The 55,423-nt window shown below is 64.8% G+C and carries 56 protein-coding genes (1 of these 56 only partly in view); 22 read left to right on the forward strand and 34 right to left on the reverse strand.

The annotated features are described in order from the left end of the window. The 5 genes from FJ930_RS16250 to FJ930_RS16270 all read right to left on the reverse strand — a co-directional run. Positions 1 to 270: the 5' portion of a hypothetical protein gene (locus FJ930_RS16250; RefSeq protein WP_140741478.1), read on the reverse strand. The gene continues 3 nt to the left of window position 1, outside the view; only the first 270 of its 273 coding nucleotides appear in the window; the start codon lies at positions 268 to 270; its stop codon lies off the left edge, out of view. A 109-nt stretch (positions 271 to 379) separates the two neighbouring features. After that, positions 380 to 775, reverse strand: coding sequence for an alcohol dehydrogenase catalytic domain-containing protein (locus tag FJ930_RS16255; RefSeq protein WP_246676935.1), 396 nt, complete (start codon positions 773 to 775; stop codon positions 380 to 382). A gap of 44 nt (positions 776 to 819) precedes the next feature. Next, positions 820 to 1,092: a hypothetical protein gene (locus tag FJ930_RS16260; protein WP_140741480.1), complete on the reverse strand. Its 273-nt coding sequence runs from the start codon at positions 1,090 to 1,092 to the stop codon at positions 820 to 822. A gap of 180 nt (positions 1,093 to 1,272) precedes the next feature. Next, positions 1,273 to 2,022 carry a thioredoxin family protein gene (locus FJ930_RS16265; RefSeq protein ID WP_141839011.1) on the reverse strand — a complete coding sequence of 250 codons (750 nt, stop codon included), beginning with the start codon at positions 2,020 to 2,022 and terminating at the stop codon, positions 1,273 to 1,275. Next, positions 2,019 to 2,204, reverse strand: coding sequence for a hypothetical protein (locus FJ930_RS16270; protein ID WP_140741484.1), 186 nt, complete (start codon positions 2,202 to 2,204; stop codon positions 2,019 to 2,021). Before FJ930_RS16270 ends, FJ930_RS16265 begins: the two co-directional genes overlap by 4 nt. A gap of 116 nt (positions 2,205 to 2,320) precedes the next feature. Between FJ930_RS16270 and FJ930_RS16275 the strand changes: the two genes are divergently transcribed. From FJ930_RS16275 to FJ930_RS16285, 3 genes are all read left to right on the forward strand, one after another. Beyond that, positions 2,321 to 3,541 (forward strand): helix-turn-helix domain-containing protein, encoded by a 1,221-nt coding sequence (locus FJ930_RS16275; RefSeq protein WP_141839013.1) that lies wholly within the window; start codon positions 2,321 to 2,323, stop codon positions 3,539 to 3,541. Positions 3,542 to 3,630: 89 nt separating this feature from the next. Then, on the forward strand, positions 3,631 to 4,263 hold the full coding sequence (locus FJ930_RS16280; protein ID WP_140612006.1) for a PQQ-binding-like beta-propeller repeat protein: 633 nt from the start codon (positions 3,631 to 3,633) through the stop codon (positions 4,261 to 4,263). 225 nt (positions 4,264 to 4,488) lie between these two features. After that, on the forward strand, positions 4,489 to 5,319 hold the full coding sequence (locus FJ930_RS16285) for an aldo/keto reductase (protein WP_141839015.1): 831 nt from the start codon (positions 4,489 to 4,491) through the stop codon (positions 5,317 to 5,319). A gap of 221 nt (positions 5,320 to 5,540) precedes the next feature. On the opposite strand, the gene FJ930_RS16290 is transcribed toward FJ930_RS16285, so the two are convergent. Continuing rightward, positions 5,541 to 5,846 carry a hypothetical protein gene (locus FJ930_RS16290; protein WP_141839017.1) on the reverse strand — a complete coding sequence of 102 codons (306 nt, stop codon included), beginning with the start codon at positions 5,844 to 5,846 and terminating at the stop codon, positions 5,541 to 5,543. 497 nt (positions 5,847 to 6,343) lie between these two features. On the opposite strand from FJ930_RS16290, the gene FJ930_RS16295 reads away from it, so the two are divergent. From FJ930_RS16295 to FJ930_RS16305, 3 genes are all read left to right on the forward strand, one after another. Next, entirely contained in the window at positions 6,344 to 7,846 is a 1,503-nt protein-coding gene (locus FJ930_RS16295; RefSeq protein ID WP_141839019.1) for an ATP-binding protein, read from the forward strand. A gap of 233 nt (positions 7,847 to 8,079) precedes the next feature. Further along, positions 8,080 to 8,460 (forward strand): cupin domain-containing protein, encoded by a 381-nt coding sequence (locus FJ930_RS16300; RefSeq protein WP_141839021.1) that lies wholly within the window; start codon positions 8,080 to 8,082, stop codon positions 8,458 to 8,460. Between the two features lie 288 nt (positions 8,461 to 8,748). Beyond that, the gene (locus tag FJ930_RS16305; protein WP_141839023.1) at positions 8,749 to 10,059 is read left to right on the forward strand and encodes a divalent metal cation transporter; all 1,311 of its coding nucleotides are present in this window, start codon (positions 8,749 to 8,751) and stop codon (positions 10,057 to 10,059) included. A 27-nt stretch (positions 10,060 to 10,086) separates the two neighbouring features. Here FJ930_RS16305 and copD read toward each other — a convergent pair whose 3' ends face one another. The 10 genes from copD to FJ930_RS16355 all read right to left on the reverse strand — a co-directional run bounded on the left by copD (position 10,087) and on the right by FJ930_RS16355 (position 21,187). Continuing rightward, complete coding sequence (gene copD / locus FJ930_RS16310; RefSeq protein WP_141839024.1) at positions 10,087 to 10,977, reverse strand: copper homeostasis membrane protein CopD; 891 nt, start codon at positions 10,975 to 10,977, stop codon at positions 10,087 to 10,089. An 85-nt stretch (positions 10,978 to 11,062) separates the two neighbouring features. Then, the gene (copC, locus tag FJ930_RS16315) at positions 11,063 to 11,428 is read right to left on the reverse strand and encodes a copper homeostasis periplasmic binding protein CopC (RefSeq protein WP_141839026.1); all 366 of its coding nucleotides are present in this window, start codon (positions 11,426 to 11,428) and stop codon (positions 11,063 to 11,065) included. Positions 11,429 to 11,610: 182 nt separating this feature from the next. Then, positions 11,611 to 12,597: an ABC transporter permease gene (locus FJ930_RS16320; RefSeq protein WP_141839028.1), complete on the reverse strand. Its 987-nt coding sequence runs from the start codon at positions 12,595 to 12,597 to the stop codon at positions 11,611 to 11,613. A gap of 220 nt (positions 12,598 to 12,817) precedes the next feature. Beyond that, a complete protein-coding gene (locus tag FJ930_RS16325; RefSeq protein WP_141839030.1) occupies positions 12,818 to 13,789 on the reverse strand; it encodes an ABC transporter permease in 972 nt (323 codons plus the stop codon). Continuing rightward, positions 13,786 to 15,360 carry a sugar ABC transporter ATP-binding protein gene (locus FJ930_RS16330; protein WP_141839032.1) on the reverse strand — a complete coding sequence of 525 codons (1,575 nt, stop codon included), beginning with the start codon at positions 15,358 to 15,360 and terminating at the stop codon, positions 13,786 to 13,788. Before FJ930_RS16330 ends, FJ930_RS16325 begins: the two co-directional genes overlap by 4 nt. A gap of 217 nt (positions 15,361 to 15,577) precedes the next feature. Next, entirely contained in the window at positions 15,578 to 16,612 is a 1,035-nt protein-coding gene (locus tag FJ930_RS16335; RefSeq protein ID WP_141839034.1) for an ABC transporter substrate-binding protein, read from the reverse strand. Between the two features lie 88 nt (positions 16,613 to 16,700). After that, positions 16,701 to 17,618, reverse strand: a complete 918-nt coding sequence (locus FJ930_RS16340) for a sugar phosphate isomerase/epimerase (RefSeq protein ID WP_246676936.1) — start codon at positions 17,616 to 17,618, stop codon at positions 16,701 to 16,703. A 32-nt stretch (positions 17,619 to 17,650) separates the two neighbouring features. Beyond that, entirely contained in the window at positions 17,651 to 19,186 is a 1,536-nt protein-coding gene (locus FJ930_RS16345) for a mannitol dehydrogenase family protein (protein ID WP_141839036.1), read from the reverse strand. Further along, entirely contained in the window at positions 19,183 to 19,965 is a 783-nt protein-coding gene (locus FJ930_RS16350; RefSeq protein ID WP_141839038.1) for an SDR family oxidoreductase, read from the reverse strand. The genes FJ930_RS16345 and FJ930_RS16350 overlap by 4 nt, the downstream gene beginning before the upstream one ends. Positions 19,966 to 20,293: 328 nt before the next feature. Continuing rightward, complete coding sequence (locus FJ930_RS16355) at positions 20,294 to 21,187, reverse strand: MurR/RpiR family transcriptional regulator (protein WP_141839040.1); 894 nt, start codon at positions 21,185 to 21,187, stop codon at positions 20,294 to 20,296. Between the two features lie 125 nt (positions 21,188 to 21,312). Here FJ930_RS16355 and FJ930_RS16360 point away from each other — a divergent pair, with 125 nt between their 5' ends. Next, positions 21,313 to 22,497 carry a Gfo/Idh/MocA family oxidoreductase gene (locus FJ930_RS16360; protein WP_141839042.1) on the forward strand — a complete coding sequence of 395 codons (1,185 nt, stop codon included), beginning with the start codon at positions 21,313 to 21,315 and terminating at the stop codon, positions 22,495 to 22,497. 150 nt (positions 22,498 to 22,647) lie between these two features. Here the strand turns inward: FJ930_RS16360 and FJ930_RS16365 are convergent, their stop codons facing one another. Both FJ930_RS16365 and FJ930_RS16370 read right to left on the reverse strand, forming a co-directional pair. Beyond that, the gene (locus FJ930_RS16365; RefSeq protein WP_141839137.1) at positions 22,648 to 25,230 is read right to left on the reverse strand and encodes an EAL domain-containing protein; all 2,583 of its coding nucleotides are present in this window, start codon (positions 25,228 to 25,230) and stop codon (positions 22,648 to 22,650) included. A 232-nt stretch (positions 25,231 to 25,462) separates the two neighbouring features. Further along, positions 25,463 to 26,311 carry a class I SAM-dependent methyltransferase gene (locus FJ930_RS16370; RefSeq protein ID WP_246676937.1) on the reverse strand — a complete coding sequence of 283 codons (849 nt, stop codon included), beginning with the start codon at positions 26,309 to 26,311 and terminating at the stop codon, positions 25,463 to 25,465. Positions 26,312 to 26,377: 66 nt separating this feature from the next. On the opposite strand from FJ930_RS16370, the gene FJ930_RS16375 reads away from it, so the two are divergent. Next, positions 26,378 to 26,746: a substrate-binding domain-containing protein gene (locus FJ930_RS16375; RefSeq protein ID WP_141839044.1), complete on the forward strand. Its 369-nt coding sequence runs from the start codon at positions 26,378 to 26,380 to the stop codon at positions 26,744 to 26,746. A gap of 23 nt (positions 26,747 to 26,769) precedes the next feature. Here FJ930_RS16375 and FJ930_RS16380 read toward each other — a convergent pair whose 3' ends face one another. After that, positions 26,770 to 27,240 (reverse strand): NUDIX domain-containing protein, encoded by a 471-nt coding sequence (locus FJ930_RS16380; protein WP_141839046.1) that lies wholly within the window; start codon positions 27,238 to 27,240, stop codon positions 26,770 to 26,772. Between the two features lie 191 nt (positions 27,241 to 27,431). On the opposite strand from FJ930_RS16380, the gene FJ930_RS16385 reads away from it, so the two are divergent. The 7 genes from FJ930_RS16385 to FJ930_RS16415 all read left to right on the forward strand — a co-directional run bounded on the left by FJ930_RS16385 (position 27,432) and on the right by FJ930_RS16415 (position 35,128). Further along, a complete protein-coding gene (locus FJ930_RS16385; protein WP_141839048.1) occupies positions 27,432 to 27,965 on the forward strand; it encodes a sterol desaturase family protein in 534 nt (177 codons plus the stop codon). A 385-nt stretch (positions 27,966 to 28,350) separates the two neighbouring features. Beyond that, positions 28,351 to 29,235 carry an AraC family transcriptional regulator gene (locus tag FJ930_RS16390; protein ID WP_140741523.1) on the forward strand — a complete coding sequence of 295 codons (885 nt, stop codon included), beginning with the start codon at positions 28,351 to 28,353 and terminating at the stop codon, positions 29,233 to 29,235. Between the two features lie 242 nt (positions 29,236 to 29,477). Then, on the forward strand, positions 29,478 to 30,545 hold the full coding sequence (locus tag FJ930_RS16395) for a sugar ABC transporter substrate-binding protein (RefSeq protein WP_141839050.1): 1,068 nt from the start codon (positions 29,478 to 29,480) through the stop codon (positions 30,543 to 30,545). Positions 30,546 to 30,625: 80 nt separating this feature from the next. Further along, positions 30,626 to 31,441, forward strand: coding sequence for an ATP-binding cassette domain-containing protein (locus FJ930_RS16400; protein WP_141839052.1), 816 nt, complete (start codon positions 30,626 to 30,628; stop codon positions 31,439 to 31,441). After that, on the forward strand, positions 31,438 to 32,691 hold the full coding sequence (locus FJ930_RS16405) for a sugar ABC transporter permease (RefSeq protein ID WP_141839054.1): 1,254 nt from the start codon (positions 31,438 to 31,440) through the stop codon (positions 32,689 to 32,691). The genes FJ930_RS16400 and FJ930_RS16405 overlap by 4 nt, the downstream gene beginning before the upstream one ends. Before the next feature lie 23 nt (positions 32,692 to 32,714). Continuing rightward, positions 32,715 to 33,443 (forward strand): SDR family oxidoreductase, encoded by a 729-nt coding sequence (locus tag FJ930_RS16410; RefSeq protein ID WP_141839056.1) that lies wholly within the window; start codon positions 32,715 to 32,717, stop codon positions 33,441 to 33,443. Positions 33,444 to 33,526: 83 nt separating this feature from the next. Then, positions 33,527 to 35,128: an FGGY-family carbohydrate kinase gene (locus FJ930_RS16415; protein ID WP_141839059.1), complete on the forward strand. Its 1,602-nt coding sequence runs from the start codon at positions 33,527 to 33,529 to the stop codon at positions 35,126 to 35,128. Between the two features lie 18 nt (positions 35,129 to 35,146). Here the strand turns inward: FJ930_RS16415 and dinB are convergent, their stop codons facing one another. The 3 genes from dinB to FJ930_RS16430 form a co-directional block, all read right to left on the reverse strand. Then, positions 35,147 to 36,394, reverse strand: coding sequence for a DNA polymerase IV (gene dinB / locus FJ930_RS16420; protein WP_141839061.1), 1,248 nt, complete (start codon positions 36,392 to 36,394; stop codon positions 35,147 to 35,149). Positions 36,395 to 36,705: 311 nt separating this feature from the next. Beyond that, complete coding sequence (locus tag FJ930_RS16425; RefSeq protein ID WP_348642728.1) at positions 36,706 to 37,923, reverse strand: pilus assembly protein TadG-related protein; 1,218 nt, start codon at positions 37,921 to 37,923, stop codon at positions 36,706 to 36,708. A gap of 114 nt (positions 37,924 to 38,037) precedes the next feature. After that, a complete protein-coding gene (locus FJ930_RS16430) occupies positions 38,038 to 38,454 on the reverse strand; it encodes a helix-turn-helix domain-containing protein (RefSeq protein ID WP_140766998.1) in 417 nt (138 codons plus the stop codon). 110 nt (positions 38,455 to 38,564) lie between these two features. Between FJ930_RS16430 and FJ930_RS16435 the strand changes: the two genes are divergently transcribed. Then, positions 38,565 to 39,152 (forward strand): dihydrofolate reductase family protein, encoded by a 588-nt coding sequence (locus FJ930_RS16435; protein WP_141839063.1) that lies wholly within the window; start codon positions 38,565 to 38,567, stop codon positions 39,150 to 39,152. 87 nt (positions 39,153 to 39,239) lie between these two features. Here the strand turns inward: FJ930_RS16435 and FJ930_RS16440 are convergent, their stop codons facing one another. Beyond that, a complete protein-coding gene (locus FJ930_RS16440; RefSeq protein ID WP_141839066.1) occupies positions 39,240 to 40,154 on the reverse strand; it encodes an alpha/beta hydrolase in 915 nt (304 codons plus the stop codon). A 121-nt stretch (positions 40,155 to 40,275) separates the two neighbouring features. On the opposite strand from FJ930_RS16440, the gene FJ930_RS16445 reads away from it, so the two are divergent. Then, positions 40,276 to 41,178 (forward strand): LysR family transcriptional regulator, encoded by a 903-nt coding sequence (locus FJ930_RS16445; protein WP_141839067.1) that lies wholly within the window; start codon positions 40,276 to 40,278, stop codon positions 41,176 to 41,178. Positions 41,179 to 41,186: 8 nt separating this feature from the next. On the opposite strand, the gene FJ930_RS16450 is transcribed toward FJ930_RS16445, so the two are convergent. From FJ930_RS16450 to FJ930_RS16475, 5 genes are all read right to left on the reverse strand, one after another. After that, positions 41,187 to 41,930, reverse strand: a complete 744-nt coding sequence (locus FJ930_RS16450; RefSeq protein WP_141839070.1) for a 2OG-Fe(II) oxygenase — start codon at positions 41,928 to 41,930, stop codon at positions 41,187 to 41,189. Further along, on the reverse strand, positions 41,927 to 42,481 hold the full coding sequence (locus FJ930_RS16455) for a methylated-DNA--[protein]-cysteine S-methyltransferase (RefSeq protein ID WP_141839072.1): 555 nt from the start codon (positions 42,479 to 42,481) through the stop codon (positions 41,927 to 41,929). Before FJ930_RS16455 ends, FJ930_RS16450 begins: the two co-directional genes overlap by 4 nt. 111 nt (positions 42,482 to 42,592) lie before the next feature. After that, positions 42,593 to 42,811, reverse strand: coding sequence for a hypothetical protein (locus tag FJ930_RS16460; RefSeq protein WP_246676938.1), 219 nt, complete (start codon positions 42,809 to 42,811; stop codon positions 42,593 to 42,595). Between the two features lie 18 nt (positions 42,812 to 42,829). Further along, on the reverse strand, positions 42,830 to 43,957 hold the full coding sequence (gene ada / locus FJ930_RS16465) for a bifunctional DNA-binding transcriptional regulator/O6-methylguanine-DNA methyltransferase Ada (protein WP_181763400.1): 1,128 nt from the start codon (positions 43,955 to 43,957) through the stop codon (positions 42,830 to 42,832). 370 nt (positions 43,958 to 44,327) lie between these two features. Continuing rightward, positions 44,328 to 45,020, reverse strand: a complete 693-nt coding sequence (locus FJ930_RS16475; RefSeq protein WP_141839080.1) for a helix-turn-helix domain-containing protein — start codon at positions 45,018 to 45,020, stop codon at positions 44,328 to 44,330. Positions 45,021 to 45,195: 175 nt separating this feature from the next. Between FJ930_RS16475 and FJ930_RS16480 the strand changes: the two genes are divergently transcribed. Together FJ930_RS16480 and FJ930_RS16485 are read left to right on the forward strand one after the other, a co-directional pair. After that, positions 45,196 to 45,522: a DUF1330 domain-containing protein gene (locus FJ930_RS16480; RefSeq protein ID WP_140612929.1), complete on the forward strand. Its 327-nt coding sequence runs from the start codon at positions 45,196 to 45,198 to the stop codon at positions 45,520 to 45,522. Positions 45,523 to 45,643: 121 nt separating this feature from the next. Beyond that, positions 45,644 to 46,180, forward strand: coding sequence for a hypothetical protein (locus FJ930_RS16485; protein WP_181763394.1), 537 nt, complete (start codon positions 45,644 to 45,646; stop codon positions 46,178 to 46,180). A 126-nt stretch (positions 46,181 to 46,306) separates the two neighbouring features. On the opposite strand, the gene FJ930_RS16490 is transcribed toward FJ930_RS16485, so the two are convergent. Next, entirely contained in the window at positions 46,307 to 47,380 is a 1,074-nt protein-coding gene (locus FJ930_RS16490) for a phosphatase PAP2 family protein (protein ID WP_141839083.1), read from the reverse strand. Between the two features lie 209 nt (positions 47,381 to 47,589). Next, positions 47,590 to 48,039 (reverse strand): ester cyclase, encoded by a 450-nt coding sequence (locus FJ930_RS16495; protein ID WP_140612927.1) that lies wholly within the window; start codon positions 48,037 to 48,039, stop codon positions 47,590 to 47,592. Positions 48,040 to 48,275: 236 nt separating this feature from the next. On the opposite strand from FJ930_RS16495, the gene FJ930_RS16500 reads away from it, so the two are divergent. Next, positions 48,276 to 50,375, forward strand: a complete 2,100-nt coding sequence (locus FJ930_RS16500) for an EAL domain-containing protein (protein WP_141839085.1) — start codon at positions 48,276 to 48,278, stop codon at positions 50,373 to 50,375. Here the strand turns inward: FJ930_RS16500 and FJ930_RS16505 are convergent. Continuing rightward, complete coding sequence (locus FJ930_RS16505) at positions 50,370 to 50,570, reverse strand: hypothetical protein (RefSeq protein ID WP_181176332.1); 201 nt, start codon at positions 50,568 to 50,570, stop codon at positions 50,370 to 50,372. The genes FJ930_RS16500 and FJ930_RS16505 overlap by 6 nt on opposite strands. A 210-nt stretch (positions 50,571 to 50,780) precedes the next feature. On the opposite strand from FJ930_RS16505, the gene FJ930_RS16510 reads away from it, so the two are divergent. Next, a complete protein-coding gene (locus FJ930_RS16510; protein WP_141839087.1) occupies positions 50,781 to 51,506 on the forward strand; it encodes a 3-keto-5-aminohexanoate cleavage protein in 726 nt (241 codons plus the stop codon). A gap of 13 nt (positions 51,507 to 51,519) precedes the next feature. Here the strand turns inward: FJ930_RS16510 and FJ930_RS16515 are convergent, their stop codons facing one another. After that, entirely contained in the window at positions 51,520 to 53,034 is a 1,515-nt protein-coding gene (locus tag FJ930_RS16515; RefSeq protein WP_246676939.1) for an AMP-binding protein, read from the reverse strand. Positions 53,035 to 53,072: 38 nt separating this feature from the next. After that, positions 53,073 to 53,888: a p-hydroxycinnamoyl CoA hydratase/lyase gene (locus FJ930_RS16520; protein WP_141839091.1), complete on the reverse strand. Its 816-nt coding sequence runs from the start codon at positions 53,886 to 53,888 to the stop codon at positions 53,073 to 53,075. Positions 53,889 to 54,012: 124 nt separating this feature from the next. Between FJ930_RS16520 and FJ930_RS16525 the strand changes: the two genes are divergently transcribed. Then, positions 54,013 to 54,486 (forward strand): MarR family transcriptional regulator, encoded by a 474-nt coding sequence (locus tag FJ930_RS16525; RefSeq protein ID WP_181763395.1) that lies wholly within the window; start codon positions 54,013 to 54,015, stop codon positions 54,484 to 54,486. 117 nt (positions 54,487 to 54,603) lie between these two features. On the opposite strand, the gene FJ930_RS16530 is transcribed toward FJ930_RS16525, so the two are convergent. Further along, positions 54,604 to 55,287 (reverse strand): YoaK family protein, encoded by a 684-nt coding sequence (locus FJ930_RS16530; RefSeq protein WP_141839145.1) that lies wholly within the window; start codon positions 55,285 to 55,287, stop codon positions 54,604 to 54,606. Between the last annotated feature and the right edge of the window lie 136 nt (positions 55,288 to 55,423).

A 55,423-nucleotide genomic window follows, 5' to 3' on the forward strand; every position in this document is an offset into this window, starting at 1 on the left:
TGCCTTCGCTTCGACCAGGATCACCAGCGATTCCGGCACCACGCCGTCGAAGGCCATCGCATCGGCGGCCTGCTTGCTCTTCATCATCGCCGCCAGGGCGTCCATGTCGGGAACGTCCATCATCACGGCCACGCGTTTCGGGTTCTGCGGATCGACGAACGTACGGATGTTAGTGATCCCGATCGAGCCGAAAAGTTCCCTGCGCTTGGGTGAACCGAGCCAGTGCTTGGTGTCCTTCGTGATGTCGTGATGGCCAATGATTGTCGGCATGGCATCCTCCCCAAGGTGACGCCGGCGGCCGAAATCGCCCGCCTGATGCTGCGATCCACCTGTGCAAGCACTGAGCGCCGTTTCCCCGGACCTGTCAATTAGCTATTGCTCATACATAACGCGAGGCCACAAGGCCCCGCCAGGCGGTGACGCCCGTGCAGGTGAGCGTTGCCGCTTCGGCATGTGTGTAGCCGGCCGGCGCTTTGGTGGCGGGCGTCATGACGCCGTCCAACCACCAGGGGTAGAAGGTGCTGACGACGCTGTCGCCGGGCCTGAAGGCATCGACATCGTCGCCGACCGCGACGACTTCGCCGGCGCCGTCGGAGAGCGGCACCCGGCTGTCGGCGAGCGGCGTCTTGCCCCGAACCGCGAAATCGTCGCGCATGTTCAACGAACAGGCGCGGATCCTCACCAGAACGTCGCCTGGCCCTGGCTGCGGCGGATCTTCCTCGACCAGTTCAAGCCTGTCCAAGCCATCGGGCGCTCTCAGCCTGCCCAGTTTCATCGTCTTCTCCGTTATGCGGGGATGTCTGGTGCTGGGCGCTCGTTCTATCGGACCTGCCGGCCGGAGATCACCCGCAGCCAGGGCGCCAGATGGAAAGCGCTCATCAGCAGATACATCGCCGGCATTCCGGTCAGGATCGGGCCGGTCAGCGGCGAAGCGCCCATGCACAGCATGGCCGCGTCGCTGCCCTGAATGCAGGAAAGCAGAGCCATCAGGGCGAAGGTGGGTGCCGCGGCGAGGCACAGCCAGTCGGCGATGCCGAGGCTGGCGGTATTTTCGGGGGTCGCACTGCCGATGCCGGAATGGATATCGCTCATGGTCTTTTCCCTAATGGTCGCGAGCCGTCGGATCTGGTTTCCTCGCTCCTGCCAAAGACGTGGGAGGTGGCCGCGCAGCGGCCCGAGAGGGGCCCTCGCGGGCCCCCGCTCCGTCCCGGCTTCGCCGAGCCATCTTTCCCCCATTCCGTGGGGGCGAGGAACCAAGCTGGACAGTCCTTGCTACTCGCCCTTGTCGCGGAAAGCGGCTTCGCCGGCGGCGGCCACTTCGGCCCATTTCTTGTCGGCTCCGGCTTCGTAATTGTCGTGCCAGTTCCACCAGCTGTAGAGCGGGGTCTGGGGGTAGCCTTCGGGCGAGTCCTCCCAGACCTCCTGGCGGCCGAGCGGCGTGGCGTCGAGATAGCTCCAGACCGTGCCCATCGCCTCGTCGCCGCGGTTGTTGATGAAATAGGTGCGGAAGATGCGCTCGCCGTCATGGATGAACACGTTGTGGCCGTGCCATTCGTCGACGCCGAAATCCTTGTCGAAGCTGTCGGTGATTGTGTACCAGGGCATGTCCCAGCCCATCCGCGTCTTCAGCCGTGCGATGTCGGGCTGCGGCGCGCGCGAAGCGTAGGCAAGCGTGGTATCGCGGGCATTGAGATGGGCGAGGTGGCCGACCTGGTCGGCGCCCAGCGAGCAACCGCGGCAGGCGTGATCGGGCCAGCCATAGACGCCCGGCTCGAAGAAGGCGCGGTAGACGATCAGCTGGCGGCGGCCTTCAAAGAGGTCGAGCAGGCTCGCGTTGCCATTGGGGCCTTCGAAGACATAGGCCTTGTCCACTTCCATCCATGGCATGCGGCGGCGTTCGGCGGCGAGCGCGTCCTTGGCGCGCAGCGTCGCCTTCTCCTTCACCAGCATCTTTTCGCGCGCGGCGTCCCATTCCTGCCGTGAGACGATCGGCGGGGTCTTCATCGTCATGTGCTTGGTCATTGGTCTTCTCCTTTGTCAGTCATGGTGTCGTTGCGGGCTGTCGTTGCCTGGGCATCCTGAGCCATGGTGGAGCCGGGCGGGGCGGGCGGTGCAAATGCGATGGCATCCGCATCCTCGGGGCCGGCACAGCAGGGGTGGCGCTGGGCACGCCCGGTGCTGCCGTTGGTTGCGTCGGTGGACATTCGGTGTTCTCCGTTGTTGCGCCGCTCGCTGCCGATGCGGCTTGCTGCTTGGCTGCGGTGACTTAAGTTAGGGCGGAGCTTTTCGGGGTGGGAGTTACAAGTGTGACAGGATTTGAATGGACTCGCTGATCACGGCGGCGGCGCTGGCACTGGCCGGAGGCGATCCGCTCGGCGCGCTTGACCGGGTCGCCTTGCGCGAGGACGCACCGGCACTGGCGTTGCGCGGCATCGCCATGGCGCAGCTCGGCGACTTCGAGCGCGCCAAGCTATTGTTGCGGCGGGCCACGCGCGCCTTCGGCCCGAAAGAGGCCGTCGCGCGCGCCAGATGCGTCGTCGCCGAAGCCGAGATCGCGCTGGTCTCGCGCGACCTCGGCTGGCCGGCGAAGGCGCTCGACGCGGCACGCGCGACGCTGGAAAAGCATGGCGACCGGCTGAACGCGGCGCATGCCGGCCACCTCAAGGTGCGGCGCCTGCTGCTGATCGGCCGTCTCGACGAGGCCGAGCATGTGCTGGCAGGGCTCGACCCGACGCCGCTTCCGCCGGCGCCGCGGGCCGCCCATGAGCTCGCGGTCGCCGGCATCGCCATGCGGCGCTTGAGGACCCGGCCGGCGCGCGCGGCGCTGGAATGGGCCCGTAACGCCGCGCGCCAGGCCGGCATTGCCGGCCTCATGGCGGAGGTCGACAGCGCATTCCAGGCGCTGGAGGCACCCGCGGCACGGCTGATCATGCAGGGCGCGGAGCGGCCGGTGCTCCTCGAAGAGGTCGAGGCATTGCAGGGATCGCCAGCGCTGATCGTCGATGCCTTCCGCTATGCGGTGCGCAGCGGCGAGACCACGGTTTCGCTGGCGAGCCGGCCGGTGCTGTTCGCGCTGGCGCGTGCGCTCGCTGAAGTATGGCCTGGGGATGTGTCGCGCGAGGAGCTCGTGGCGCGGGCCTTCGGCGGCAAGCATGCCGATGAATCGCACCGCGCCCGCCTACGCGTCGAGATCGGCCGGCTGCGCGCCGAGCTCGGCGTGCTGGCGGATATCAGCGCCACCAGGCGCGGCTTCACGCTGGCGCCGCTTCAGGCGCGCGCCGTGATGGTGCTGGCGCGGCCGATCGAGGAACGGCACGCGGCCGTGCTTGCCCTGCTTGCCGATGGCGAGGCCTGGTCGAGCTCGGCCCTGGCGCTGGCGCTCGGAACCGGCCAGCGCAGCGTGCAGCGGGCGCTCGAGCCGCTCGCCGAGGCCGGCAAGGTGCAGTCCTTCGGCCATGGCCGGGCGCGCCGCTGGATGACGCCGCCGGTGGCGGGATTCACGACCACCTTGTTACTCCCGGCGCCGCTGCCGAACGGCTAGGACATGATCCCGAAGTGGAGCCTCTTTCGGAACGGATCATGCTCCAAGCAAACGAACAGGCAGGATGACATCATTGTGAGGATCAAGACATGAAACATTCAGCGGCCGAAATCCTGCGCGAATACGGGCCTTTTTCAGGGGTGGACCAGGTCGCGGGCGTGAGCTTCGACGGCAAGAATGTCTGGTTCGCCTCAGGCGACAGGCTGAACGCGTTCGATCCGGAAAGCGGGCAGACGCTGCGTTCGATCGATGTCGCCGCCCATGCCGGCACCGCCTATGACGGCCGGCATTTCTTCCAGCTCGCCGGCGACCGCATCCAGAAGATCGATCCCGATACTGGCGGGGTGCTCTCCACCATCCCGGCGCCCGGCGGCGGCCGCGACTCCGGGCTGACCTGGGCCGAGGGCACGCTCTGGGTCGGGCAGTACCGGGAGCGCAAGATCCACCAGATCGATCCCGAGAGCGGAAAAATCCTGCGCACGATCGAGTCCAACCGCTTCGTCACCGGGGTGACCTGGGTGGACGGCGAACTGTGGCACGCCACCTGGGAAGGCGACCAGAGCGATATCAGGCGCATCGATCCGGAGACCGGAAAGGTGCTCGAAAGGCTCGACATGCCGGCCGGCAAGAACGTGTCGGGGCTGGAATCCGATGGCGGCGACTGCTTCTTCTGCGGCAGCGGCCCCGCCGGCGTGGTGCGCGCGGTGCGCCGGCCGAGGTGAGGGTGCAGAGGCGGGAAAGGCGGACTACGAACCAGCGCCGCGTTCCTTCACGCCCCCCTTCTGTCCTGCCGGACAGAGGGGGTGCTTCGCGCCCGCTGTCCACAATTTGGCATAGTTACATCTCTCGCGAATTTGTCCGCCGGCGACTGGCCGTCGTCCCAGGTCGTGCCTAGATAGGCTGCGTCGGGCGATCGCCCGGACGTTCCTACGCAAAGGATTCCCATCATGCCTGAACAGATCACGTTGAACGACGGCGCCGCCATTCCCCAGCTTGGGCTTGGCGTGTGGCAGGTCGATCATGACATCACCGCGCAGGTGGTGGGCTGGGCAATCAAGGCCGGCTACCGGCTGATCGATACCGCGCAGGGTTATCAGAACGAGGAGGGCGTCGGCGAGGCGATCCGTGGTGCCGCCGTGCCGAGAAGCGAGCTGTTCATCACCTCGAAGCTGCGCAACGGTGCCCACCAGCGCGATGCGGCGTTACGCGCTTTCGACGATACGATGAAGAAGCTCGGCATCCAGCAGATCGACCTGTTCCTGATCCACTGGCCTGTGCCCAGCCAGGACAAATATGTCGAGGCCTGGAAGACCCTCATCGAGCTGAAGCAGGCCGGTCGCGTCAAGTCGATCGGTGTTTCGAATTTCAACAGGGACCATCTGGAGCGCATCATCGGCGAAACCGGCGTGACGCCCGTCGTCAACCAGATCGAACTGCATCCGCGCTTTCAGCAGCGCGAACTCAGGGATTTCCATGCTGGGCATGACATCCATACCGAAAGCTGGAGCCCGCTGGGCAGCGGCCGGCTGCTCAGCGACCCGACCATTGCGGGCATTGCCAGGAAGCACGGCAAGTCCGCCGCCCAGACGATCATCCGCTGGCATCTCCAGCAAGGGTTGATCGTCATCCCGAAATCGATCCACCAGGACCGCATATCGGCCAATTTCGACGTCTTCGATTTCGAACTGGACGCCCAGGATTTGAAGGCGATCGCGGGGATGGATGCCGCTGACGGCCGGACGGGGCCGAACCCGGCGACGGCTGCATTTTTGTTCTGAGAGGTTGCTCCTCTTCAGTGGAGAGGAGCCGGCGGCGAAGCTGCTGATCTCCCCCCTTGAGGGGGAGATGTCGCCGAAGGCGACAGAGGGGGTCGGTCCGACCTGACGCGACACCTTCTTTGCTGCAAAAAAGAGGCTGGCGCCTCACGCGCGGCAACCCCCTCTGGCCTGCCGGCCATCTCCCCCTCAAGGGGGGAGATCAGCAGCTTCACCGATGGCCCCTAAATCCCCGAGCCGTCCAACTGCCCGGTGTCGTCGCCCTCCCAAGGGGCAGGCATTGAGGCGCGGGCGAGGTTGGCCGAGGGTAGGGGCATCCAGCATTTCAGCTCTGGCTCGGCATATTCGATGACGCGGCCTGGAGAAGAATCAGAGGCGCGCCAGCCCTCTTCGGCGAACTGGTCGGCGCGCGACCAGTAGGCGAGGTCGACTTCAGCCGGTCCCTGTTCGGAGGGGCGGACCGTGACCAGGATCCGGCTGCCGTCCTTCGGCGCCGTCGACATGTGGCGCCACCGTTCGGGCTCGTCCATCGCGTTTCCTCCTCGCACTTGCCTTGCGCAGTCCGGGCTGGCGGCGGGCGTTCCCGGAACTGCTCTTCGCATGAAGTGTCGCCTCGCGCTCCGGGCCGGTCAACCCCGGCTTTGCGCCAGACAACCGGTTTCGTGCGGCGGCAATGATGGGCGATGAAGGTGGCGACCGGCGTATACTTGTGGAGAGAACTTGAAAACGCCGGCCGCCATTTGGGGCGTTGGGGTGCATCACATTGGGGTCGCGATGCAGGGTCAGGCTACGCGGATGCCCGACGGCTTCAATCGGAACGCCGGCCCATGGTGAACAGGTGGTTACTATCCACAGGCTCGATGGCGATCGGTCGGCTGCACCAGTCGCGCCTTGCCTGCTGGTCCCTACCGAGGCAATTCACCGCTCCTCACGGCTGTGCGCAACGCGAAGCCTCGGCCCGGTGCGGCTCGACGCGCCGCGATGGGGTTGATAAGCCCGTCTGCGAAGGGAGAGCCTGAGTCGAGACATGACCGTTGCGATCGAGATGGGCCACACCACGGCGGGCGCACCGGCGAACCTTGATCTCGAGGAGCTGCTGGCGACCCGTCTTCTGGTGCAGGGCAATTCGGGATCGGGCAAGTCGCATCTCTTGCGCCGGCTGCTGGAGCAGAGCGCGCCCTGGGTGCAGCAGACCATCGTCGATCCCGAAGGCGACTTCGTGTCGCTGGGCGAGCGTTATGGCCATCTGGTGATCGATGCCGAGGAGCATACCGAGCGTGGCCTGCAGGCGGCCGGCGAGCGGGCGCGCATCCATCGTGTCTCCACGGTACTCAATCTCGAAGGGCTCGATGCCGAGAACCAGATGCGGCGCGCCGCCGCCTTCCTCGGCGGGCTGTTCGAGGTCGCGCGCGATCACTGGTATCCGATGCTGGTGGTGGTCGACGAGGCGCAGCTGTTCGCGCCGGCGGTGGCCGGCGAGGTTTCCGACGAGGCGCGCAAGTTGTCGCTCGGCGCCATGACCAATCTGATGTGCCGTGGCCGCAAGCGCGGGCTTGCCGGCATCATCGCCACACAGCGGCTGGCCAAGCTCGCCAAGAACGTCGCGGCCGAGGCGTCCAACTTCCTCATGGGCCGCACCTTCCTCGACATCGACATGGCGCGCGCGGCCGATCTCCTGGGCATGGAGCGGCGCCAGGCGGAAGCGTTTCGCGACCTGGAGCGCGGGCAGTTCATGGCGCTGGGGCCGGCGCTGTCGCGGCGGCCGCTCGGCCTGCGCATCGGCCCGACCGACACAAGCCCGCGCAACGGCACGCCGCGGCTGATGCCGCTGCCGGGGGCAGCGCTCGAGGACGCGCGCGCGATCATCCTGGCGGCGCCGCCGCCCGAGACGGTGCGCGCGCCGCGCCGGACGGCGTCGCCTGATCTGCTCGACCAACTGATGGCGGCGAAATCGGCGGCGCTGGAAATCCGGCCCGAGCCGGTGGAACCGCCGATCAGCGCCGAGGATCTGGCCGAACGGCGCGAGCGGGTCGACCGTGTGCTGCGCGCCGTGCTGGCGGAGCCCGATGCGGGTTTTCGCGTCATCGGCGTGCTCTACCAGGAATTCGTCGTGCGCTGCCGCATCGAGGGGCTCGCCTCGGTGGTGCCTGATCTGCCCGCGTTCCGCCGCATGCTGACGCGCGCCCGCGCCGGGCTGGGGTCCGAGACCACCGAGGACGATGCGTGGCGCGACGTTTCGGTCCGCGCCTCCCTGCTGCCCGACGACATGCAGGGCGTGTTCATGATGATCGCGCGTGCGGCGAAAGAGGGCTGGCCGTGCCCGAGCGACGCCGCGATCGCCCGCGCCTATGGTTCGCACTCGCTGCGCCGAGCCCGGCGTCTCCTGACCTATATCGAGGAGCAGGGGCTGATCGTCTGCCAGGTCGACGGCACGGGCAAGCGCACCGTGACGTTGGTCGAACTCGCCTGGGCGACGGCGCCCGGCGATCCCAATGCCGAGGAGGCGGAGCAGGGGAGCTTGGCGCTGTGAGGGGACTATGACGCGTTCAGCATCCGGCGGAGCTGGCGGAACGGCGCTGGCACGGCGGCGGTCCTGAGGTCGCTCATCGGCTTCTGGTGAGGGTGGCGCGGCCGCCAGTTGCATCCGACGAGGCCGGACTAGGCCTGTTACATTAGCGAATTCTGATGAAATGGTGTATGGATGCGACAGCGGTCCCCGGCGATCGCGGTCTCGGGCTCCGCTTCAAAAGATGGGAGGATGCCATGGCCGAAGCTGCAATGAACGTCACGAAACTGGAAGCCAAATCGCATGACAAACCGGACGAGGTGCGCTCGCCCGCCAAGACGCGCGTCGAAGTGGTGCGGCTGCCAGGCTACACGCTCGCGCGGATGAACATGGAGCCCGGCTGGCGATGGTCCGAATGCGTGAAGCCGGTGGTCAAGACCGACAGCTGCCAGGTCTCACATGTCGGCTATGTCGTGTCCGGGACAATCACCATCAAAATGAAGGACGGGACGCAAAAGACCTTCAGTGAAGGCATGTCCTACACGATCCCGCCCGGCCACGACGCCTGGGTGGAAGGCAAGGCACCGTTCCAGTGCATCGAAGTGCTGAGCGCCGAACAGTACGCCAGACCGGCCTAGGCCCGATCCGCGGATCAGCCTGCCTTGATATGTCGGCGCGTTCACAGAGTCGCACTGGAAGCGCTGTAGCGGCCGAAGCGACGAAGCGCCGGTCAGACCAATTCGGCCGGCACGGGAACTTGGTCGGCCAACGCCTGGGCTTGGGAAGGGGTCCCAAGGCCTGGATACACCGGCACGGGCGCAGTTTCAGTGCCGAGGGCAATGGCTCGCGCCTTGGTAAGCCACGCTTTTTATTAGCACTTATGAAACCAATGCGGTCGGCCTTCGTTGAGAGGCGCGAGGGCAGTCGTGACCGATCTCAGCGCCAAAGTCGCCGAAGACCAGAACAACGTCTCGGCAAAAGGACCATTTCAGCGTCTCCTCCGGACCATCGGCCCGGGCTTCATCACCGGCGCCTCCGACGACGATCCCTCAGGCATCGGCACCTACAGCCAAGCTGGAGCGCAACTCGGGTTCTCTATCAGCTGGACGCTTCTCTTCACTTTTCCTCTCATGGCGGCGATCCAGGAGATAGCGGCGCGGTTAGGCCGAACCACGGGGCGGGGTATATCCGGCAATCTCTGCCGGCACTACCCGGTTTCGCTATCGTGGTTTGTCGTTACGCTGGTGTTTGTCGCCAACGTCGTCAACATCGGGGCTGATCTCAGCGCCATGGGCGACGCTCTAAAGCTCCTGGTTGGTGGCCCGAGCTCGCTTTATGTCGTCCTTTTCGGTGCGATTTGCATCTCGGCGATCGTGTTCCTGAACTATTCGAGATACGTCACCGTCCTCAAATGGACGACACTCAGCCTGTTTGCTTATGTCGGTGCCCTTTTCCTCGCGCATGTATCATGGGGTGACGCGGTAAGCGGCATTCTGATTCCCCGCATAAGCTGGAACGAGACCTTTTTCACGACGCTGCTTGCAATCCTGGGCACGACCATTTCGCCTTACCTGTTCTTCTGGCAAGCCTCGGAAGAGGTCGAGGAACAGCAACTCGATCCCAAGGCCAAGCCACTCCGTTGGGCACCCTGGCAGGCCTCGCCGGCGTTTTCACGCATCCGCGCCGACACGCTGATGGGAATGGCCTTCTCGAATCTGATCGCGATCGCCATCGTCATCACCAGTGCCGCAACGCTGCATAAGGCCGGGGTGACGGATATCGGTTCTTCGACAGACGCCGCAAAGGCCTTGGAGCCGGTGGCCGGCCGTTTCGCATTCGTAATCTTTGCCGCTGGAATCATTGGCACCGGGCTACTCGCCGTGCCTGTCCTCGCAGGCTCGGCCGCCTACGCGGTGGGCGAAGCTTTTCGCTGGCCAGTCGGTCTTGAGCGCCGGCCCAAGGAAGCTGTCGCCTTCTACGCCACCCTGGCGAGCGCCGGGGCCTTGGGGATGGGGATCATGTTTACACCGATCGACCCCATCAAGGCGCTTTACTGGAGTGCGGTGATCAATGGCGTCTGTGCGGTGCCGGTGATGGCGGTCATGATGCAGATGACCCATCGCCGGGATATTATGGGAGAATTCCCCGTGCAAGGCTGGCTACGCGCGCTTGGATGGTTATCCACGCTGGTCATGTCGCTCTGTGTCCTGGGCTTGGTCTTGCAATGGGTGCTCTGAGCTTCTCGCCATGGTGAGGCGACTCGATCAGTTCCCGCCAATCGGATCGAGCAAGCCGAAGATCGAGACGAGCAAGATCGCGGCAAGGCCGAGGCCTATCTCGGCCAGTGTGCCTGTCCGGATTGCGGCGAGGGCGGAGGCGCGGTATCGGCCGAGGCGCGGCACGAACCAATAGCGGTTGAGGATAGCTGCCGCCGTCATAAGGAAGACGACGACGATCTTTGCCGTCAGCAGCGCCCGGTAGGTAGGGGAGATGCCGAGTGGCCAGCCGACGATGAACAGGCTATTGCCGATACCGGACAGGATCGCCAGCGCGACAGCCCAGTGGCCGGCGGTCGAGAAGCGGCGCAGTGCCACCGTCGCCTCGGCCTTGAAGGGCGGCTGGCCGAATTGCGCGAGCACAATGAGCAGCGGCGGCAGCGCGCCTATCCATGCGCCGGCGGCAAGTACGTGCAGGACGTCGTTGAGCGGATGAACAACGCCTTGCCAGCCGCCCTGCATGACCGCATGTCCGCTGAAGGCGAGAGCGGCCAGACCGAGCGCTGCCGCGCCGGCGGTCGCTGCCGTCTTGAAGCGGGCAGGAGACAATTGCGAAAAGACAAGGATGACGACAGCCGCGAGTTGCGCCAGCCATGCCGTCCCGACGCTGGTCGTCATCAGCACATCGGTCAGTACCCGCCCGTTCACCGCATCGGTCCAGCCGTCGCCGATCATGGCGGTCTGGATCGGCAGGGCGAGAAGCGTGGTGGCCAGCGCAAGCCCGACCGCAACGAGGCGGGAACCAGCCAGCCGGTCCGCGATCGGCCCGGCCAGGCGCCGAGGCACAAGCGCCGCCAGATAGCCGAAGCCGCCCCAGAGCATCATCAGCGCCGCATCGTGAACGAAGCGGCAGGCCATGAGGAAAGTGTCCGGCATCATCGGGCGGCCGGGGGAGGCAACATTGGGCGGTCCGTCATCACGAAAGCGAAAAGAGGGGCATGATCGTGGGCCCCCTTCTGATCGATCACGGCTTCACGGTGAACTTATAGTCGCCATGCGTCTTGTGGCCGTCCTGCGACAGCGCATGCCACTCGACCTTGTAGGTGCCGGCGGCGAGCCCGGCGGGAAGATTGACCATGAACGTCTTGTCGCCGTCCATCAGCATGTCGCCATCGGTCTTGACTTGCTTCTTGTCCGGTCCGATGACGTTTACGCCGGTGAACTTCAGGTTGAGCTCCTCGCTGAATTTGAGGTCGAGTTCCGTGGGGGCGTCTTTCACCGTGCCGTTGATCGGCGGCTGGGCAGCTTCCAGATGGGCATGGGCATAGGCGGAGCTCGAAAGCGTGGCGGAGGCGGCGATGAAAGCAACTGCGAGCAAGATGTTGCGCATGGATCTGTTCCTTGGTGTCCTAAGAACGGGATAACGCGACATTTCCAAGCGCGCTGCCCAAGAGCAAGGCATTTAAGGCCAAGGCGTCAAACAAACGCGTGATCCGGCCTGCACCACCCCTCGCGAATTGCAGCCATCGGGCGGGCAAGTGTCCGCTTCCGCCCAAATCAGCCGTTTATTCTCTATCGCTCCTCCACAATCCGCAGATACGCCGCCGTCACGAACAGCACGATCAGCCCGAACAGGATCCGTCTCGCACCTTCCGGCATCTGCAAGATCGTCAGCAGCGTCGTCAGCACGGTCAGGATGAGTGCGCCTATGATGGTGCCGGTGTAGCCGCCGCGGCCGCCGAAGATGGAGGTGCCGCCGATCACGGCCGCCGCCACCGAAGGCAGCACCAGTGGTTCGGCGAGCGACAGGGACGGGGCCTTGATCAGGCCGATATAGAGCAGGCCGGTGATGCCGGCGAGCACGCTCGAGGTGATGTAGAGCGCGGTGATCACCTGCCAGTATTGCACGCCGGAGAGGCGCGTGGCGCGCTCATTGTCGCCCACGGCGTAGAGCAGGCGGCCGAAGCCGGTGCGGGCCAGCGTGAAGACGATGAGCGCCGCCAGCGGCACGAACAGCAGCAGGGCGTTGGGGAAACCCCAGGTGACGCCGGTGCCCAGCCAGTTGAGGAAATCGGGTATCTTGGCGCCCGACGCAATCACCGTGCGCTGGTAGACCTGCAGGCAGCCGGTGCCGATCAGGCTGGTGCCCAGCGTCATGATCAGCGGGTGGACGCGGAAGACGCCGACGCCGACGCCGTTGACGAGCCCGATCAGCACCGCCGGCATCATCGCCAGCAGCAAGGCGATAGCCGGGTCCTGATTGACGATCTGCGTCGCCATGATGAAGGCGCTCATCGTCGCCACCGTGCCCACCGACAGGTCGATGCCGCCGGTCAGCATGGTCATGGTCTGGCAGCCGGCCAGGATCGCCAGCGGAATGGCGAATTTGATGGTGTTGGCGATCCAGCGCTCGTTGACGATGCCGGGGCGCAGGATCTGCAGGATCACCACCAGGATGACGAGCAGGATGATGAGCGGGACCAGCGGCCGGTCGGCCATGAAGCGCTTTATCCGGCGGCCGTAGGGGACGGGCTGGGGCTTGATCGCGGTGGTGCTCATGAAGTGGCTCCTGTTCGCGATGGGGTGGCGCAAGCGACGCGTCTACCCCTTCTCCCCTTGTGGGAGAAGGTGGATCGGCGCGTAGCGCCGAGACGGATGAGGGGTGCTGGAAGGAATGAGGCGTCGGTGCGTTCTGGAGCACCCCTCATCCGACCTCGCTTCGCGAGGCCACCTTCCCCCACAAGGGGGGAAGGAAGAAAGGCGCGCCGATGCCTTCCCATCATTGCCGCCCCCGCATCGTGATGAACGCGCCGAACATCACCACGGCGACCATGATCAGGCCTTCGATGATGGCGGTGACGTTGGGGTCGATGGCGAGCAGCGTCAGGTCGGTGCGCACCAGGCGCAGCACGAAGACGGCGACGATGGGGCCGAGCAGGCCGCCCTTGCCGCCGCCGAGCGCCACGCCGCCCAGCACCACGGCGGCGACGCTGGCCAGGAGATAGGGGCCGGGGATGGGCGCGCCGATGCCGGTGCTCATGGTCAGCGCCAGTCCGCCGAAGGCGGCGAACAGGCCCGACAGCGCATAGGCGATGATGCGGGTGCGCTTGACCGGAACGCCGCTGCGGAACGCCGCCAGTTCGCTGGAGCCGATGGCGTAGATGGAGAGGCCAAGGCGTGAGCGCCTGAGCGGTATCCAGATGATCGCGAGGCAGACGATCAGCACCAGCAGTGCCTTCGGGACCCAGGCGTCGATGGCGTCGGGCAGGCCGGGTATCGGCACCGTGCCCGAGATCAGCGCCTTCAGCCACTCGGCGGCCGCGCCGCCAGGCGCTTCGAGCACCAGAAGGGCGGCACCCTGCAGCACGAAAAGCATCGCGAGGGTGACGACGATGTCGGGCACGCGGGTGACGACGATGAGCAGGCCGTTGAGCGCGCCGAGCACGAAGCCCATGGCGAGCACGAAGGGCACGACGAACAGCGCGTATTCTTCCGACGCGCCCGCCATCATCGAGGCGGCGGTGACGCTGGTCAGTGCCATCATGGCGGCGACCGACAGATCGATACCGCCGGCGATGACGACCACGGTCTGCGCGGCGACGGCGAAAGCATAGGGCAAGACGGCGCGGGCGAGCGAGCCGAAATCGCCGCTGCCGTAGCCGGGCTGGATCAGCTTGGTGACGATGAACAGAACGATGAGCAGGGCGAACAGGCCCGATACCCAGCCCTGACGCCGCAGGAAATGGTTCATGGCGCGGCCTCCGGCGCATCGGAGGCATTGGCCGACGTCGAATCCGACGGATTCGCCGAGGGATCGGCGAGAATGCCGATATCGGCCTTGGCGCCGCGCGGCAGGCCGTAGGCGGCGCGCATCAGCGCCGGTTCGTCGGCTTCCTCGACCGGGAAGATATCGACGAGGCGGCCACCGAAGATGACGATGACGCGGTCGCAGACGCGCTGCACCTCTTCCAGTTCGGACGTATAGAACAGCACCGACTTGCCGTGGCCGGCGAGCTCGCGCAGCAATTTGTAAATCTCCTGCTTGGTGCCGACATCGATGCCGCGCGTCGGGTCGAAGCACAGGATGGTGCGGGCGTCCGCGGCGATCCAGCGGGCGATCGTCACCTTCTGCTGGTTGCCGCCGGACAGGCGCTGCACCTCGCCTTGCGCGCGGGTGTCGATCTGCAGCCGCTGGATGGCGCTGAGTACCGTGGCGCGCTCCCTGCGCATACGAATAGGCCCCCAGTTGCGAAGAGCCGCACTGAAGGGAAGGGCGATGTTCTCGCGCACCGAACGCTGCATGGCGAGCGCCTCGGAGCGGTCGCCCGGCACATAGGCGATGCCGGCACGGATGGCGTCGATGGGGTGAGAAAACTTCGCCGGCTGACCGTCGACCTCGATCGTGCCGCCCGACGGCTTGATCGAGCCGGCAAGGGCCGCGAACAATTCGTCCTGGCCCTGGCCTTCCAGCGCCACGACGCCAGCGACCTCGCCATCGGCGAGATCGAAGGAGACGTCGCTGAGCTTGGTGCCGACGCGCAGATTGCGTACGGCGAGCCGGGGGCGGGCAGGGGCGGGCGCTGCCTTCTGGGCGGCGGTGCGGGCGGCGACATGGGTTTTGACGATGCGGGTGCCGAGCATCAGCTCGACGATCTTTTCTTCCACGCCCGGCTCGATGTCGACGACGCCGACGGTTGCCCCGTCGCGCAGCACGGTGGCGCGGTCGCACAGCGCCGCGATCTCGACGAAGCGGTGCGAAATGAAGATCACGGCGCGGCCGCTGTCGCCCTGGCGCCGCACCACCTCAAGCACTTTTTCGGCGAGGTTGGCGGGGAGCGCCGCCGTCATCTCGTCGAGCAGCAGCACATCGGGCTCGACGGCCAGCGCGCGGGCGAGGTCGAGCACGCGCAGAATGGCCAGCGGAATGTCGCGCGCGGTGTCGCGGAGATCGAGGTCAGGAATGCCGAGTTCGCGCACCCAGGCGCGGAACGGCTCGACCGGCGTGCCGGTGAGCCGCAGATTGGACAGCACGTCAAGGTCGGGGATCAGCGACGGCTCCTGGTAGACGGGCAGCAGACCGGCGCGGCGCGCGGCAGCGGGCGAGCGTATGTCGCGGGCCTCGCCACGGATCAGGATGCGCCCGGCATTGGCCGAGATCGCTCCGGTCAGGATCTTCACCAGCGTCGACTTGCCGGCGCCGTTGGCGCCCATCAGCGCGTGCACCTCGCCCGGCAGGACGGAGAGCGACGCGTTGCGCAGCGCGGCGACCGCGCCGTAATTCTTGGCGACGCCCGAGGCGTCGAGGAGAGGATTTGCGGTCAAATCGTTCGGGTCTCGTTCCAGAAGCTAAAGTCGGTGCTCCACGGCGCCCCTGCCTTCTCCCCTTGTGGGAGAAGGTGGCCGAGCGAAGCTCGGTCGGATGAGGGGTGTTCCAGGGAACACCAACGTCTCACTCCGTCCAGCACCCCTCATCCGTCTCGGCGCTGCGCGCCGATCCACCTTCTCCCACAAGGGGAGAAGGCAGAAACGCGGCTCTTGCTTACTCGCCCGGGCCCTTGCAGGCGACGATCTGGTCCTTGGTGTAGGTGGTCCAGTCCGGGATCATGATCGAGACCGGCCATTCCGGGCTGAGCGACGGGTCGGCGGCGGCCTTCAGCTTGGCCTTGCCTTCTTCCGTGGCGTTTTCCCACAGCTGCGGCTGCACCAGCACGGTGTGCTCCGCCGGCTTCTTGCCGTCGAGGATCTGCAGCGCCAGCGTGACGCCCGCACCGCCGATCGAGCCGGGGTTGGTCACCGCCGCGCCGACGAGGCCCTTGACCGAGCTCAACTGGCCGACGAAGCCGGCATTGTCGGCACCGACGATCGGCACCAGCGGCGCCTGCGATTCGACAAGGGCGTCGACGATGACGTTGTCGATGCCCGAGGTCCACACGCCGTTGAACGGCGTGCCGGTGGCCAGGAACGACAGCATCTGCTGCTTGGCCTGGTCCTGCTGCCAGCCGGTGAAGACTTCCTGCGCGACCTTCACATTGGGGAACTCGGCCAGCGCCTTCTTGAAGCCCTTGTCGCGGTCGCTATCGGCCGAAGCGCCGGCGGCGCCGCGCATGTAGAACACCTCGCCCTTGCCGCCCATCTGCTGGAACAGCCACTTGGCGCCGAGATAGGCGTATTCCTCCTGGTTGTTGGAGATGATGTAGGCCGACGGTTCGGTGACCGCCTGGTCGACGGCGACGACGACGATGCCGGCCTTGGTGGCTTCCTCAAGCCCCGCCTTGATGCCGGCCGGATCGGCGGGGTTGACGACGATGGCGTCGACCTTGGCGCTGATCAGGTTGCGGATGTCTTCCAGCTGCCCGGCGGCATCGGTGTTGCGGTGGGCGATGTTGAGTTTTGCCACTTCGCCGGAGGCCAGCGCCTGCGCCTTCATGGCGCAGACCATCTCCTCGCGCCAGCCATTGCCCTGCACGGTGTTGGAGATGCCGATCGTGTACTTGCCGGCGGCCGACGACACGCTTACCGAGGCCAGCAAGGCAGCACCCGCAAGCAGCGGGACCATGGTCAGGATTTTCTTCATTTCAGTACTCCTCCACATTGTTTTTCGGTTTCAATTCAATCCGTTAAAGCGCGCCGCTGACAAACTGAGTCACGCAGCGCGCTTCAATTCATTTGACGAAGGGGCGCAGCACGTCGCGGGCAAGCAGGAAGCCACGCTTCACTTGATCGTCGCTGCCTTCAAATCGCCTGTCCTCGTGTTCGATGATGATGGATCCGTCATAACCGGCACGATAGAGACCGGAGAAGAAGCCGCTCCAGTCGACATCGCCCAGCCCCGGCATGCGCGGCACCTGCCAGCCTATGCCAGCCGAAAGGATTCCGCGCTCGTACAAACCATCATGATCAATCATCAGGTCCTTGGCGTGGACATGCAGCATGTAGGGACCGAACTCCCTGATGAAGCGGGCCTGGTCGATCATCTGCCAGACCAGATGGGAGGGGTCGAAATTCATGCCGATATCGCCGCCCCAGGTCTCCAGGATGCGGCGCCAGACCTGCGGCGAATAGGCGATGTTGTGCCCGCCCGGCCATTCGTCATAGCTGAAGATCATCGGGCAGTTCTCGAAGGCGAGCTTCACGCCATGCCCGCGCGCAAAGGCGACGATCTCGGGCCAGACCTTAAGAGCGTCCTGCCAGTTGACGTCGATGGGCTTGGCGGCATCGCCGCCGCAGAAAGTATTGACCACCGGCACGCCCATATTGGCGGCCAGCACGATCACCTTCTTCAGATGGGCAATAACCGCCTCGCGGTGCGCGGCATCGGGATGCAGCGGGTTGGGATAATAGCCGAGGCCGGAGACGGAAATGTTCTTCTCCGCCAGCGAGGCGACGATCTCCCTGGCCTGTGCGGGCGAGGTGGAGGAGGCGTCGATATGGCTGGTGCCGGCATAGCGTCGGCTGGCGCCGGAGGATTTCGGCCAGCAGGCGATTTCCAGCGCCTCGAAGCCGACCGAGCTGGCCCAGCCGGCGACATCGCCAAGCGGCGTCTCCGCGAACGGTGCGGTGAGCAGTCCAAGTTTCATCATGCCTCCCCTGGCCGTGACTTCACGACCGATGCCTATAATGCCGATTGTTTGGATCGCTTCAACCTCGCGACCTCATCTTGTTCAAGACTGTGCCGGACAGCCGCCATCGGATTGTCCGAAAGCAGCTCGCCAAGCGCCACGGTGATGGCCTCGCGGAATGTCTCGTTCGCGGCAAGGCCGGGGTCGAAAATCGTGTCGATGGCAAGGATGGCCGAAGCCAGCGCCGGCGCATCGCGGCCGGTGGCGTCGGCAATCGCGGCGACCTTGCCGGCGTAGGGATCCGACACCGGCCAGAGCTTGCCGAAGCGTTCCGAGGCCTGGATCAGATAGGCCATCCAGCCGGCGACCGGCACCGCGAGCAGTCCGATGCTGGCCCCTTGGCTTAGCCGGTCGCGGATCGGGTTGAGCAGGCGCTGGACGATCTTTTGCGAACCATCGGTGGCGATCTGGTGGTTGCGGTGCCGGATCGCGGTGTTCTTCAACCGGCCGAGGCTCTGCTCGATATAGGCCAACGGCTCCATGCCGGGGACCGGCATCAGCGTCGGCACTGTCTCCTCGACCAGCATGCGGCGTACGAAGACCGACAGCAGCGGGTCGGCGATGGCGTCTGACGTGTGTTCGAGCCCGGCCAGCACGCCGAGCGTGGCGAGCGTCGTCTGCGCACCGTTCAGCACCCGCATCTTGAGATGCTCGAACGGCGTGACATCGTCGACGAAGGTCGCGCCGACCAGATCCCAGCGCGGCATGCGACCAGCGAACTTTTTCTCGATCACCCACTGCCGGAACGGCTCGCCGACGGCGACGGCGCCGTCGTGATAGCCGAACCATTGCTCGACGCTGTCGAGATCGTCCTGCGTTACCGCCGGCGCGATGCGGTCGACCATGGCGGAGGGGAAGGCGGCTTTGGCTGCGATCCAGTCGGCCAGGCGGTTGCCGCGCCGTTCGGCAAAGGTCCGCACCACGGTCTCCAGGATGACGCCGTTGGTCGGGATGTTGTCGCAGGATAGCAGCGTCAGCTTCCGCCCATGCGTTGCCCGGCGCAACTCCAGCGCCTGCGTGAGGATGCCGGGCACGCTGCGCGGTGTCTCCGGGTTGGCAAGGTCATGGACGATGTCGGGATGACCGAGGTCGAGTTCCCCAGTCGAGGGGACGTGACAATAGCCTTTCTCGGTCACCGTCATCGTCACCAGTTCGATGTCGGGTGAGGCGAGCACGTCGAGCGCTGGTCCGGCGCTGTCCTGGCTGTCCACCACCTTTACGATGCTGCCGATGACGCGCGCCTCGACGTGATCGTTCTCTCGGATCAGCCTGGTGTAGAGCCCGCTTTGGCGGCCCAGCGTCTCGGCGAGGTGAGGCGGGCGGATGTTGATGCCGACAATGCCCCAGCGGTCGAACTGGCGCGACAAAAGATCATCCGTGTATTCGGCCTGATGGCAGCGGTGGAAGGCGCCGACGCCCAGATGCGCCATGCCGGGCGCCAGCGTCTCGCGGTCGTAGGCCGGCTTCTGGACGGTGGCGGGAAGCCTCTCCAGCAACTCGGGCCGGAGCGTTTCAAGCGAAGTGTTCACCGGTTCGCCCCGATCACCGACTGCTCCTGATCGATCACGGCGCCGGTCATCGGGCCGGCGGCGTCGGAGAGCAGGAACACGGCAAGATTCGCGATATCGTGTGGCGCCAGCAGCCGGCCGAAAGGTTGCGCGGCGTTGGCGGCGTCGAGCCAGCCCGGACCGTGGCCGAGCGTTTCAGATTGCATGACGCGCTCGGCCGGCGTGTCGGTCCAGCCGACATTGATGCCGTTGACGCGGATGCGGTCGAAGCGGTGGGCGTTGGCGGCGTTCTTGGTCAGCGTGGAGAGCGCGCCCTTGGTGGCGGAATAGACGGCGAGCTCCGGCGCGCCGCAATGCGCGTTGATCGACAGGATGTTGAGAATAGCGCCGCCCTGGCCGCGCTTCTTCATGTCGGCGATGACAGCCTGCATCAGGAAGAAGGGCGCGCGGGCGTTGACGGCGAACAGCGAGGCCCAGTCGTCGAGGCCGGCATCGAGGAAGGAGGCTCGGTCGGTGAGGCCGGCGGCGTTGACGAGACCGTCGATGCGGCCGAAGCGCTCGACGCAGGATTGAGCCAGGAGTGCAGGGGCTTGCGGATCCGCGAGGTCGGCGGCGACGAAGATCGCCGGCGTGCCCAATTGCGACAGCTCCGCCGCCACGGCGTCGCCGCGCGTCTTCTCGCGGCCGGTGACCAGAAGGCCCGCCGCGCCGGAGCGCGCCAGCGTCTCGGCAATGGCACGGCCGATACCTTGCGTCGACCCGGTGACCAAAATCACCTTGCCGTCGAGCCGGATCTCCATTCCTCCTCCCGGAACAAAGTTTCTATTTTTTGAAATATGGAACGATGGTTCCCGATAGTCAATCGGGCCAGCGTGGGTTCATAGGACAATCGCTGTTGGCTGGCGCCGCCCCACATCGCCCTGCCGGCACCCCCTCCCCGCAGAGCGGGGAGAGGGGCGCTCTCACCGCCGGTTCGCCAATCCCAGCGTCGCAAGAAGGGGCCGGCGCTGCGGCCAGCCCCTTCTCCCCGTCACTATACGGGGAGAAATGCCCGGCAGGGCGATGAGGGGCGGCGCCGACTTCGGCAATTGGCGACCTCCGCCACAAGGGCTACAATCCAGAACCAGCTTACTTGCCGCGCCGCGCCACCACGCCATGGACCAGCGCCATGCCGACCGCCAGCGAGGCGGCCAGCGAGCGGAAGCCGGCGAAGTCGGATTCCACCACCTCCAGCCAGCTGTCCGACAGCCGGGTCAGCGGGCTGAACGTGCTGTCGGTGATGGTGACGATGCGGGCCTTGCGCTCATGCGCCACGGCGACGAGGTCGGGCGTGATCGAATTGTAGGGGCTGAAGGAAACCGCCAGCACGGCGTCGCGGCTGCCGATGCAGCCGACCTGGTCGAGCGCGGTCGAGCCGACATTGTCGACCAGCACGTTGCGCACGCCTTGCTGCGAGAGCGTCAGCGACAGATAAGCGGTGACCGGGAAGGCGCGCTTGGAACCGATGACATAGATCAGGTCGGCGGCGGCCAAAAGCGCCACCATCTTCTCGAAACTCTCGACGTCGAAGCCGCTTTCGATGCGGCCAAGCGAAGCCTGCGAGGCGCCGACCATGCCGTGCAGGAAACGCAGCTGCGCATTGGGCTCGGCCTCGCTGCGCTGTTCGCCTCGCCCTTCCGGCCACGAGCCCTTGACGTGCTCCTTGAACAGGCCCTGGAAATCGGAAAATCCGGCATAGCCGAAGATCTGCGCGAAGCGCACCAGCGTCGAGGGCTGCACGCCGGCCTGCGCCGCCACCTGCGCGATGGTGCCGAGCGCGACGTCGCTCGGATGCTGCCACAGGAAGATCGCCACCTGGCGCAGCCGCTTTGGGAAATGCACGGTGCCCGATGACAGCACCGCGCGCAGTTCCTCATAGGTTTGCGGCTGGATATAGCCCAATGCCGCCAGCGAGCGCCCGCGCTTGCGCGTCGCGGCCTCGTCGGCACTGGATCGACCGGATGATTTGCGCGCCCCGCTCATGATTTCAGGCTAGCGCGATACGATCGTTTTACAATATGGAAATTGGAAATCCTGTTCGAAAGTGGTAGCCGCGTTTTAGGGTCTCCCGCGTCGGCGGGATGGTCGGCCGGGAGGAGTTTTCAAAGATGGTCTACGCAACATCGGACGGATCAACGCGCAAGCGCCTGAGGGTGGGCATGGTCGGCGGCGGCCGCAATGCTTTCATCGGCGCCGTGCATCGCCTCGCCATGCGGCTCGACGACCAGATCACACTGGTCGCCGGCGCGCTGTCGTCCGATCCGGAGAATGCCGCCGCCTCGGCCGCCGAGATCGGCATCGCGCCGGAGCGCAGCTATGCCGATTACCACGCCATGGCGAAGGCCGAGGCCGTGCGGCCGGACGGCATCGAGGCGGTCGTCATCGTCACGCCCAATCATCTGCACGCGCCGATCGCGACAGCCTTCCTCGAAGCCGGCATAGACATCATCTGCGACAAGCCGCTGTCGACCACGCTTGGCGACGCCGAGGCGCTGGTGGCGCTGACGCGGGCGCGAAAGCGCCGCTTCGTCGTCACCCTCAACAACACCGGCTACGCCATGGTGCGCCAGGCGCGCGAAATGGTGATGGCGGGCGAGCTCGGCCGCATCGTGTCCGTGCATGGCGCCTATATTCAGGACTGGCTGACCAGGCCGATCGACGCCGAGGGCCAGAAGCAGGCGGAATGGCGCACCGATCCGGCAAGGGCAGGGCAGTCGGCGGTGCTGGCCGATATCGGCGTCCATGCCTTCAACCTCGCGAGCTACATTTCGGGCTGCGAGGCCGAGACTGTGTCGGCTGACCTGTTCACCGCCGTGCCTGGACGGCGACTCGACGACAACGCGCATGTGCTGGTGCGCTGGACGGACGGGGCGCGCGGCACGATCCTGGCCAGCCAGACCTCGCCCGGCCACTACAACGACCTCTGCGTACGCATCTATGGCGACAAGGCCGGTCTCGAATGGTCGGGTGGCCGGCCGGAGGAATTGCGCTTCTCCCGATATGGCGAGGAAACCCGCACGCTGGTGCGCGGCGGCCATGGCTCGACCGAGGAAAGCCGGCGCGTCTCGCGCATGCCGGCGGCGCACCCCGAGGGCTATATCGAGGCCTTCGCCAATTTCTACCGCGACGCCGCCGACATCATCCGCGCGCATCGGTCGGGCGGCGTGGTCGATCCGGCGCGCGCGGCGCAGGTTCCCGATGTCGTCGATGGCGCGCGCGGCGTGAAGTTCGTCGCCGCGGCGGTGGAGTCGAACGCGGCGGGCGGGGCGTGGACGGCTGCGCGGTTTGGCTGAGGCGCACGAAGCTTTCCGCGATAGAACGCATGCCGGATTTCGAACAAGGTTGGAGCGGTTCAGCGTTTGGCGGAATCGTTGCCCCGCTCTAAGTCTTTGTTATTACGCAATTCCGGACGGAAAACCGCTACGCACTTTTCCTGGATTGCTCTAGCTTGCCACGGGCAACCGTCGAGATCGAGCGAAGCTTCTCAGCCGGTCGGAATCCATTGCGTGCCCGAATGCGTAGCCTTGCAATATGTCGCAGCCAAGCCCTTTGAGCACACGTGCGTGCTTCATCGTCTCGACGCCTTCGGCTATGATCTCGATACCCAGGGATTTGCCGATTTCGATGATCGACGAGACGACCTGCCGTTGCTGGGGTGAGTTCACGATAGGATCCACCAACTGACGATCTATCTTGAGGCGGCGAGGCTGCAATTTGAGCAGGCTGACAATAGAGGCATAACCGGTGCCGAAATCGTCGATTTCGATGTCGATGCCGAGTTGCTTGATCTGCTCGACGTTCCATGTGACCAGATCGTCGTTGTTGTCGAGGAAGATCGACTCGACGAGTTCAAAGGAAAAAGTCCCCTTTCTGATGTTGAGGTCACGCAAGCTCTTCAGGAGTTCCTCGTCTTGAAGGCGCCGTGCCGAAACGTTGACCGACACGCGCGGAATACCGATCTTGTCGGCGGACCACGCTTCGAAATCCAAAAGCGATTGCTGGAGGACTTTCCGGTCTATCACCGACACGACGTTCAGTTCTTCGGCGGTCTTCAGGAAAGCGTCAGGCGTCAGAATCCCCTTCTCTGGATGCCTCCACCGCGCCAGCGCTTCAACGCCGACGATCTCCAGCGTCTTTGCATCAAATTGAGGCTGGTAGAATACGATGAATTCGTCTCGCTCGAGACCGGCTAGAATCTCGTCGGCAACTCTCTTCGTGTTGATGATTTCGCTTTGCAGTTCTCCACTGAAGAATTCATAGCGGTTGCGGCCCCGCCTCTTTGCCCGGTAGAGGGCAATATCGGCATTCACCAGCGACTGCCTGGCATCGGTGTCTCTATCATTGTCGATCGCAATTCCGACGCTGACGCCAAACCGACATTGATGGCCATGGTAATAAACAGGTCTGCGCATCTGCTCAATGATGTTGTCAGCGAGCGCCGCGGCCTGGCTGACATTGCCGTACACCGTACAGAGCACGATGAATTCGTCTCCTCCAATCCGAGCGACAAAACCGCGGTCGCCGACATTGGACTTGAGGATGGATGACGCGTGCACCAGCATTGCGTCGCCGGCCGCATGACCAAGCGTATCGTTGATGTGCTTGAAGCGATCCAGATCGATGTGAAGCAGCGCCGCGCAGCCGCCGTTGAGTCTGGCCTTTGCCGCATAATCTTCCAGCACCTGGTCCAGATAACGCCGATTGGGCAAATCCGTCAGCGAATCGTGCAGGGCGATGTGTTCTATGCGCGCCTTGGCAGATTCGAGTTCCGTATTTTTCGACTCGGTCAGCTGTTTTGCGCGAACCAGATCGGTGTTCAGCAGGACGTCTGCAGTCACGTCCCACTCCGCGCCGACCATTCGAGGCGAATTGTTTGCGATCTGGTAGAAGATAGCCGTGGACCGGACGTGACGAATTTCACCGTTCGGCCGAACAATCCGGTATTCCGACGAATATGTGTTTCGCCCGGCCACTGCCTTGTCGAAATCCGCAAGCGCGCCAGGCAGATCGGCAGGATGAATGGCCCCGGCCCAGTCCGGATATCCGCGCGGCTCGCCATCGGACTCTCTGCCGTAGATCTCGTTGACGCGATCGTCCCACGTCAGATGGTTGGTTTCGAGGTCGTGCTCCCACACTCCGATGGCCGACGCCTCCAGAGCAAGCTCCAGCCGTCGCGACAGCCGATGCAACTCCCAGTAGTTTTGCTGCCTCTCGTCGATCAGGCGGCCTGCCGCCAGGAAGGGGATCAAGATCAGTGCGGCCGCTGCCGCCATGATCGCCCTCAGCAGCCATGCGTTGGCGGGAGTGGCGGGCCAACCGTTCTTGGGAATGGCGGCGATCTGCCAGGAGCCCGACGGGAGCAGAACGTCGGCCGTCACCGGATTGTTCTTGACGACTCGCTGGTCACCGAAGAACTGGACTCCCTTCGCGCCAAGGGCATCACTGCCGATCAGCGCCACGTCAATCCCGAGATTCTTGTCGAGGAGACCCGTCGCCTGGTAAAGGCGCTGCATGTCGACGACCGCGGAAACAATGCCCCAGAACCGGTCGGTGTTGCCCGCGCTTTTTACGAATACCGGGAATCGACCGATGAAGGCCTGTCCTCCCTGCGCCAGATCGACCGGGCCAGCGAGAACGAGCTTGCGCTCGTCGCGCGCTCGCAGGGCAGCCGCGCGCTGCTGGTCGTTCTTGCGGTAATCGAGACCGATGGCCTTCTCGTTGCCGGCCATCGGGTACATCAAGGAAATGACCAGGTCGGGCGCGCCGGCAATATTGCGAAGTTGGGACTCTTCGCTGAACAGGCGGCTGGCAAGTTCCGTGAAGCGTTGCTCTCCCATGTATGGTTCGGTCGTGACCGCGGCGACCAGACCTCGAACCAGCTGAAGATTGCCGTTGATGTTTCCTTCGAGCTTGGCGCGAATGACGTTGACCTTGGCCAGCACATCCGCGCGGGCGGCCTGGTCCGAAACGATCTTGTTCTGATGGTCCGCGAACGCCGCGCAAACGGCAATAACCACAATCGCAATCCCCACCGGGATCCTTGCCGGTGAGAAGACGGCCCCCCTTGCGCGGCCGAGGATTTTGGCGAAACGAGCCAATAGGGCGAGGTTCCCTTGTGCTTGTCAGGCTCTCTGGGTGAGCCTTATCAAGGGAATATTAGTTCGCAATAACTTAATTTTGGCCTTCACAGTCTTTAAAATTTTTTTTGCGCCTTCGGGTGCTGGCGCGGGCAATCGCACCAGCACTCGCCACATAACGTTAGTGGCTATCGACTTTTTTCTGGACGATCCGATACGTCCCGACGCCGCGCTTGGTTGCTCCAATTGAATAAGCCATTGGAATCTTTGGAGCTTTTTCGGGCAGGCGGTACATATCCCTGCCGGCCCTCACCGCGAATGAAAAATGCTTCCAGGAAACCGTGTCATGCTCGTTGAGAAAATCGAGCGTCAGCCCCGCTGCGATCAGCGCGTTCACCACGTCGCTGATCGGATGGATCCACTCATAGTATCGAGGGTGCTTCAGTGTTCGTTCGTCGCCGGTATAGGTCTGATTCTCGTTCCAGGCGAGCGGTCGCGCCACCGGCGTTCGCCAGTCGTCCTTCAATTCGAGGGCGGCAGCCTTGCGGTTGCACTGGAACATCAAGGGATGGCCCTCGGCCATGTACAGCCGGCCGCCAGGCCGCATAAGATCGGCGACCACCCGCGCCCAACGAAAGACATCGTCAAGCCAGTTCACCGACCCCCAGGTGACGTAGACCACGTCATAGGTCTGGTCGAGCGCTTCGACCGCCTCGTATAGCGGCGCCTCCACGAAGCGAACGTCACTGCCTGCCTTGGAGGCGAAATCCCTCGCCGCGGCGATCGCTCTCGGTGAAAAGTCCAGGCCGGTCACGCTGCCCGCGCCGAGATTCCTCAGGCTGATCGTGTCGAGCCCGATGTGACATTGCAGATGGACGATGTCCTTGCCGAAAATGTCTCCGACCTCGCGCGTTTCCAGCTCATAGAGATTGGATCCACCAGCCAGCACATTCTCAATGCGGTAGCTGCCCGTTCTGTCGGTCGCGTGCAGTTCGGCCCGATCGTCCCAATTCAGGAGGTTCGCGTCCAAAAACGGTTCCAAAGTGCCCCCGATCTCAGCCGTCGCAAGGTTAACAGCTGGTTAATAGACATTGCAGTGAGCAGACACGCGCGTCAATCCCGGAAGTCGCCGTGGCGGCGCCCATTCCCCGAAATCGAGACGATCACGCTGCTCGACCGCACCAGCTTCTCCGCCATGTGCTGCATGAGCGACATGCTGGCGATGGGGGCCACCGTCGCGCTGCGGGAGCGGGGCTTGAGCGTTCCCGACGACTGCGCGGTGATGGGCTTCGACAACATCTACATCGCGCCGCTGCTGGTGCGGCCGCTGTCGACCATCGAACGGCGCATTTCCGAGGCCGGCTCCCTGGCGATCGGCGCGCTGATCGATTTTCTGAATGATCCCAAGCAGCCGCGCCGGATGGTGCTGATGGAACCGACGGTGATCCTGCGCGAAACGACGTGACGAGCCAGGGAACTGGCTGGCGATCACGCGGCATCCAGCCGCGCTGACAAATCCGTCAGCATCGGCCGCTGCCCGGCAAGGATCTTGACCTCGGCCTCGGGCAGGCTGAACCACCCCGCTCTGTCGACCTCAGGAAATTCTTTCATCGACCCGGACCTCGGCGGCCATTCCATCGTGAAGATGTTGCTCTTGATCGTGGCAACGTCGATCCCGGTTCTGGCCTCGGCGGACCAGGCCACAACGATCTTGCCACCCGGCTGCCTGTAGTCGCCGAGACGCTCGAACGGGCCTTCCACTCTCAGGCCGAGCTCTTCCTCGGTTTCGCGTTGCGCTGCCGCGAGCTCATCCTCGTCTTCGCCGATGAGGCCCTTCGGGATCGACCAGGCGCCATCGTCCTTCTTCGCCCAGAACGGTCCGCCGGGATGAACCAGAAGCACCCTGATATCGCCATCGCTTCGATGATAGATCAGCAATCCCGCACTGCGTTTTGCCATTTTTGCATGTCCGTTTGTGGCGCCGGTGCGACTTCGGCCCTCATCTGATTCGTCCGGGATGATGGGTGCCGATCCTTGCACCAGGGAATTGCGACGCTATTTCAGATGCATGCATTGCACCTCATACGCGAGTTCGGCAATCTGATGGCATCGTTTTCTGGGGCGGCGTCGAAAGTCAGCGGGGCGTCCAAATGCAACTGGGTCTGATCGGCTATTACAGCGACTTCGTGGTCTATCCCCTGGTCATCGCGATATTGGGGGTGGCAGGGCTGATCGAGGCCGGAGAAGAGAGCGCGCCGGACTGGATCGGCGCGGTGCTGGTCTGCCTCGGCCTGTGGACGCTGATCGAATACGTCCTGCACCGCTTCGTCCTTCACCACATTCCCTGGATCAGGGATCTGCACGACCGCCATCATGTCGAGGAGCGCAGCTCGGTGGGTACGCCGACCTGGCTCAGCCTGGGCGTCCATGCGCTGGTCGCGTTCCTGCCTGTCTGGATGGTTTCCGGCTTCGCGGCCGCGAGCGCGGTGAGCTGCGGGCTGATGCTGGGCTATCTCTGGTACATCAGCGTCCACCACATGATCCATCACTGGCACCCCAGCCATCCGAGCTACCTTTACACGCTCAAGCGCCGCCACGCGGTGCACCACCATGTCGACGACACCGCCAATTTCGGCGTGACGTCGATATTCTGGGACCGGATTTTCGGCACGGCGCGGCTCTGAACTGTTTGGAATTCGGCTCTGGCCAGCCATGGCGGCGCGAACTTCGAACAGCTGCTGAAGCAGGGCCTCGGGTGATGGCGCACATGCCTACGATCGCGGAACTTGCATGGCGGCGCAGGCTTGGTGATCCGGGCCTACAGATCGACCGCCCCCTCGGTGCCGGCGCGAACCATTGCGCGGCAATCAGCAAGGCTGTCCGAATATCGCTTCCCCCACATCCCCTCCCGGTCAAAAAAGTATCATCCGCTGCCCTGAATCGTGGTGGCGCCTGCTCAAACGAGCCGGTACCGTGGTTTCGAAATGCAGAGCCGAAACCAATTCGGCCGGTTTAGGGAATTGGGGCCGAATGCGGCAATGATCCGTGCCGGCCCGGGAGGAAACGGACATGGAACCGGACCTGGAAGTTGTCCAGATCAGACGCGGTGAGTCTTTCAAAGCGTGGTCGCACGGCTATCCCTTCCACACTGTGCGCTGGCATTTCCATCCCGAATACGAGCTTCATCAGGTGATCTTCACCAGCGGCCGGTATTTCGTGGGAGACTTCATCGGCGAGTTCGAGCCGGGCAATCTGGTGCTGACCGGACCCAACCTGCCGCACAATTGGGTCAGCGACATTCCGCGCGACAGTTCCATTCCACTGCGCGGTCGCATCATCCAGTTCTCGGAGAGTTTCATCGGCGACGCCATGCATGTTCTGCCGGAGCTCGCGGGGCTGGGCCCGCTGCTCGAGGCATCGCGGCGCGGCGTGCTGTTTTCCGCCCGCACCAACAAGGAGCTGGCGCCGCTGATGGAAGAGATGATGCAGGCGCAGGGCGTGCGCCGCATCGAGCTGTTCATGATGATCGCGGGCCTGCTCAGCCGCGCCCAGGAAATCCGGCTGCTGGCCAGCGCCAGCTACCGGCCCGACCCCTCCGGCTACATGACAGCCGGCATGAACAAAGCACTCGCCTATATCAGGGAAAATCTGACGCAGCTGTTCGATGAGGCCGACCTTGCGGCCATCGCCGGGCAATCGACCGGAGCGTTTTCGCGTTCGTTTCGCCGCCACACCGGCATGTCGCTGGTGCAGTATGTCAAGCGGCTGCGCATCAATCTTGCCTGCCAGATACTCATGAGCGACGAGCAGGCTTCGATCACCGACATCTGCTACGAGGTGGGCTTCAACAACCTGTCCAATTTCAACCGGCAATTCCTGGCGGAGAAGGGCATGCCGCCCTCGCGTTTCAGACGCCTGCTGGCCGACAATATCAACGCGGGAAAAGCCGCTTAACGGGAGGAGCCAAGGGAGGAGATAGAAGTTTTCGACATGAGGACGTGGACCGCAAGGAAGCGGTCCGCGATGGAGAACGCTTGTCCGGGAAATCCTCCGCGCCAGGAGGATGTCGGCGCAGCCTGGAATGGCCGCCTCCCGGCCCTGGTCCCAATAGCAGTTGGGGCCAGGAGAGGTCGTGTCTCCACACAAAAGCAGTCAACGACCTTCTTACAACCATATCCAGAAACGGAGAAGACCGAATGACCAGAATTTCAATAAAGTCGACCGGCATGGCGGCGCTCGCGCTGTCGCTGCTGGCCGGCACCGCTGCCAGCGTCCGTGCCGCCGAGGTCACCGATGCCACGGTTGCCTTCCTGATGCCCGACCAGGCCTCGACCCGCTACGAGCAGCACGATTATCCCGGCTTCGCCGCCGAGATGAAGAAGCTGTGCCCGGGTTGCAAGGTGATCTACCAGAACGCCGATGCCGACGTCTCGCGCCAGCAGCAGCAGTTCAACTCGGTGATCTCGCAAGGCGCCAAGGCGATCGTGCTCGACCCTGTCGACTCGACCGCCGCTGCCTCGCTGGTCAAGCTGGCGCAAAGCCAGGGCATCAAGGTCATCGCCTATGACCGGCCGATCCCGACCGCTCCGGCCGACTTCTATGTCTCGTTCAACAATGAAGGCATCGGCAAGGCCATCGCGGATTCGCTGGTCGCCCATCTGAAGGCGCTCAAGGTCGATCCGGCCACCGGCGGTGTGCTGCAGATCAACGGTTCGCCCACCGACGCGGCTGCAGGCCTGATCAAGAAGGGTATCCATGAGGGCCTGGACAACAGCCGCTACCAGATCCTGGCCGAATTCGACACGCCGGAATGGGCGCCGCCGAAGGCGCAGCAATGGGCAGGCGGCCAGATCACCCGCTTCGGTCCGAAGATCCTCGGCGTGGTTGCCGCCAACGACGGTACCGGCGGCGGCGCCATCGCTGCCTTCAAGGCCGCCGGTGTCGACCCGGTTCCGCCGGTGACCGGCAATGACGCCACGATCGCCGCGCTGCAGCTGATCATTGCCGGCGATCAGTACAACACCATCTCCAAGCCGAGCGAGATCGTGGCGGCGGCGGCGGCGAACGTCGCTGTAAAGCTGCTCTCGGGCGAGACGCCGAAGGCCGAGATGACGCTGTATGATACGCCCTCGCAGCTGTTCACCCCTGCTGTCGTGACGCAGGAAAACCTGAAGGCCGAGATCATCGACAAGAAGATCAACACCGCGGCTGAACTGTGCGTCGACCGTTACGCGGAAGGCTGCAAGAAGCTGGGCATCAACTGACCGCGACCTTTGCCTGTTGCGCTGTCCGGTCGTGGCCGGACAGCGCCTATTCCGAACTGGTTTGAAGAGGTGTTCCAGGCATGATCGATACCCCGGCGGTTCCGACAGGCGAGCTGGTGCTCAGCCTGCGTGGCGTCTCGAAGAATTTCGGCGCCGTCTCGGCGCTCACCGACATCGACCTCGACGTACATGCCGGCGAAGTGGTGGCGCTGGTCGGCGACAATGGGGCCGGCAAGTCGACGCTGGTCAAGATCCTTGCCGGTGTGCATCAGCCAAGTTCGGGCGCGATCAGTTTTCAAGGCAAGCAGGTGGTGCTTGCCGACCCGAGTGCCGCACTCACGCTCGGCATCGCCACCGTGTTCCAGGACCTGGCGTTGTGCGAGAACCTCGACATCGTCGCCAATATCTTTCTTGGCCGCGAGCTCAATCCGCTGCGGCTCGACGAAGTGGCAATGGAAGTACGCGCCTGGACGCTGCTCAACGAACTGTCGGCGCGCATCCCAAGCGTGCGCGAGGTGGTGGCGTCGCTGTCGGGCGGCCAGCGCCAGACAGTGGCGATCGCGCGCTCGCTGCTGCTTGAGCCGAAACTCATCCTGCTCGACGAGCCGACGGCCGCACTCGGTGTGGCGCAGACGGCCGAGGTGCTCAACCTGATCGAACGCGTGCGCGATCGCGGCCTCGGCGTCGTCATCATCAGCCATAACATGGAAGACGTGCGCGCGGTGGCCGACCGTATCGTCGTGCTCCGGCTTGGCCGCAATAACGGCATCTTCACGCCCGACGCCTCGAACCAGGAACTGGTCAGCGCCATCACCGGCGCGTCGAACAATTCGGTTTCGCGGCGTGCGGAGCGCCGGCAGGCGAGACCAGATCACACGCAGGAGCCACACTCATGAGCCTTGAAGCCCAGAAGCCTGCTCCAGCGCCGCTCGACCGTGCCGATGTGCGTGTCAGACACGAGGCCGGGATCGGTGGCACTATCCGCGCCTTTTCCGATCGCGTGCGCTCCGGCGATCTCGGTTCGCTGCCGGTTGTCGTCGGGCTGGTTATCATCTGGACTGTGTTCGCCAGCATCAACCCGATCTTCCTGTCGAGCAGCAACCTGGTCAACCTACTGTTTGACTGCTCCACCGTCGGCGTCATCGCGCTCGGCATCGTCTGTGTGCTCATGGTCGGCGAGATCGACCTGTCGGTCGGCTCGATCAGCGGCTTTGCCTCAGCACTGGTCGGCTCGCTCTGGGTCAACCAGGGCTGGCCGGTGGCGCTCGCCATTCTTGCCGCCGTCGCCGTCGGCGGCTCCATCGGCGCGCTCTATGCGCTTTTGTTCAATCGGCTGGGCATGCCGAGTTTCGTCTCGACGCTGGCCGGCCTGCTCGCGGTACTCGGCCTGCAGCTTTACATCCTGGGATCGACCGGCTCGATAAACTTGCCTTACGGCTCGAACCTGGTGAATTTCGGCCAGCTGCTGGTGATGCCGAAATGGGTTTCCTTCGGGCTGGCGGCCGTGCCAGGCATCGTCATGCTGGTTACCGGCCTGCGCACCGTGGCGCGCCGCCGTGCCGCCAATTTGTCGGCGCCTTCGAGCGGTGGCCTGATCACGCGCGCCGTGGCGATAACGCTCGTGCTGGAAGTCATCGTCTTCTATCTCAACCAGGCACGCGGCATTCCCTGGATGTTCGGCCTTTTCGTCGGCCTGGCCATCGCCATGCACTACGCGCTGACGCGGACCAAATGGGGCCGCTCGATGTCGGCGGTCGGCGGCAACCGCGAGGCGGCGCGGCGTGCCGGCATCAACGTGGGGCTGATCTATTCCAGCGCCTTCGTGCTGTGCTCGATGCTGGCCGCATTCGGCGGCGTGCTGTCGGCGGCCCGCCTTGCGTCGGCCAGCCAGCAGGCCGGCACCGGCGACGTCAACCTCAACGCCATCGCGGCCGCGGTCATCGGCGGCACCAGCCTCTTCGGCGGTCGCGGCAGTGCCTATTCGGCGCTGCTCGGCATCATCGTCATCCAGTCGATCGCCAGCGGGCTGACGCTGCTCGATCTGTCCTCGTCGCTTAGGTACATGATCACCGGCGCCGTGCTTGCCATCGCAGTCATCGTCGACTCGCTGGCACGCCGCTCGCGTGTCTCTCATGGCCGAGCCTGAACCCATCAACAGGAAGTGAAGACATGAGTGAAGAACTGTCCGGAAAAGTTGCCGCCGTCACCGGTGCGGCTTCAGGCATCGGTCTGGAATGCGCCAGGCATATGCTGGCGGCAGGCGCCACCGTGGTGCTGGTCGACCGCGCCGAGGCGACGCTGAACGCACTCTGTGCCGAACTCGGTCCGAAGGCGATCCCGCTGTTGATCGAGCTGATGCAGCCGGCAAGCGTTGCAACGATGATGCCGCTGATCCTGGAAAAGGCCGGCCACCTCGACATCTTCCACGCCAATGCCGGCGCCTATGTCGGCGGCGAGGTGGCGAACGGCGATCCCGACCTCTGGGACCGCGTGCTGAACCTCAATATCAACGCCTGCTTCCGCTCGATCCAGGCCGTCCTGCCGCACATGGTCGAGCGCAAGACCGGCGACATCATCGTCACCAGTTCGATCGCCGGACTGGTTCCGGTGGTCTGGGAGCCGATCTACACCGCGTCCAAGCATGCCGTGCAGGCCTTTGTCCACACGGTGCGCCGGCAAGTCGCCAGGCATGGCTTGCGCGTTGGTGCGGTGGCGCCCGGCCCGGTGGTGACGGCGTTGGTCGACGATTGGCCGAAGGCAAAGCTCGAGGAAGAGCTTGCCGCCGGTGGCCTGATGCAGCCGCGCGAAGTGGCCGAAGCGGTGATGTTCATGCTGACCCGGCCAAGGAACGTCACCATCAGGGATCTCGTGATCCTGCCGCAGAGCAATGATCTCTGAGGAGTAGTCAATAGCCACGCACCACCTCACCACCGTCCACTCACTGCTTACGACCTGCTGCTCCCTGAAATCAGAGGTTTTCCTTGCCCCATTACATAGGCATCGACGTCGGCACCGGTAGCGCACGCGCCGGGGTGTTCGATCTGTCCGGCACCCTGCTGGCCTCGGCCAAGCGGGACATCGAGGTGTGGCGCGAGCCCGGTGACATCGTCGAGCAGTCGAGCCGCGACATCTGGCGTGCGGTGTGTGCCGCGGTGCGCGAGGCCGTCGCCCAATCCGGCGCCGAGCCGGAGACGATCGACGGGATCGGCTTCGACGCCACCTGTTCGCTCGTGGTGCTGGGCGAAGGCGGTGCGCCGCTGCCGGTTGGCCCATCTGGCGATCCGGAGCGCAACATCATCGTGTGGATGGATCACCGTGCGGCGGAACAGGCGCGCCGCATAAACCGCAGTGGCAAGGCGGTGCTGAACTATGTCGGCGGCGTCATCTCGCCGGAGATGGAGACGCCGAAACTTCTGTGGCTGACCGAAAACATGCCTGCTACCTTCGACGCGGCCTGGCAGTTTCTGGATCTCGCCGACTTCCTGACCTGGCGTGCCAGCGGCAGCCTTGCCCGCTCGGTCTGCACGGTGACCTGCAAATGGACCTACCTCGCGCATGAAAACCGATGGGACGAGGGATATTTCCGCGAGATAGGCCTTGGGGCACTCGCCGACGAGGCCTTCGCGCGCATCGGCACCGAGATCGTGCCAGCCGGTGCGGCACTCGGCAGCGGGCTGACGGCGCAAGCGGCCGCAGAGCTGGGCCTGGCCGAGGGAACAGCGGTAGCGGCGGGCCTGATCGACGCGCATGCCGGTGGTATCGGCACGGTCGGCGCGCGCGGCGCAGCCGGCAGTGTTCTGTCGCGCATGGCCTATGTCTTCGGCACCTCGGCCTGTACCATGTCGACGACGGCCGAGCCGGCTTTTGTCGACGGCGTCTGGGGTCCGTATTTCTCGGCCATGGTGCCGGGCCTGTGGCTGAACGAGGGCGGGCAATCGGCGGCAGGCGCGGCCATCGACCACCTGGTGCGTTTGCATCCGGCAGCCGGCGAAGCGACGGAGAAAGCACGAGCCGCAGGGCTCACTCTCAGCGTCTGGCTGTCGCTGCAGGCCGAAAGCCGGGGCGGGGCGGCGGCTGTGCCGGCGCTGGCCGGCGGCATCCATGTCGTGCCGGAATTTCTTGGCAATCGCGCGCCTTTCGCCGATCCGGACGCACATGCGCTGATCGCCGGGCTCGATCTCGACACCAGCCTCGACAGCCTGGTCGCGCTCTATGTCGCCGGGATCTGCGGTCTTGGCTATGGCGCGCGCCAGATCGTATGCGCCGAGCGCGAAAAGGGCATTGCCGTCGATACGATCGTCGTCAGCGGCGGCGCGGGCCAAAGCCCATTGGTCCGCCAACTGCTGGCCGACACAACCGGCCTGGTCGTGGTGGCATCGACCTCGCCGGAGCCGGTGCTGCTGGGCTCGGCGATGCTCGGAGCCGTCGCTGCTGGAGCCTATGAGGATCTGGTGACGGCCATGGCCGTCATGTCGGAACTCGGCGAAGTCTATCATCCCAACGCGCCGCTGGCCGGCTGGCACGCCAAGCGGTTCGCGGCGTTTGAGCTGCTGCAGCAGACGGGTAGGGCGATCAGAGGCTGAGACGGGTGCGCCATCCGTTCACAGTTCCTTTTCCGCCAGTTCCCTGAATTCGTCGGGCACCGAGCGGGCCGCTTCCAGCGCCACCGTGCCGTAGCCGACCGCCTGTTTGCCGAAGCGCTCGCGGATCTTGTCGATGGCGCGGTCGGCGCCGAAGCGCGCCAGGCCTTTCTGGGTGCCGGGCCGGCGCTTTTCGTCGGCAAGCCCGAGCGGCAGGTCGAGCTGCAGCTCGGCACTTTCCTCCAGATGCGACACCGAGATCGCCAGCAGCGAGATCGTCTTCTCGCGTGGATGGTCGGCAAGCACGCCGCGCACCAGATCGCCGGCGATTTCGGCCAGCATGGTGGTCGCCGAGATCGGCTGGTCGAGGGTGATCGAGCGCGTCACGGCGCGGAGATCGGCAAAGCGCACGCGCACCGTCACCGTGCGGCCGGGCCGCGCCTTGGCGCGCAACCGGCTGGCGACGCGGTCGGCCAGATGCAGCAGCGTGGGCACGATCACCCGCGCCACGGCCGGCTTCTGGCCAAGCGCCGATTGCGCGCCGGCCGAATGCGCGCGGCGCTTCGTCTCCAGCTTCCTCGGGTCGCGGTTCCAAGACAGGGCGGCGAGCTTTTCGCCGGCGGCGGGGCCGAGCAGCCGCATCAGCGCGCCGCTATGCGTCCTGGCCAGCTGGCCGATGGTCTCGACGCCGATTTCGGCCAGCCGCGCCCTGGTCGCCGGGCCGACGCCCCACATCAGCGAGACCGGCAAATCGTGCAGGAAGGCAAGCTCGGTGCCGGGATCGACCACCACCAGCCCGTCGGGCTTGGCGACCTGCGAGGCGATCTTGGCCAGATGCTTGGTGCGGGCCACGCCGATCGAGATCGGCAGGCCGAGTTCGGCCCGCACGCGGCGGCGGATGGTTTCGGCGATCTCTCGCGGCTGCCCGAACAGATGCGTGCAACCGGCGACATCGGCGAAGGCTTCGTCGATGGAGACTCGTTCCACCACTGGCGTGAAATCGTCGAGCACCTTGATCGCCGCGTCGCCCAGCCGCTGATAGTGGCTGAAATTGCCGCCGACGAAGATCAGCCGCGGGCAAAGCTCGCGCGCCTTGCGCCCCGGCATGCCGCCACGCACGCCGAAGGCGCGCGCCTCATAGGAGGCGGCCAGCACCACGCCGCCGCCGACCGCGATCGGCTTGCCGCGCAGCGACGGGTCTAGCAGCTGCTCGACCGAGGCATAGAAGGCATCGAGATCGGCATGCAGGATGGTGGCTGTCGTTTCCATCCCGACCGCTCATCCGCAGTTGCTGATAGATGCGAACGAATGAAGAACAAAAAGGGATCATTGTCAAGCAAGGAACGGGTTTGTTGAAAGCATCCCGCGGATTGGCGACATCGGCGATGAGCGTGGCCCTCTCCCCGTCACTCTACCGGAGAGGATGCCGGCAGGCAGGCGAGGGGCGGCTCTGACTTCGAAAGGAAAGCTGCTTAGCCTGAACCTGGAAGAGAGCCGCCGCCTAACCAATATGCCCAGCCCGCAACGCCGTCTTGATCGTTTCCAGAGACGGCTTGCCGCCGGCGGCAAGCTCTCTCGGCTCACTTGACGAGCGTGATTAGGCGGCCCGCATACATTTCGCGATTTCCGAGCGCCGCCGCGCAATCCGACTGCACGGCCGAATTTCCTGTCATCTGCACGGTATCGCCGACGAGCCGGATGCAATCGCCCTGGGAATTCATATCCGAGTTGCCCGCGTAGAATATCGGCGCGTCCGGCGCGTAGATGAAGCCGCTGATCACCGAGCCGGCCCCGCCATTCAGTGTCAGCGGCGATGTATTGCCGCGATCCTGGAATATGGTGATGCCGGCATAGGTGCCGCTGGTGGGAGGCGAGAGGGTCACCTGTTCGTTTGCGTTGATGTAGATCTGCGCGCCTTCCATCAGGAATATCGTCACGCCCTGGCCGGCGAGGCTGCCATTTCCGCCGGGCTTTATGGTGACCCCACGCAGTATGTAGACGCCGGGGTTGAGCGTGATGTTTCCCGACCATGTCTTGTCGCAATAGGTGCCGGGCGAAAGGGTGATGGATTTGCCGTTGGGTGCCGTCTGGCAAAGCGTGTAGGGGGGAGGGGTGACGTTAGCCAGCGGGTCAAACGACGCATACTGACGTTCGAGCGGATTGCCGCAACTCAAGCTGGCGTTGGGCGGCAAGAGGCCGGAAGTGCCGCCAACGGTCGAAACGCAGCTGGCGCTCACCAGCGCAGATCCGCCTCTGTTGACGGAAACGGCCGCGTCCGAGTTGGCGGCGATCACGCAATGGTTCATCGCGACGTTGGTCGAGCCTTGCAGGTTGACCGCGGCGGATGCGTGAGGATCGAGCGCAAGTACGCAGGCCTGCGCACCGGGCACGATCTTTACCGAGGTGGAGCGCGAGGCTTGCCAGTTAGGCAGGGCGCTGATGAAGCTCGGGCGGCTGATGCTGGATGAAAGCGAAATGTAGTAGGCGCTGGGGTTACCGCTGGCTGCTGCCGTGAGGGCAGCGACGCTTCCCGAATATTCCTGCTGGTCGGCGGCGCGCATATTGGCCGTGAAGAAGTTCTGGCCGAGTTGCTGTATGTCGCCAGCCGCCATGCCGGCATAATACTTTGTCCCGATGGCGAGCCCCGCCGCGTCCAGCGAGTTCTGCAAGTGGTCGGCGTCGTCGCTCGTGCCCACCAGATCGATCGCGCCGGCCACGCCAAGCATCAGCGGCAGCATCGCGATCACCGTGGTCAGCGCGAAATTGCCGCGCTCCGAAGCCCAGAAGTCTTTCAACACGACAGCGCCCCTCGTCAGATTAGTACCAGGTACTACAGCAGGGGTTTCTACGTATTGTTTTACGAAATGTTAAAATTAAACCGATCACCTGGACGGAAGGCCCGCCACGCGCCCCTATCCAGCATGCTCCGCCCGCAGCGCTGCCTTGATCCGTTCCAGCGCCGCATCGCCGCCGGCGGCCAGTTCGTCGGCGATGCGGGCGAGATCATCGTCGGCCTTGCGGTGCTTGCTGCCCCAGGCGCCGAGCGTGGCCAGCACCGGCAACAGGTCGATACCGGCCTCGGTCAGCCGGTAGATCGCCTTCAGCCCGTGGGTCGGGTCGTCGCTGCGGGTGAGGATGCCTTCGTCCTGCAGCGTCTGCAGCCGCTCGGCCAGCGTACGCGAGGAAATGCCTTCATCGGATTGCAGGAACTCGCGAAAATGCTTTTTCCCGGCGAAGACCAGGTCGCGGATGATGAGCAGCGTCCAGCGGTCGCCGAGCAGTTCGAGCGACAGGTTGATCGGGCAGCCGGATCTTTCGCGCGTCGACATGTCTATGGTTCCATTTCTAAATCAATTTACTATTGACATCATTTTGGTTTCGCGTCAATGGTTCCAGAAGTAAATCATTTTGGCGATTGAGACGAGGAGCACCTCCAGACATGAAAAAGCTGATCCTTCAGATGCAGATATCGGTCGACGGTTTCGTTGGCGCCAATGAGGACCATGACTGGCAGCTCTGGGAATGGGGCGACGACAATGGCTGGGACGCCCAGCTGAAGCGGGACTTCAACGCCGTGTTCGCCGGCATCGACACCATCCTGCTCAGCCGAAAGATGGCCGAGGAGGGCTATCTCACCCATTGGGGCAATGCGGCGCGGAAATATCCGGCCGATCCGTTCTACGCCTTCGCCCGGCGCATCGTCGAGGCGCACAAGGTGGTGCCGAGCGACAGGCTCAATGTCTCGCGATGGGAACGCACGACGGTGGTGAGCGGCGACCTGCCGCGTGAGGTCGCGGCGCTGAAGGCCGGCGAGGGAGGCGACATCGCCGTCTTCGGCGGCGCCGGTTTTGCTTCCTCGCTGATCGCGGCCGGGCTGGTCGACGAGTTCCAGCTGTTCGTCAACCCGGCCGTGCTGGGCGCGGGCCGCCGCATCTTCGACCAGGGCGGTTTCGGGAAGCTGCGGCTGCTCGGCTCGAAGGCCTATGCCTGCGGCATGGTGGTCAGCCGCTATGCGCCGGCTAAGTAACCGGAGGCAGCGCCAATCAGCCCCGTCTGGTCTGTCTTTTACAAGATCGGTTTCGGCAAAGCCCGGAATGGCCGCTCCGCGAGGTTGTTACCTGGCGAGGAAATCCGTGATCAGCTTGACGGTGGCGTCGGGGTTTTCCTCCATGATCCAATGGCCGGAGGCGGGTACGGTGGCTCCAGTCACATCGCTGGCGACGAAGCGCAGAATGTCGGCCTGGCTCGTGCCGGCCGATTTCTCGGCGCCGGCCGCCAGCACCGGCATGGCCAGCTTGCCGCCGCCGGCCAGCATCGCCTGGTTGTCGATGGCGTCCTGGTCGAATGCCTTGAACTGTTCGAACGCGTCATGCATGGCGTGCGGCCGGGCATAGAGCTTCGCGTAGTGGACGCGCGTCGCCTCGTCGATCTTCTTCGGGTCGGCCGACAGTTCGTTGTAGAAGCGGTCGAGATAGATGCGCTCGCGGCCCTTGACCAGCCGTTCCATGTCGGGGCCGCGGAAGTTGAAATGCCACAGAAGCGGGCTCTGCTTGATCTTGTCCCAGTCGCCAATGCCCGGCAGTGGTGCGTCGATGACGACCCATTTGGTGATGCGCTTCGGATATTGCGCGGCCAGCGCATAGCCGACCATGTTGCCGATGTCGTGCGTCACCAGATCGGCCTTGTCGATCTTCAGCGCATCCATCACGCCGGCGATGTCGACCGCCTGGTTTTTCTTGGTATAGCCGCCGTCGGGATGCGCCGAAAGGCCCATGCCGCGCAGGTCGGGCACGATCACCGTGTGGTCTTTCATCAACTTTATCGCTGCCGCTCCCCACATGTCTCCCGTATCGGCAAAGCCGTGCAGCAGCACGACCGCCGGGCCTTTTCCGCCAACCCGCACATGCAGGCTGGTGCCGTTGGTCTCGATCGTCTGCGTCTTGAAACCGGCCGGAAAGGGGACCACGCGGGCCGAAGCTGGAACGCTCATTGCCAACAGACCAAGGACGATGACCAAAGGACGAAACATACCATACTCCCGCCGAGATTTTGTTTGGGGCCGCCATATCGCGGCCTCGCCAACTATGACACCATGTCCTTGATTTCGTTAGGCGACGGTCGCCTGATTGTGAATTCGGGAAAGCCGAACAATGCTGAAGCTCGAATCCGCCGCCGCCTTTGTCGCCGTCGCGGAATCCGGTTCGATCACCGAAGCGGCCCGGCGCATGGCGCTGTCGAAATCGGTCATCAGCGAGCGGTTGTCGGAACTTGAGCGCAGCCTCGGCACGAAGCTGCTCGATCGCACGACGCGCAAATTGTCCATCACCGAGGCAGGGCGCAGTTTCTACGAACGCGCCAAGCGCATCATGCAGGAGGTGGCCGATGCCAGCGCCGAAATCGCGGAGCGCCGCGGCGAACTTGCCGGGCCGCTCAGGATAGCGGCGCCGACCAGTTTCGGCATCCTGCATCTCGGCCCGGCGCTGTATGGCTTCCTGGCCAAGCATCCGGGGATCGAACTGACGCTCGATCTCGATGACCGCTTCGTCAGCATAGTGGCCGATGGCTATGACGCCATTTTGCGTCACGGGCCGGTCGTCGAGGACGGACCTGTCATCGTCAAGAAACTGGCTTCCAGCCGCCGCTTCCTGGTGGCTTCGCCGGGCTATCTCGAGCGGTTCGGGCGGCCCGGGACGATCGAGGCCCTGAAACGCCACAAGGGCATCATCTATTCCATCCGGGGTGCCGCCGACTGGCGGTTCAAGATTTCGCGGCGGCTGGTGACGATCCGCCCGGAAACCGCGCTGCGCGTCAACAATGGGATTTTGATGCGCGATGCCGCGCTTGCCGGCCTCGGCCTGGCGCTGCTTCCCGCATACTTCATCCAGGCGGAGCTTGCCGACAACCGACTGGCTGTCGTCGATGTCGGTGCCGAGCCGGAAGGAGCCACCATCTACATCGCCTGTCCCGAGGACCGGCGCGGGTCCGCCAAACTGCGCGCGCTCATCGCCTGGCTGCGCGATATCTTTGGCGATCCGCCCTATTGGGAGGCGTGAGCCAGCACTCACTTGGCATCATGAAAAATGATGCCGACCGTGTGGCGCATGCCTGAGCGCAAGCGGCTGACGCCGTGGCGCAGATTGACGCGGTAATTGCCCTTGGTCCCCTGCACCGGCCGGTTGTGGACGGCGAAGGCGACGGCGTCGCCCTGCCGCAACGGCACCACCTCGACCCGGCTCTGCATGCGCGGCCGCTGCTCGGTCAGCGCGAACTCGCCGCCGGTGAAATCCTTGCCCGGCTCCGAAAGCAGGATCGCGACCTGCAGCGGAAAGGCAAGATCGCCGTAGAGGTCCTGGTGCAGGCAATTGAAGTCGCCAGGCACATATTGCAGCAGAAGCGGCGTCGGCCTGACCTGTCCGGCGGCATGGCACTGGTCGAGAAACTCGGCATGCGTCGCGGGATAGCGCATGGCGATCCCCATGCGCTCGTTCCACCGGTTGGCGACTTCGGCCAGCCTTGGATAGAGCGCGCTGCGGAGGCCGCCGAGCAAGTCGGGCAGGGGATAGCGGAAGTAGCGGTATTCGCCCTTGCCGAAACCGTGCCTGGCCATGTGGATGTGGCTGCGGAAATGTTCTTCCTGCGGATAGAGGCCGGCGATCTGCCGGCACTCCTGCGGAGACAGCAGCTTTTGCATCACCGCGCAGCCGAAGCCGTCGAGTTCGGCGGCCAAGGCCGACCAGTCGTAGCCGGCGATGCGTGTCTGCGCCGCTTCGACCGCGGCTGTGGCAACCTTGGCGTGGGCGTTCATGTCGCGGCCTCCCTGTCGAGCAAAGCGCGCTTGCGCTCGATGCCCCAGCGGTAGCCGGACAGCGTGCCGTCGGCGCGCAGGACGCGGTGGCAGGGAATGCCGAGCGCGATCGCGTTGGCGGCACAAGCCGTCGCCACGGCGCGGGCACCATCGGGCAGGCCGAGACGCCTGGCAAGGGCCGTATAGGTGATGGTGGCGCCGCACGGGATGGTGCGCAGCACCTCCCACACCCTTTGCTGGAAAGGCGTGCCGTGGCGCATGTCGAGCGGCAGGTCGAGGCCGGCGGCCGGCGTCTCGACGAAGCGCGCTATTGCCGCGAGATCGTCGCGCAGGGCGGCTCCGTCCTCGGCCAGCATCCTGCCGGGGAAGCGGTCGGCAAGGTCCTGCTCCAAGATTTCGGTGTCGGAGCCGATCAGGATGGCGCAGACGCCGACGGGGCTGCGCGCCGCCAGGATCCTGCCGATCGCGCATTGGCCGATGGCATAGATGACGGTGTCGAGGGTGGCGGCGTTAAAGCGTGCCGCCGGCACGTTGGTTTGCATGAGGTTCATTGCCTTCACTCCTTCTGTGTGGCTGACCCTAGACATCTGCTTTGCGTCCCTCACTCCGATGCTTGCTTTCAAATTCGAATCTCGGGGTCTGAGGACGAGTGGTGAGTGCATTCACGCGACACGCGTGACGGCGACTTCGCCGAGCACGAAAACCTCGCCTGACAGCAGCCGCAATTCGGTCTCGCCTTTCGGCCCGTGGCGGAACTCGGCCTTGCCGGCATCGACAAGCTCGCCGATGGCGGCCAACACCTGTGATTTCGCGTCCTCGCGGCCAACGGCAGCGCCGCCGGGAGGCTGGATGTTCGCACCGGCGGTGGAAGACCTTGCCATCGTGCGCATCGCCGGTCGTCAGCCCCGCGAAAGCCGGCGGGCGTTGTCGGCTGCCTTCGCCGAGCCGCCGGCCTCCCGCTCAAGCAGCGCGCGTTTGCGCTCGGCGCCCCAGGCATAGCCTGACAGGGCGCCGTCCTTGCGGATCACGCGATGGCAAGGAATGGCTATGGCATGCGCGTTGGCGGCGCAGGCGGCCGCGATGGCACGGGTCGCTTTCGGCGCACCGATGCGCTGTGCCATCTCGGCGTAGGAGACGGTGCCGCCGACCGGGATATCCCGCAAGGCCCGCCAGACGCGCTGCTGGAAGGCGGTGCCGCGCACGTCGAGCGGCAGATGGAGACCGAGCCTCGGTGCCTCGACGAAACCGACGACGCGGGCGACCAGCGCCTCGTAGTCACGGTCGCCGCCGATCAGCCGTGCCTTGGGGAAACGGTTCTGCAGGTCGCGCACCAGAGCGTCGGGGTCGTCGCCGAGCAGGATCGCGGCGACGCCCTTTTGGCTCGACGCGACCAGGATGGCGCCGAGCGAGGATTCGCCGACGGCGAAGCGTATGTCTTCGTTGGCGCCGCCGGCACGGTAGCGCGTCGGCGTCATGCCGAGCATGCCGGTCGATTTCTCGTAGAAACGCCCGCTCGAATTGAAACCGGCATCGTAGATCGCGGTTGTCACGCTGACGCCGTCCTCCAGGCTTTGGCGGACCCGGGCGGCACGGTGCGCGGCGGCATAGTCCTTCGGCGTCAGTCCGGTGATCGCCCTGAAGACGCGATGGAAGTAGCCGGGGCTGCGGCCGGCCGCTACCGCCAGCTGGTCAAGCGAGGGTTCTTCCTCGCTGTCCTCGATCATACGGCAGGCCTTGGCGATCATCGCGGCGTTGCCGGCATCGATCGACGGGCCATCCGGGTTGCAGCGGCGGCAGGGGCGAAAACCGGTCGCCTTGGCCTGAGCCAGCGTGTCGTGCAGCTGCACATTCCTGGGGTTGGCGCGCCGCGATGGACACGAGGGCCGGCAATAGACGCCGGTGGTCGCCACGGAATACCAGAAGTCTCCGTCGGCCGATTTGTCGCGCGCCACGACGCGCGCCCAGCGCGGATCTTCGGCCACCGGCAGCGGCGCGGATTTCAGCTCTCTTTGAAGCGTGATGAACATGGCGCCATTGAAGCCGCCAAAAGCAGGTCTCGCCACCCGTTTCCTGCCAAGTGTCGGGAGGACTCGCGCCTGTTTTTCCCGATTTGGAAAATCCCCTTATGACGAGATTGATGCCGAGAAGGTGTGGTGGAAAATATTCGACCCATTAAGACCCAAGCCGATTACGAGTGGGCAATCGCCGAAATAACCAGGTATTTCGAGAACGTGCCGGAGGTGAGCTCTCTCGATGGTGACCGCTTCGATGTTCTCGCAATCCTGATCGAGGCTTATGAGCATAAGCACTACCCGATCTGAGGTGCTGCACAGAAAGCGCGCCTAAGCCGTCCCAGATCGACAGGGCAACGGCAAATATTCTTTGGTTTTTCGCCGCCTATGCCGCCCGCTTGGGCTCCACCGCGAACGGGCTTAGCCCGAGCCAGGCCTGCATTTTCCTGCCGATCGCCTGGTCGCCGGTCAGGGCAACCTTCGCGCCGGCCTTCTCGACGGTGAGCAGCCCCATCCAGATCGCCGTCATCGTGTGCAGGTCCGTGGAGACATAGAGGTCGACCTCGAAACCCGGATCGTACCAGCACAGATCGACCTCCCCATGCTTCTCGACGATCAGCCACCACGAGCGTTTGGATGCCGGGAGTTCCTGATACAGGAATTGTATCACCGTGCGCCCCTCGGGCAGCGGCGAGGGGTTCAGGTTGCGCCGCATGTCCCACATCAGCAGCGACGGATCGAGGTTCTTGAGCGACAGCCGGGACTCCACCCATTTCTGTCCCCAGAAGCCCATTGCCTCGACGACGGGACGCAAATCCCGGCCGGCTTCGGTCAGCCGATAATCGAAAATTCCCTTCTCGCCCTGGACCTCCTTGCGCTCGACGATGCCGGCGAGTTCAAGCTCCTTCAGCCGTTGCGACAGAAGGGTTGGCGACATTTTGGGGACGCCGCGGCGCAGATCGTTGAAACGGGTGGAACCGGCCACGAGCTCGCGCATCAGCACCATCGTCCAGCGGGTGCACAGCACCTCGGCGGCCATCGATAAGGGGCAGAACTGCTTGTATCCGTGCTGAGCCATGGTTGACGTCCTCCCTCAAGCCTGGGCGGAACATTAGGCTTTCATAAACGAAGCAGCCAGTACGGAAACTGTACTGGCCGGTACAGATCGCGGACTGGTTGGCACGGGCCCCGTCATGCGAGCCCTTTGGCCGGTTGCACGGGATCCCCTGTGCGCCGCAACCAGGAGACTAATCATGACCGCATACGTCATTGCAGACATCAAGGTGAAGGACCCGAAGTGGGTGCCGGCCTACGCCGCCTCGGTGCACGACCTCGTCCACAAGCATGGCGGCAGATATCTGTCGCGCAGCGGCAATGTGAAGACGCTTGAAGGCAAGCCGCTCGACACCACGCTGATCGCGCTGATGGCCTTCCCGTCGGAAGCGGCGGCGCGTGCCTTCGCCAACGATCCTGCCTATGCGCCCTTCGTCTCGGCGCGTCAGGACGGCAGCGACAGCCGCTTCCAGCTGATCGACAACACCGATCTGGCCGGAACGATCCCGTATCTGCCGAAGGGATGATCCTTCCCGGTATTTCTTGCATCCTATCCGGGATCACCAAGCAACAACAGCCACAGCGCTTGCCTGTCGGACCTCCGTATTTCCGGAGGCCGGCCCGCTGTGCATTTTCAAGAAGAATGGAATGAGCATGACAATGAACTTTCGCAACAGGCTCTTCATGGCCGCGGCCGTGCTGTGCGCCTGCACCGGCATCGCGCAGGCGCATCAGGAGGCCGCTGAAGCCGCGTCCGGCCCCAATCCGCTGGCCGAGAAGGTGCGGGCCGCGAACAGCCGGTTTCTCGACGTCAGGGCGGCTACGGCCGAAGGCTACGCGCCCATTCCCTGCGCCAACGGCATCGCCGGCGGCGCCATGGGCATCCACTACGTCAACGGCCAATACCTGAAGGACGACAAGATCGACATCGCCCGTCCCGAAGCGGTGATGTACGAGCCGATGGCCGACGGCACGCTGAAGCTGGTGGCTGTCGAATACATCACCTCCAAGGGGCCGGCGTCGCTGGAGGGACAGCTGTTCAACTTCAACAGCGCGCCCAACCGCTATGGCCTGGGTGAATTCTACGAACTGCATGTCTGGGCCTGGAAAGGCAACCCGACCGGCACCTTTGCCGACATGAACCCGAAAGTGTCGTGCGAACACGCGATGGCGCCAAGCCAGTAAGCCGGCAGGGCCGGGCGGCGCCAATGCCGCCTGGCCGTTGTCCGAGCTTCCGGCGGTCGTCTCGGCATCATCGATGCTTGTGAAGCACGGCGTGCTTCGCTGCCCGGCGATGTCAGCGGCGCCCGGTCATTGTGGCGCAGGATCGGGAACCGGCAGTCCTATCTCCAGCCTGTCCTGGTTCACTTGCGGCAGAATGAAACGGCCGGTCAGGTACCAGAGCATGGACACGACCAGGATCGAGAGATAGCCATCCACGGCATAATGCCAGCCGGTGTAGACCGAGCCGAACAGGATGAGTGCCGCAAAGCACCAGCCGGCGACGGCCCAGCGGCGGCCGAAACCGCTGAGGAAGAAGGCGTTGAGCGTGGCAATGGCGACATGCATGCTCGGCATGGCGGAGATGCCGCCGCCCAGTTCCGGACGGCCGCTTTCGTAGGTTTGAAGCAGGTAATTGGCATAGGCATGGACCGATGCGGCGTGGGCATCCCCCGCCAGGGCGATTTGCAACCCGGCAAACCGATCACCACCATAGAACTCGTCATAGAATATGGGACCTGTCGACGACAAAACAGTCGCCAGCACCGTGCCGCACAGGGTGATGGTCAGCGCGAACGCCCAGAGATAACGCAGACGCCTGACCGGGCTGTTCCAGAAGGCGACGAACAGCAAGGTGCCGAACCACTGCACGAGCCAGCCATAGCCGTAGGCGGCGTAAATGATGGCCGAAACCGGTTCGGGAACGACGCTGTGCGCCCATGCCCAGGGATCCGTGCCGTGCAGCCGGAAATCCAGCTCCGCCAGCATGCGGTCCGCATAGAATGGAATGACCTGCGGGATCGTCACCTTCAAGGTGGTGAAGGCGGTGATGCCGAGAAAGAACAGGACGACCACGGGCGTGGCAGCCTGCCAACGCTGCCTGAGCGTGTCGAGCATGAACCGGGTCGGGTTGTGCCTGGAAAATGTCAAGGCCAGCAGCCCGAGGCCCGCCGCAAGAAGCATGGGCAGGAAGAAGACGAACGGTCTGGCGTAGGATTCCGACAGCCGCAGGTACTGATCCGGATGAAGGCAAAGCGCCGTCAGAACATAGGCCAGACACAAGGCCGTCAACAGCCAGCCGCTGCTGGTTGCCGCGATATCCAGGCCAAGGAGAAGGACACCGGAGCGACGATCCTCGCCCCTCCGCCCGGTCTGCACGCTCATCGAAAGACATCCCGCCAGCCGCTTAAACACCCGATCATTATTCTGCATACCATGTATTACCGGTTTCTTACACTTCGCTCGAAGTAAATCGTCAAAATATTATATTTTATAATGCCTTGTTTGTTTGCAAGGATTTGTTGACCAAGATGCGCCGCGTCCGCTTCACCCGGGAAGGCGGGCCACCGCCGCGAAGGCGATGGCCCCATCGATCAGGCGGGCTTGATGAGGCCGAGTTGGGTGAGGGCGGCGACGCCGTCGTCGAGGCCGATTTCCTCGACGATCCTGCCGTCGATCACCTTCAGCACGGTGGTGCCGGTGAAACGCATGGCGCGGCCGGTGGCGGCGGGCAGCGAGCCGGCGAGGAAATCGCCGAAGGCCGGGCCGGTATGCGTACCGCCGCCCTCCCACTGGCCGACGACATAATCGCCCTCGGCGATGAGATCGGCGGTCGCCCAGAAGTTCAGGTCCGGGAAGGCGGCGCGGAAATCGGTCATGAAGGCCTTGATGTCGTCGCGGCCCCGGCGCGGCTCATGCAAGGAATATTTGAGCAGCATGTCGGGTGCCGCGATGTCGTCGACGACGGAGAGATCGCAGGTTTCACCCCAGAAGTCGGTGAACCAGCGGACGACGACCGCCTTGTTGTCTTCCTGTTTGGTCATTGCGAGGGTCCTCTTTGTTGCTTGGCTGGGATCGGCGGGCTTGGCCGACGACCCGGGACAAGCGATAGGAGCATCCCGGATCCGCAAAACTCCGGTTCTTGCCCGCCAATCGAAAGCCGATGGCGGCGGCCGGCGGAGGGCAAGGCGCCCATTTCCATCTCCCGCGAGGCCGAGTAACGCTTTCTTCTCTGGTTCCGCGGCAGATTGTCCGATGGTGGGGGCGGACGAAGCAGGACATGGCGCGTCAGGGCAAGAAAAATCGCAACGGACTATTCTGGGCCAAGGCGCTGGAGCGCGCCGATCTTGGCGTCTGGGACTGGGATCTTCGCGCCGGCGACTGCTTCTATTCGGCGACCTGGGCGCGCATGCTCGGCTATGACGAGGGCGAACTGGCCAACACCAGCGACCTGTGGCTGCAACTCACCCATCCCGACGACCGCGAGCGGGCGCTGGCCAGCGGCGACCGCCATATTGCCGGGCTGACCGATGCCATCGAGACCGAACTCAGGCTGAAGCACAAGCAGGGCCATTGGGTGTGGGTGCTCGACCGCGGCGGCATCGTCGAGCGCGGCGCGGACGGGCAGCCGCTGCGGCTGATGGGCGTGCAGACCGACATCTCGAAGCAGAAAGCGGCCGAAGCCGCGCTCGAACAGGTCAATGTGCGCTTCCGCCTGGCGCTCGCCGCCAGCGGCACTGGCATCTGGCACTTCGACATCGCTACCAACAAGAGCTATTGGGACGCCCGCACCAGGGACATATTCGGCCTTGTCGCCGATACCGACGAGGTGCCGGGCGCCCTCTGGCACAGCTATCTGCACCCCGACGACAAGGAAGCCACCGAGCGCGCCCACCGGGCACCGGTCGAAACGGACGGCGTCATCGCCAATCAATACCGCATCATCAGGCGCGACGGTGAGATCCGTCATATCGAATCGCTGGTGCGGTTCATTGCCGTCGCGGGTGCCGCCGGCCAGATCCTCGGCACGGTGCGCGACATCACCGAGGACAAGCTGCGCGAACAGGAGCTTGCCTTCGCCGCCCGTCACGACGCGCTGACCGGCCTGTGGAACCGCGCCGCCTTCGACAGGCTGCTCGCCGACAACATCGCCTCGGGCGTGCCGCTGGCGGTGTTTTATGTCGATCTCGACTACTTCAAGGCGCTCAACGACTTCGCCGGCCACGCGGCTGGTGATCTGGCGCTGAAGAGCGTCGCGGCGGGTATTGGCCGCTGCTTGCCGCCCTCGGCGCATGCGGCGCGGCTCGGCGGCGACGAGTTTGCCTTGCTGGTGCCCAATTGCGACGCGGCGCAAGCCGAACCATTGGCCGTCGCCATCCTGGCGGCCGTGCGCGGCGCCGATCTCGGTCTTGCCGCGACCTCGCGGCGGCTCGCGGCAAGCATCGGCATTGCCATCGTCGACGATCGGGCCACCACGGTGGCCGACGCGCTGGCCTGCGCCGACGACGCTTGCTACGCGGCCAAGGCCGCGGGGCGCGATCGCTTCGCGGTGTTTTCGGCCGAGGCGGCCTCGGGCGGCCTCAACGCGGCGCGGCTCGCCGCCGACACGGTCGACGCCATGGATGACGGCCGGCTGAAACTGTTCGGCCAGGAGATCCACCGGCTGGGCCGGCCCTGGCAGGAAAGCCGCCACGTCGAGGTGCTGGCGCGGCTGGCCGGGCGCGGCGGCAAGCTCATCCCGCCCAGTGAGTTCATCCCGGCGGCCGAGCGCTTCGGCATTGCCGCAAGGCTCGATCGCTGGATCATCCGCACGGCGCTCTCGCTGCATGGCGCGGCGATGAAGTCCGGCGCGATCACGCTCGGCTTCAACCTGTCGGCGCAGACGCTGAGCGACCCCGGTCTGTGGGACTTCGTCGACAGCATCATCGAGGAAACAGGGGCGCCGCATTCCGGCATCGGCTTCGAGATCACCGAAACCGCGGCCGTCACCAATTTCGACGCCGCCGAGGCGTTCGTGCGCAAGGCGCGCGAGCGGCGATGCCGGGTCAGCCTCGACGATTTCGGCGCCGGCATGAGCTCGTTCGAGTATCTCAGGCGTTTTCCGGTCGATGCCATCAAGATCGACGGCTCCTTCATCGAGCATATCGCCGAGAGCCGCTTCGACCGCGAGATCGTCTCGGCCATAGCGGGCATTGCCCGCAGCGTCGGCTGCGGCGTCGTGGCCGAGAAGATCGAGCAACCGGAGACGCTCGACGTCCTGCAGGCCATGGGGGTCGATTTCGGCCAGGGGTTCCTGCTGCACCGGCCTGAACCGCTGGAGCAGATCGTTATCCGCGCGACCAGGCCGGCAAGCGGAGCGCCCGTCCGCAAGGCGTCATGATCGTAAGGGTTGCCGCACGGTCGTTTGCGGTAACTCCAGCACGCCAGCCTCGGGCCGCTTGTGCTGGGCTTCAGCCACCATCTCGATCAGCAGGTCGAGGGCCTCGCATGCCGAGCGGCTCGTCCCGTCATTGCCGCGCAGATAGTGGTAGGCGCGTTCGAGATGGATACGGGCGGCCGGAAAATCGCTGGTCAATGGTTCCTCCATTACCTCGCCCTAATATACCTTGCCCCAACTGGTGGAACGCGGGGTAAATATCCACAGACGGTTTTTATTCAAATGCGGGAGCGCTTTGGGAGGGCACGGCAGCTTCGGCGGTAAGCTGTCAGGAGTGACATTGCCCGACTCTTTGCGACCGCTTCATGCACGGCTAGACTGCGGCTCTTGCTGCCCGAGGTGGTGCCCATGATCGTCCAGGCCTGCATCAACGGCGCGCGTCCGCGTGACTTCCATCCGGCGCTGCCGCTGACGGCGCGGGCGATGGCCAGCGACGCCGCGGCCTGCGTTGCCGCCGGTGCGGCCGAACTGCACATCCATCCGCGCGGCGGCGACGGGCGCGAAAGCCTGGCCGCCGTCGACGCGACGGTTCTTGCGGTGCGCGGCGCCTGTCCCGGCACGCTTATAGGTGTGTCGACCGGCGCCTGGATCGAGAACGACGTCGCGCGCACCCGCGAAGCGATCGCCGGCTGGCGCGAACTGCCCGATTATGCCTCGGTCAATCTGTCGGAGGCCGACGCGCCGGCCGTGATGGAGCTGTTGCGCCAACGCGGTGTCGGTATCGAGGCGGGGCTTGCCACGACAATCGATGCGGAACGGTTTGTGGCGCTTGCGGGCCACAGCCGGGTGCTGCGCATCCTGATCGAGATCGACATGCAGGACCTGGCGGCGGCGCTCGCCGAAGCACACGCCATCGCGGCCGTGCTCGAGCGCGCCGAAGTGCGGCGGCCGATCCTGCTGCATGGCGCCGATGCCACGGTCTGGCCGTTCGTCGAGCTTGCGCGCCGGAAGCGCTGGTCGACGCGCGTCGGGCTGGAGGACGGCAAGACGCTCGCCGACGGCAGGACGGCTAAGGACAATGCGGAAATCGTGGCGGCTGCGGTGGCTGTATTTCGCGGCGCGCCCGTCGGCTGAACGGCGGTCCGCCTCAGGCCTGCCCGCCGGCTGGCGCCGTCCAGTTGCGCAAAATGTATTTCTGGATCTTGCCTGATGCGGTGCGCGGCAGCGCATCGGTGAGCAGGAATTCCTTCGGCACCTTGTAGCGGGCGATCCGGGCACGGCAATGGCTTGCCAGGTCGGCCGGATCGACAACGCAACCGGCTTTCACCACGACGAAGGCGCGCCCGACTTCGCCCCAGCGCGCGTCGGCGACACCGATCACGGCTGCTTCGGCGATGTCGGGATGGTCGAGCAGCGCCGTCTCGATTTCGACAGGATAGACGTTTTCGCCGCCGGAAATGAACATGTCCTTGCGACGGTCGACAAGGGTGATGAACCCTTCCTCATCCCGCCGCGCCACGTCGCCGGTGCGGAACCAGCCATCGGTGGTGAAGGCACGCGCCGTTTCTTCCGGCCGGTTCCAATAGCCTGATGTGATTGAGGGGCCGGACAGCCACATCTCGCCCGGTTCGCCAGCCGCGACGTCGCGGCCATGTTCGTCGACGATGCGCAAGCTGATCGTTGGCGCGGCAAGGCCTGCCGAGCCAGCCTTGTCGGCGATCCGGTCGGCCTCGACCGGCATGCCAAGCACGGTGCCTGCTTCCGTCATACCGAAGCCGTCGGCCATAAGGACGCCTCGGGCCAGCCACCCGTGGACATCGGCGGCCGGATTTGGCGCGCCGCCGGTGAAGATGGCGGTGAGGGAGGTCCAGCGCGACGGTGTGAAGTCGGGATGGTCACGCAGCATCCTGGCCATCTGGGGCACGCAGAAATAGTGGGTGACGCCAAGCGTGGGATCGGCGAGGCGGCGATTGGTGACGCCGGCGTCGAAGCCGGGCGAGATCAGCACCGTGCCGCCTTGAAGCAGCGGCGGACGCAGGCTGGTGATGAGGCCGATAATATGGAACATCGGCATGTCGCAAAGGAAGATGCTGGAATTGCCGACCCGGCCGAGCACACCGAAATTGACTGCGGAGGCAAAGGCGTTGCGTTCGGTAACGATGACGCCCTTCGGCTGTCCCGAAGTGCCCGAAGTGTAGAGAATGATCGACGGCGCGTCCTCGACCGGCATGGGGCGGCGCGGTACCGGCGCCCGTGCCCCGACCGCCGCCGCGAAGGCGGCGACATCGACAGGGATGCAGCGCCCGGGCAACGCCGTCTCCAGGGCGGCGTCATGCAGCAGCAGCGCCGGATCGCAATCCGCAAGGATCGCCCGCCGCTCCGCACCGGCGAGCCGCCAGTTGACCGGCACGAAGACGGCGCCAAGCCGCATCGCGGCCTGCTGCAGGATCAGGAGATCAGCGCTGTTGCGGGCAAGCGTGGCGATCCGTTGCCCGGGCTCGACGCCGTAGCGGGTTTCGAGAACGCCGACGGCGTTCTGGATAGCTTCGTCGAAGGCGCGATAGGTCCAGCGCCGGCCGGATGCCAGGTCGACGCAGGCAAGGCGATCCGGCCGCGCGCCGGCATGAAAGGCCACCGGATCGGGCATCGTCGAGGCCGGCATTCGCATCTCCTCCCGGATGGCGTCGATGGTCTATCGCGTCATCTTGCCTTGTCGTAGGCGCCTAGACCCGGCTTGTAGCTCTTTTCGTCGATGAACTGACGGATGCCTTCCTTACGACCCTCATTGTCGCGGGAGTTTGCCGCTTCCTGGGCCCGCACCAGATAGTCCTCGGCATTGTCATAGGTCATTTCGGCGACGCGTCGGATGGCGTCCTTGGTCGCCTTCAGCGCAATCGGGTTCTTCTTCAAAAGGATATTGGCGACCTCGGTGACCCGCGCCTTCAATTCCGCCAGCGGCAGGCTTTCATTGACCAGCTTCCAGGCAGCGGCCTTTTTGCCGTCGATGAGTTCGCCGGTCAGCGCATGATACGTAGCGTCGCGCATCGACAGGAGGTCGACCACCACCTTGGTGGCGCCGCCGCCGGGCAGGATGCCCCAGTTGATCTCCGACAGGGCAAACCGCGCCTCGTCGGCGGCAAAGGCAAGGTCGCAGGCGAAAAGCGGGCCATAGCCGCCGCCAAAACACCAGCCATTGACCATGGCTATGGTCGGCTTTTCGTACCAGCGCAGGCGCCGCCACCAGCCATAGGCTTCCGACTGCGCTCTGCGGATGGCGCCGAGACCCTTGGCTTCGGTCTCTCGGAAATACGCCTTCAGGTCCATGCCCGCCGACCAGGCGCTGCCTTCGCCCGACAGCACGAGCACGCCGACGTCATCGCGGAACTCGAGCTCGTCGAGAACCTCCATCATTCGCCGGTTGAGTGCCGGGTTCATGCAATTGCGCTTGTCCGGCCGGTTGAACCGCACCCAGGCGATGCCGTTCTCGATGTCGAAGGCAACTGTCTCTTCGGTCATGCGCAGGTCCTCGCGTTCGCCGCAGGCATTGGTCAAAATTGCTATGAAACATAGCTATCACATTCGCTATGTCGCATAGTCTTTTTCGCTTGACAAGGGCCGGGATCGCGGCGATCGGTGCGGCATGGACGAGATCCAGCTTCACAACGGCCGAGCCGGGCCAGACGTGCTGCCCGACGACGCGCTCGATGCGCAGATCGGCTACAATCTCAAGCGTGCCTCGGCTTTCGCGCTCAATGATTTCGTGATCGAACTGGCCGATGCCGGCCTGCGCCCGGTCACCTATGGCATGCTGGCGCTGATCGACGAGAGGCCGGGCATCCGCGCCGCCAAACTCTGCCGTCTGCTGGGAATGAAGAGCGCCAACATGGCGCCGCTGCTTGCCGAACTGGAGGAGCGCGGGCTGGTCGAGCGCGACGACCATGCCGAGGACAGGCGTGTGCGGATGCTGACCCTGACGCGGGCCGCCACGCAGGCCATGCCCGGATGGCGGCAACAGGTTCGCCGGCACGAGGACCGGTTTCTGCACCGGCTGACGAAGAAGGAGCGGGCGACGCTGCTGCGCCTGCTGCGTCTGATCTGGACGGACGAAGACTAGATTTAGCGTGGATCACCGTTTCACGGAGGCGGTGAGCCACGCGCCATCTCTCGTTTGACGCAATTCCGGACGGACAGGCGTGCCACACATTTCCGGGAATTGCTTCGAGGGCTTTGCCTATCCCGCTTGCTCCTCCGGCGCCGCAACCCGCAGCAGCAGCGCGATGAGCGCAATCACCGGCGGCACGACGAAGCACCAGACATTGGCAAAGGCATAGCCGAGAGCGGCGGCCGCGCAGCCGGCGGCGAATACGGCGACCGCCGCAGCCATGCGCTTGAGGCGCGCCACAATAGCCGGCCGGGCGTCCGGGACCACGCCGCCGATGAGGTCCCCGAGATCGATCATGATCTGAGTGGTGGTGCCGGTCATCAGCGTCGAGGGCGGCGCGGCGGCCAGATGGACCCGATGCACCGCGTTCTGGACCGCCATAGCGGCGACCAGCACCATGCCGGTGACGATCGCCACCGCGCTGTCGCCGCTGGCAAAGGGGCCAAAGCGGACCGCCAGGACGGCTCCGACGACGAGCAGCGCCAGCTTGGTTCCCAGCAGCACGCCGAGCGCCGTCCGTCCGCGCCTACGCAAGCGCTCGCCGGCAAGCCGGGTCAGGATGACCACGACGCAGAACACCGGCAGCGCCAGGAGCTTCGCCAGCACGCCTGAAATGCCAAGTGCCAACGAGGCACCCAGGGTGACGAAATTTCCCGTCACATGCGCTGTGAACAGGCCCTGCAGCGCCAGGAAGCCGGCCGTGTCGACATAACCGCCGTTGAGGCTCAACAGCAGCGGCAAAGTGGGTTTCATGGCGGCGGCCTCGCGTCCGGGATCAGACAAGGTCTCATATCCCGGCGCGGCGTTCATCTCAATGCGGCGCCTCGGTCTTGGCGGACGCCGGGCGCTTCCCGTCACGCGTCACGAGATCGTTAGAAGCCACTTGAGG

The organism is Mesorhizobium sp. B2-4-15, assembly GCF_006658505.1.
In the GTDB taxonomy this organism is placed as follows: domain Bacteria; phylum Pseudomonadota; class Alphaproteobacteria; order Rhizobiales; family Rhizobiaceae; genus Mesorhizobium.

Excerpts from the sequence above, each read along its gene's own strand:
- FJ930_RS16255 (WP_246676935.1), bottom strand. The coding sequence starts at position 775 with ATGAAACTGGGCAGGCTGAGAGCGCCCGATGGCTTGGACAGGCTTGAA.
- FJ930_RS16260 (WP_140741480.1), bottom strand. The coding sequence starts at position 1,092 with ATGAGCGATATCCATTCCGGCATCGGCAGTGCGACCCCCGAAAATACC.
- FJ930_RS16265 (WP_141839011.1), bottom strand. The coding sequence starts at position 2,022 with ATGACCAAGCACATGACGATGAAGACCCCGCCGATCGTCTCACGGCAG.
- FJ930_RS16270 (WP_140741484.1), bottom strand. The coding sequence starts at position 2,204 with ATGTCCACCGACGCAACCAACGGCAGCACCGGGCGTGCCCAGCGCCAC.
- FJ930_RS16275 (WP_141839013.1), top strand. The coding sequence starts at position 2,321 with ATGGACTCGCTGATCACGGCGGCGGCGCTGGCACTGGCCGGAGGCGAT.
- FJ930_RS16280 (WP_140612006.1), top strand. The coding sequence starts at position 3,631 with ATGAAACATTCAGCGGCCGAAATCCTGCGCGAATACGGGCCTTTTTCA.
- FJ930_RS16285 (WP_141839015.1), top strand. The coding sequence starts at position 4,489 with ATGCCTGAACAGATCACGTTGAACGACGGCGCCGCCATTCCCCAGCTT.
- FJ930_RS16290 (WP_141839017.1), bottom strand. The coding sequence starts at position 5,846 with ATGGACGAGCCCGAACGGTGGCGCCACATGTCGACGGCGCCGAAGGAC.
- FJ930_RS16295 (WP_141839019.1), top strand. The coding sequence starts at position 6,344 with ATGACCGTTGCGATCGAGATGGGCCACACCACGGCGGGCGCACCGGCG.
- FJ930_RS16300 (WP_141839021.1), top strand. The coding sequence starts at position 8,080 with ATGGCCGAAGCTGCAATGAACGTCACGAAACTGGAAGCCAAATCGCAT.
- copD (WP_141839024.1), bottom strand. The coding sequence starts at position 10,977 with ATGATGCCGGACACTTTCCTCATGGCCTGCCGCTTCGTTCACGATGCG.
- copC (WP_141839026.1), bottom strand. The coding sequence starts at position 11,428 with ATGCGCAACATCTTGCTCGCAGTTGCTTTCATCGCCGCCTCCGCCACG.
- FJ930_RS16320 (WP_141839028.1), bottom strand. The coding sequence starts at position 12,597 with ATGAGCACCACCGCGATCAAGCCCCAGCCCGTCCCCTACGGCCGCCGG.
- FJ930_RS16325 (WP_141839030.1), bottom strand. The coding sequence starts at position 13,789 with ATGAACCATTTCCTGCGGCGTCAGGGCTGGGTATCGGGCCTGTTCGCC.
- FJ930_RS16335 (WP_141839034.1), bottom strand. The coding sequence starts at position 16,612 with ATGAAGAAAATCCTGACCATGGTCCCGCTGCTTGCGGGTGCTGCCTTG.
- FJ930_RS16340 (WP_246676936.1), bottom strand. The coding sequence starts at position 17,618 with ATGATGAAACTTGGACTGCTCACCGCACCGTTCGCGGAGACGCCGCTT.
- FJ930_RS16350 (WP_141839038.1), bottom strand. The coding sequence starts at position 19,965 with ATGGAGATCCGGCTCGACGGCAAGGTGATTTTGGTCACCGGGTCGACG.
- FJ930_RS16355 (WP_141839040.1), bottom strand. The coding sequence starts at position 21,187 with ATGAGCGGGGCGCGCAAATCATCCGGTCGATCCAGTGCCGACGAGGCC.
- FJ930_RS16360 (WP_141839042.1), top strand. The coding sequence starts at position 21,313 with ATGGTCTACGCAACATCGGACGGATCAACGCGCAAGCGCCTGAGGGTG.
- FJ930_RS16380 (WP_141839046.1), bottom strand. The coding sequence starts at position 27,240 with ATGGCAAAACGCAGTGCGGGATTGCTGATCTATCATCGAAGCGATGGC.
- FJ930_RS16385 (WP_141839048.1), top strand. The coding sequence starts at position 27,432 with ATGCAACTGGGTCTGATCGGCTATTACAGCGACTTCGTGGTCTATCCC.
- FJ930_RS16390 (WP_140741523.1), top strand. The coding sequence starts at position 28,351 with ATGGAACCGGACCTGGAAGTTGTCCAGATCAGACGCGGTGAGTCTTTC.
- FJ930_RS16395 (WP_141839050.1), top strand. The coding sequence starts at position 29,478 with ATGACCAGAATTTCAATAAAGTCGACCGGCATGGCGGCGCTCGCGCTG.
- FJ930_RS16400 (WP_141839052.1), top strand. The coding sequence starts at position 30,626 with ATGATCGATACCCCGGCGGTTCCGACAGGCGAGCTGGTGCTCAGCCTG.
- FJ930_RS16405 (WP_141839054.1), top strand. The coding sequence starts at position 31,438 with ATGAGCCTTGAAGCCCAGAAGCCTGCTCCAGCGCCGCTCGACCGTGCC.
- FJ930_RS16410 (WP_141839056.1), top strand. The coding sequence starts at position 32,715 with ATGAGTGAAGAACTGTCCGGAAAAGTTGCCGCCGTCACCGGTGCGGCT.
- dinB (WP_141839061.1), bottom strand. The coding sequence starts at position 36,394 with ATGGAAACGACAGCCACCATCCTGCATGCCGATCTCGATGCCTTCTAT.
- FJ930_RS16430 (WP_140766998.1), bottom strand. The coding sequence starts at position 38,454 with ATGTCGACGCGCGAAAGATCCGGCTGCCCGATCAACCTGTCGCTCGAA.
- FJ930_RS16435 (WP_141839063.1), top strand. The coding sequence starts at position 38,565 with ATGAAAAAGCTGATCCTTCAGATGCAGATATCGGTCGACGGTTTCGTT.
- FJ930_RS16440 (WP_141839066.1), bottom strand. The coding sequence starts at position 40,154 with ATGTTTCGTCCTTTGGTCATCGTCCTTGGTCTGTTGGCAATGAGCGTT.
- FJ930_RS16445 (WP_141839067.1), top strand. The coding sequence starts at position 40,276 with ATGCTGAAGCTCGAATCCGCCGCCGCCTTTGTCGCCGTCGCGGAATCC.
- FJ930_RS16450 (WP_141839070.1), bottom strand. The coding sequence starts at position 41,930 with ATGAACGCCCACGCCAAGGTTGCCACAGCCGCGGTCGAAGCGGCGCAG.
- FJ930_RS16455 (WP_141839072.1), bottom strand. The coding sequence starts at position 42,481 with ATGAACCTCATGCAAACCAACGTGCCGGCGGCACGCTTTAACGCCGCC.
- FJ930_RS16460 (WP_246676938.1), bottom strand. The coding sequence starts at position 42,811 with ATGGCAAGGTCTTCCACCGCCGGTGCGAACATCCAGCCTCCCGGCGGC.
- ada (WP_181763400.1), bottom strand. The coding sequence starts at position 43,957 with ATGTTCATCACGCTTCAAAGAGAGCTGAAATCCGCGCCGCTGCCGGTG.
- FJ930_RS16475 (WP_141839080.1), bottom strand. The coding sequence starts at position 45,020 with ATGGCTCAGCACGGATACAAGCAGTTCTGCCCCTTATCGATGGCCGCC.
- FJ930_RS16480 (WP_140612929.1), top strand. The coding sequence starts at position 45,196 with ATGACCGCATACGTCATTGCAGACATCAAGGTGAAGGACCCGAAGTGG.
- FJ930_RS16485 (WP_181763394.1), top strand. The coding sequence starts at position 45,644 with ATGAGCATGACAATGAACTTTCGCAACAGGCTCTTCATGGCCGCGGCC.
- FJ930_RS16490 (WP_141839083.1), bottom strand. The coding sequence starts at position 47,380 with ATGAGCGTGCAGACCGGGCGGAGGGGCGAGGATCGTCGCTCCGGTGTC.
- FJ930_RS16495 (WP_140612927.1), bottom strand. The coding sequence starts at position 48,039 with ATGACCAAACAGGAAGACAACAAGGCGGTCGTCGTCCGCTGGTTCACC.
- FJ930_RS16500 (WP_141839085.1), top strand. The coding sequence starts at position 48,276 with ATGGCGCGTCAGGGCAAGAAAAATCGCAACGGACTATTCTGGGCCAAG.
- FJ930_RS16510 (WP_141839087.1), top strand. The coding sequence starts at position 50,781 with ATGATCGTCCAGGCCTGCATCAACGGCGCGCGTCCGCGTGACTTCCAT.
- FJ930_RS16515 (WP_246676939.1), bottom strand. The coding sequence starts at position 53,034 with ATGCCGGCCTCGACGATGCCCGATCCGGTGGCCTTTCATGCCGGCGCG.
- FJ930_RS16520 (WP_141839091.1), bottom strand. The coding sequence starts at position 53,888 with ATGACCGAAGAGACAGTTGCCTTCGACATCGAGAACGGCATCGCCTGG.
- FJ930_RS16525 (WP_181763395.1), top strand. The coding sequence starts at position 54,013 with ATGGACGAGATCCAGCTTCACAACGGCCGAGCCGGGCCAGACGTGCTG.
- FJ930_RS16530 (WP_141839145.1), bottom strand. The coding sequence starts at position 55,287 with ATGAAACCCACTTTGCCGCTGCTGTTGAGCCTCAACGGCGGTTATGTC.